The organism is Pseudomonas sp. URMO17WK12:I9, from assembly GCF_900230165.1.
GTDB lineage: Bacteria > Pseudomonadota > Gammaproteobacteria > Pseudomonadales > Pseudomonadaceae > Aquipseudomonas > Aquipseudomonas fulva.
In genome coordinates this window covers 57,672-105,023 of the sequence record NZ_OCMQ01000013.1, presented here as the reverse complement: position 1 = coordinate 105,023, position 47,352 = coordinate 57,672, and the positions used below count along the sequence as shown (strand labels likewise).

40 protein-coding genes, 1 other RNA gene and 2 pseudogenes (1 of these 43 cut by a window edge) are annotated in these 47,352 nt (G+C 60.0%); 19 read left to right on the top strand and 24 right to left on the bottom strand.

All coding sequences use genetic code 11. From position 1 onward, the window contains the following. Positions 1 to 742: IS110 family transposase (locus tag CRP40_RS20040; protein ID WP_027915448.1), on the bottom strand; the 742-nt coding region annotated here is incomplete at its 3' end. Positions 743 to 1,232: 490 nt separating this feature from the next. On the opposite strand from CRP40_RS20040, the gene CRP40_RS20035 reads away from it, so the two are divergent. Both CRP40_RS20035 and CRP40_RS20030 read left to right on the top strand, forming a co-directional pair. Further along, positions 1,233 to 1,925, top strand: coding sequence for a bacteriorhodopsin (locus CRP40_RS20035; RefSeq protein ID WP_023534529.1), 693 nt, complete (start codon positions 1,233 to 1,235; stop codon positions 1,923 to 1,925). A 2-nt stretch (positions 1,926 to 1,927) separates the two neighbouring features. Further along, positions 1,928 to 2,764, top strand: coding sequence for a beta-carotene 15,15'-dioxygenase, Brp/Blh family (locus tag CRP40_RS20030; protein WP_033695090.1), 837 nt, complete (start codon positions 1,928 to 1,930; stop codon positions 2,762 to 2,764). Positions 2,765 to 2,807: 43 nt separating this feature from the next. Here the strand turns inward: CRP40_RS20030 and CRP40_RS20025 are convergent, their stop codons facing one another. From CRP40_RS20025 to CRP40_RS20000, 6 genes and pseudogenes are all read right to left on the bottom strand, one after another. Continuing rightward, positions 2,808 to 3,071, bottom strand: a complete 264-nt coding sequence (locus tag CRP40_RS20025) for a DUF3077 domain-containing protein (RefSeq protein WP_027915447.1) — start codon at positions 3,069 to 3,071, stop codon at positions 2,808 to 2,810. Between the two features lie 88 nt (positions 3,072 to 3,159). Beyond that, positions 3,160 to 3,402 carry a hypothetical protein gene (locus CRP40_RS20020; RefSeq protein WP_027915446.1) on the bottom strand — a complete coding sequence of 81 codons (243 nt, stop codon included), beginning with the start codon at positions 3,400 to 3,402 and terminating at the stop codon, positions 3,160 to 3,162. Positions 3,403 to 4,148: 746 nt separating this feature from the next. After that, positions 4,149 to 4,382: pseudogene (locus CRP40_RS20015) on the bottom strand (DUF3077 domain-containing protein); the annotation flags it as partial. Between the two features lie 119 nt (positions 4,383 to 4,501). After that, entirely contained in the window at positions 4,502 to 4,744 is a 243-nt protein-coding gene (locus CRP40_RS22255) for a hypothetical protein (protein ID WP_027915445.1), read from the bottom strand. A gap of 656 nt (positions 4,745 to 5,400) precedes the next feature. Continuing rightward, positions 5,401 to 7,269 (bottom strand): DUF2075 domain-containing protein, encoded by a 1,869-nt coding sequence (locus tag CRP40_RS20005; protein ID WP_027915444.1) that lies wholly within the window; start codon positions 7,267 to 7,269, stop codon positions 5,401 to 5,403. Between the two features lie 24 nt (positions 7,270 to 7,293). Beyond that, a complete protein-coding gene (locus CRP40_RS20000) occupies positions 7,294 to 7,677 on the bottom strand; it encodes a nucleotide pyrophosphohydrolase (protein ID WP_027915443.1) in 384 nt (127 codons plus the stop codon). Positions 7,678 to 8,343: 666 nt separating this feature from the next. Here CRP40_RS20000 and CRP40_RS19995 point away from each other — a divergent pair. The 3 genes from CRP40_RS19995 to CRP40_RS19985 are packed head-to-tail and all read left to right on the top strand — an operon-like array spanning position 8,344 to position 10,965. Continuing rightward, positions 8,344 to 8,622 carry a type II toxin-antitoxin system HigB family toxin gene (locus CRP40_RS19995; protein WP_027915442.1) on the top strand — a complete coding sequence of 93 codons (279 nt, stop codon included), beginning with the start codon at positions 8,344 to 8,346 and terminating at the stop codon, positions 8,620 to 8,622. Next, positions 8,612 to 9,826, top strand: a complete 1,215-nt coding sequence (locus CRP40_RS19990; RefSeq protein ID WP_081728215.1) for an ImmA/IrrE family metallo-endopeptidase — start codon at positions 8,612 to 8,614, stop codon at positions 9,824 to 9,826. The genes CRP40_RS19995 and CRP40_RS19990 overlap by 11 nt, the downstream gene beginning before the upstream one ends. Then, the gene (locus tag CRP40_RS19985; RefSeq protein WP_081728214.1) at positions 9,823 to 10,965 is read left to right on the top strand and encodes a beta family protein; all 1,143 of its coding nucleotides are present in this window, start codon (positions 9,823 to 9,825) and stop codon (positions 10,963 to 10,965) included. Before CRP40_RS19990 ends, CRP40_RS19985 begins: the two co-directional genes overlap by 4 nt. Positions 10,966 to 11,147: 182 nt before the next feature. Here CRP40_RS19985 and CRP40_RS19980 read toward each other — a convergent pair. The 10 genes and pseudogenes from CRP40_RS19980 to CRP40_RS19930 form a co-directional block, all read right to left on the bottom strand. Further along, positions 11,148 to 11,611: pseudogene (locus tag CRP40_RS19980) on the bottom strand (transposase). Positions 11,612 to 11,948: 337 nt separating this feature from the next. Continuing rightward, positions 11,949 to 13,388 carry a macro domain-containing protein gene (locus tag CRP40_RS19975; protein ID WP_158545154.1) on the bottom strand — a complete coding sequence of 480 codons (1,440 nt, stop codon included), beginning with the start codon at positions 13,386 to 13,388 and terminating at the stop codon, positions 11,949 to 11,951. An 18-nt stretch (positions 13,389 to 13,406) separates the two neighbouring features. Further along, entirely contained in the window at positions 13,407 to 14,738 is a 1,332-nt protein-coding gene (locus CRP40_RS19970) for a DarT ssDNA thymidine ADP-ribosyltransferase family protein (protein ID WP_081728212.1), read from the bottom strand. Between the two features lie 1,031 nt (positions 14,739 to 15,769). Further along, positions 15,770 to 16,161, bottom strand: a transfer-messenger RNA (tmRNA) gene (gene ssrA, locus CRP40_RS19960). 98 nt (positions 16,162 to 16,259) lie between these two features. Beyond that, the gene (locus tag CRP40_RS19955) at positions 16,260 to 16,553 is read right to left on the bottom strand and encodes a hypothetical protein (RefSeq protein ID WP_027915439.1); all 294 of its coding nucleotides are present in this window, start codon (positions 16,551 to 16,553) and stop codon (positions 16,260 to 16,262) included. A 225-nt stretch (positions 16,554 to 16,778) separates the two neighbouring features. Continuing rightward, on the bottom strand, positions 16,779 to 17,147 hold the full coding sequence (locus tag CRP40_RS19950) for an antibiotic biosynthesis monooxygenase (protein WP_027915438.1): 369 nt from the start codon (positions 17,145 to 17,147) through the stop codon (positions 16,779 to 16,781). Positions 17,148 to 17,204: 57 nt separating this feature from the next. Then, on the bottom strand, positions 17,205 to 17,900 hold the full coding sequence (locus CRP40_RS19945; protein ID WP_027915437.1) for a glutamine amidotransferase: 696 nt from the start codon (positions 17,898 to 17,900) through the stop codon (positions 17,205 to 17,207). A 36-nt stretch (positions 17,901 to 17,936) separates the two neighbouring features. Beyond that, positions 17,937 to 18,998 (bottom strand): iron-sulfur cluster-binding domain-containing protein, encoded by a 1,062-nt coding sequence (locus tag CRP40_RS19940; RefSeq protein ID WP_027915436.1) that lies wholly within the window; start codon positions 18,996 to 18,998, stop codon positions 17,937 to 17,939. Then, positions 18,995 to 19,957: a diiron oxygenase gene (locus CRP40_RS19935; RefSeq protein WP_027915435.1), complete on the bottom strand. Its 963-nt coding sequence runs from the start codon at positions 19,955 to 19,957 to the stop codon at positions 18,995 to 18,997. The genes CRP40_RS19940 and CRP40_RS19935 overlap by 4 nt, the downstream gene beginning before the upstream one ends. A 123-nt stretch (positions 19,958 to 20,080) precedes the next feature. Then, positions 20,081 to 21,295, bottom strand: coding sequence for an MFS transporter (locus tag CRP40_RS19930; protein ID WP_027915434.1), 1,215 nt, complete (start codon positions 21,293 to 21,295; stop codon positions 20,081 to 20,083). 257 nt (positions 21,296 to 21,552) lie between these two features. Here CRP40_RS19930 and CRP40_RS19925 point away from each other — a divergent pair, with 257 nt between their 5' ends. After that, positions 21,553 to 22,851 (top strand): serine hydroxymethyltransferase, encoded by a 1,299-nt coding sequence (locus CRP40_RS19925; protein ID WP_027915433.1) that lies wholly within the window; start codon positions 21,553 to 21,555, stop codon positions 22,849 to 22,851. A gap of 9 nt (positions 22,852 to 22,860) precedes the next feature. Here CRP40_RS19925 and CRP40_RS19920 read toward each other — a convergent pair whose 3' ends face one another. Beyond that, positions 22,861 to 24,357, bottom strand: a complete 1,497-nt coding sequence (locus CRP40_RS19920; protein ID WP_023533154.1) for a PLP-dependent aminotransferase family protein — start codon at positions 24,355 to 24,357, stop codon at positions 22,861 to 22,863. 131 nt (positions 24,358 to 24,488) lie between these two features. Here CRP40_RS19920 and serC point away from each other — a divergent pair, with 131 nt between their 5' ends. The 5 genes from serC to glyA all read left to right on the top strand — a co-directional run bounded on the left by serC (position 24,489) and on the right by glyA (position 30,274). Further along, the gene (serC, locus tag CRP40_RS19915) at positions 24,489 to 25,571 is read left to right on the top strand and encodes a 3-phosphoserine/phosphohydroxythreonine transaminase (protein ID WP_027915432.1); all 1,083 of its coding nucleotides are present in this window, start codon (positions 24,489 to 24,491) and stop codon (positions 25,569 to 25,571) included. A 119-nt stretch (positions 25,572 to 25,690) separates the two neighbouring features. Further along, complete coding sequence (locus CRP40_RS19910; RefSeq protein WP_027915431.1) at positions 25,691 to 26,938, top strand: benzoate/H(+) symporter BenE family transporter; 1,248 nt, start codon at positions 25,691 to 25,693, stop codon at positions 26,936 to 26,938. After that, positions 26,938 to 27,780 carry a YggS family pyridoxal phosphate-dependent enzyme gene (locus tag CRP40_RS19905; RefSeq protein WP_023533166.1) on the top strand — a complete coding sequence of 281 codons (843 nt, stop codon included), beginning with the start codon at positions 26,938 to 26,940 and terminating at the stop codon, positions 27,778 to 27,780. The genes CRP40_RS19910 and CRP40_RS19905 overlap by 1 nt, the downstream gene beginning before the upstream one ends. Before the next feature lie 23 nt (positions 27,781 to 27,803). Further along, a complete protein-coding gene (locus tag CRP40_RS19900) occupies positions 27,804 to 28,985 on the top strand; it encodes an aspartate aminotransferase family protein (protein WP_027915430.1) in 1,182 nt (393 codons plus the stop codon). Between the two features lie 23 nt (positions 28,986 to 29,008). After that, positions 29,009 to 30,274 carry a serine hydroxymethyltransferase gene (gene glyA / locus CRP40_RS19895; protein ID WP_027915429.1) on the top strand — a complete coding sequence of 422 codons (1,266 nt, stop codon included), beginning with the start codon at positions 29,009 to 29,011 and terminating at the stop codon, positions 30,272 to 30,274. 254 nt (positions 30,275 to 30,528) lie between these two features. Here the strand turns inward: glyA and CRP40_RS19890 are convergent, their stop codons facing one another. The 3 genes from CRP40_RS19890 to CRP40_RS19880 form a co-directional block, all read right to left on the bottom strand. Then, on the bottom strand, positions 30,529 to 33,333 hold the full coding sequence (locus CRP40_RS19890) for an FAD-binding and (Fe-S)-binding domain-containing protein (RefSeq protein ID WP_027915428.1): 2,805 nt from the start codon (positions 33,331 to 33,333) through the stop codon (positions 30,529 to 30,531). A gap of 74 nt (positions 33,334 to 33,407) precedes the next feature. Further along, positions 33,408 to 34,553, bottom strand: coding sequence for an FMN-dependent L-lactate dehydrogenase LldD (gene lldD, locus CRP40_RS19885; RefSeq protein WP_027915427.1), 1,146 nt, complete (start codon positions 34,551 to 34,553; stop codon positions 33,408 to 33,410). Between the two features lie 63 nt (positions 34,554 to 34,616). After that, positions 34,617 to 36,287: a lactate permease LctP family transporter gene (locus CRP40_RS19880; RefSeq protein ID WP_027915426.1), complete on the bottom strand. Its 1,671-nt coding sequence runs from the start codon at positions 36,285 to 36,287 to the stop codon at positions 34,617 to 34,619. A 254-nt stretch (positions 36,288 to 36,541) separates the two neighbouring features. Here CRP40_RS19880 and CRP40_RS19875 point away from each other — a divergent pair, with 254 nt between their 5' ends. Then, positions 36,542 to 37,309: an FCD domain-containing protein gene (locus tag CRP40_RS19875; protein ID WP_027915425.1), complete on the top strand. Its 768-nt coding sequence runs from the start codon at positions 36,542 to 36,544 to the stop codon at positions 37,307 to 37,309. A gap of 143 nt (positions 37,310 to 37,452) precedes the next feature. Here CRP40_RS19875 and smpB read toward each other — a convergent pair whose 3' ends face one another. After that, entirely contained in the window at positions 37,453 to 37,935 is a 483-nt protein-coding gene (gene smpB, locus CRP40_RS19870; RefSeq protein WP_023533119.1) for an SsrA-binding protein SmpB, read from the bottom strand. Between the two features lie 163 nt (positions 37,936 to 38,098). Here smpB and CRP40_RS19865 point away from each other — a divergent pair, with 163 nt between their 5' ends. Further along, positions 38,099 to 38,539: a type II toxin-antitoxin system RatA family toxin gene (locus tag CRP40_RS19865; RefSeq protein WP_027915424.1), complete on the top strand. Its 441-nt coding sequence runs from the start codon at positions 38,099 to 38,101 to the stop codon at positions 38,537 to 38,539. 123 nt (positions 38,540 to 38,662) lie between these two features. Here the strand turns inward: CRP40_RS19865 and CRP40_RS19860 are convergent, their stop codons facing one another. Next, positions 38,663 to 39,190: an outer membrane protein assembly factor BamE gene (locus CRP40_RS19860; protein WP_023533140.1), complete on the bottom strand. Its 528-nt coding sequence runs from the start codon at positions 39,188 to 39,190 to the stop codon at positions 38,663 to 38,665. A gap of 97 nt (positions 39,191 to 39,287) precedes the next feature. Between CRP40_RS19860 and fur the strand changes: the two genes are divergently transcribed. Next, positions 39,288 to 39,692, top strand: a complete 405-nt coding sequence (gene fur / locus CRP40_RS19855; protein ID WP_023533128.1) for a ferric iron uptake transcriptional regulator — start codon at positions 39,288 to 39,290, stop codon at positions 39,690 to 39,692. A gap of 102 nt (positions 39,693 to 39,794) precedes the next feature. Here the strand turns inward: fur and recN are convergent, their stop codons facing one another. Beyond that, a complete protein-coding gene (gene recN / locus CRP40_RS19850) occupies positions 39,795 to 41,468 on the bottom strand; it encodes a DNA repair protein RecN (RefSeq protein WP_027915423.1) in 1,674 nt (557 codons plus the stop codon). 193 nt (positions 41,469 to 41,661) lie between these two features. On the opposite strand from recN, the gene grpE reads away from it, so the two are divergent. From grpE to carA, 5 genes are all read left to right on the top strand, one after another. Continuing rightward, positions 41,662 to 42,219 carry a nucleotide exchange factor GrpE gene (gene grpE / locus CRP40_RS19845; RefSeq protein WP_027915422.1) on the top strand — a complete coding sequence of 186 codons (558 nt, stop codon included), beginning with the start codon at positions 41,662 to 41,664 and terminating at the stop codon, positions 42,217 to 42,219. 101 nt (positions 42,220 to 42,320) lie between these two features. Then, positions 42,321 to 44,246, top strand: a complete 1,926-nt coding sequence (gene dnaK, locus CRP40_RS19840) for a molecular chaperone DnaK (protein WP_023533180.1) — start codon at positions 42,321 to 42,323, stop codon at positions 44,244 to 44,246. A 191-nt stretch (positions 44,247 to 44,437) separates the two neighbouring features. Next, entirely contained in the window at positions 44,438 to 45,562 is a 1,125-nt protein-coding gene (dnaJ, locus tag CRP40_RS19835; RefSeq protein WP_027915421.1) for a molecular chaperone DnaJ, read from the top strand. Between the two features lie 13 nt (positions 45,563 to 45,575). Continuing rightward, positions 45,576 to 46,379 (top strand): 4-hydroxy-tetrahydrodipicolinate reductase, encoded by an 804-nt coding sequence (dapB, locus tag CRP40_RS19830; protein ID WP_027915420.1) that lies wholly within the window; start codon positions 45,576 to 45,578, stop codon positions 46,377 to 46,379. 299 nt (positions 46,380 to 46,678) lie between these two features. Next, positions 46,679 to 47,352 carry the 5' portion of a glutamine-hydrolyzing carbamoyl-phosphate synthase small subunit gene (gene carA, locus CRP40_RS19825; protein ID WP_027915419.1) on the top strand. It continues 463 nt past the right edge of the window, so only the first 674 of its 1,137 coding nucleotides appear in the window; its start codon is at positions 46,679 to 46,681; its stop codon lies off the right edge, out of view.

Here is a 47,352-nt window from a genome sequence, read left to right as displayed (position 1 = left end):
TGGCCTCAAACCGCCCGCCCGAGATAGAGCGTTTGCCCACGGATTTTCCGCTGTCGTGGTTAAAAGGCGCCACCCCGACCAACGAGGCTATTTCTTTGGACTCTACACGCCCCAGTTCTGGCAGAAGTGTTATCAGCTTGCCCGCCGTTACCAGCCCAATGCCTTTGACCTGGACCAGCTGAGTAACCCGTTCATCTTTCAGGGCTTCCGTTTGCTGGCTGATCGCTTGCTCAATCAGCTTGATCTGCGACTTGAAGTGCTGAAGGTTGGCTTTCAGAAAGTCGGACACCGCGCTGAACTGCGCCTGTTTCAGGCGCCTGCGGTCGTCATCACGCTGCTGAACCAGCCGATCACGTTGCTGCAGCAATTCTCGCAACAGCGCACGCTCCGGGCTGATCCGCAGGGTGGGCTGGTCTGGAATGACCTCAGCGTAGTGGGCCAGTACTTCGGCATCGATGGCGTCGGTCTTGGCTTTGACTCCGATGGATTCTGCGAACGCTCGGGCTCGCCTGGGATTGACGCGTATGACCTTGTAGCCCGCGTCCTGCAAGAACCTCAGGATATTACGCTCATAGCCACCTGTGGCCTCCAGCAGAACACGCTTTATGCTGAGACCGCAAAGGCCATCGAGCAACGCTTCGAATCCCGCCGGATCATTGCTTACATGAAGTCTGGTGCCCTGAGGCCGTACCGCAGCATCAAGCGAAAGACTAGAAACATCGATACCCAGGTAGGAAACCATCGCCTAAATCTCCTAAACTCAACACTGTGAGAGGACTTTGGCTTGGCCCACGCTTGTGATTCGAGATCAGAGCCGCGTCCAACTGTTCGGGCTCTCGCCAAAGTGGAACGGTGAATGGCAGCTTGTGCTCCCACTCGTGCTCAAGGCACCTGCGGCCTTCAGCTTGCCATTCACCGCTCTCACTCCAGATTCTAATTTCTAATCAAGACACAAGCGGCCTTGCGCCGCGATGGGCCGCATAGCGGCCCCGGCGATTTGAGCTGCGGGCTGAAATCCTGGGGCCGCTTCGCAGCCCATCGCGGCGCGAGGCCGCTCCCACAGTAGTAGATCGCGTGACCTGGAAAAGATCTCAACCGACCCCCGAAACATTTTGAACCAAAAATCTCACCCCCCTCTCCATCCGTAAACGAAGCGGCTAAATAAACCGCGGCGAACCCCGGCATCCCCTTGCATGCACCCGGGCCTTTTACTGCTGGTAGCGGAGCCTCAAATGATCCAAACCCCCTTGCTAATCGGTTTCATCGTCATGGCCCTGGCATCACTGGCCATCTACATCAAAGGCGCACATTACGGCCCGCTTCTGGGCCACACCCTCATCCACGCCGCCGTCCCCTTCATCGCCGCCACCGCCTACCTGTGCATGTACCTGGGCGTCGGCAACCTGATCAAAGTCGACGGCAGCGTCACCTACCTGGCCCGCTACGTGGACTGGGCCTTCACCACCCCACTGCTGTTGGCCGGCGTCGTCAGCTCCGCCTACTACGGCACCCGCGACTTGTACGGCAAAAGCGGCTACATCACCGCCATCGTCACCCTCGACGTCATCATGATCGTCACCGGCCTGATCGCCTCCCTGGCCCCCTACGGCGTGATCAAGTGGGTGTTCTTCGCCTGGTCCTGCGCCGCCTTTGCCGGCGTGCTGTACCTGCTGTGGAAACCCGTCGCCAGCATCGCCAGCCAACAACCCGGCGTCAGCCCCGCCTACCGCCGCAACGTAGGCTTTCTCACCGTGCTGTGGCTGATCTACCCCGTGGTCTTCGCCGTCGGCCCAGAAGGCTTCTGGGCCGTGAGCGACGCCACCACCGTGTGGGTATTCCTGGTGCTCGACGTGCTGGCCAAGGTCGTCTACGCCTTCACCTCGGAGCGTAACCTGCGCGCCGTGCCGGTAGGCCGAGGCTACTGAGCATGACCTGCACAGGGCGCAGCTGGCGCGCCCTTGTGGGGCTGGCGATAGCGGCCAGCCTTGCAGGCGGGCTGGCACCGCTGGCTTACGTGCTGCTGGTCGGGCTCGGGCTTGGCCTGCTGCATGGGGCAAGCGACCTGTACCTGATCGAGCACGGGCAGCGCAGGCGCTTTGTGCTCAGTTACCTGGGCGTGGCCATCGTGTGCGCCCTGGTCTGGCAAGTGGCGGGAGCGCTGGCGCTTACCGCCTTTTTATTGCTGTCGGTTTGGCACTTCGCCCATGAGGACGACGTGTTCCAGCGGCGGCATGAGCAGATTGCGCTGGGGCTGTTCATCCTGGGCGGGCCTGCGGTGCTGCACAGTGACGCAGTAGCCCAGTTGCTCAACCTGGCGATGGCGGCCGGTGCATCCTCTGCCTTGGGTGGATGGCTGGCGGTGACGCTGGCGTGTGCCGGGCTGATTGCGTTCGGTGTATTGCTGATGAGTGCCTGGCAACAGCGTGACCTACGGCTGGCGCTGACCTTGCTGCTGGTGGTGGTAACCCCGCCGCTGATCGGGTTTGCGCTCGGGTTCTACCTGCTGCATGCCGAACCCCAAACCCGTGTGCGTGAGCGCATGGTAGGTGCCTTGTCGATGGGCGACTACCTGCATCGCACCTGGCCAGTGCTCGTCGGGGCAGGGGTGTTTGCCCTGGTGGGTGGGGCTGTGTTCTGGCAGCAGGAGCAGACCGGCATTCGGGCGCTGTTCGTGGTGCTGGCGGCGTTTGCACTGCCGCATATGGTGGTGTTGCCGCGTTTTCTTTCGGGGCGCGCAGTGCCCCAGGTGCCGGGCCCGGTTTGACCTGATCGACAGCCCCGGCGCGCAGGTGCGCCGGGGCGCGGGGTCAGCGCATCATGCCCAGTTCAGCGTCGTCCAGCAGGGCTTTGCCGAGTGCGCAGAGGTAGTGGGCGGCCCAGATCAGTTTGGGTTTGTCTTCCATCAAGCCTTCCAGGGTGAGGTCGCGGGCGTAACCCATCAATTCCGAAGCTTGTTCGCGGGCGTGTTGGCAGGGGATGCCGGGTTCGATGCGGAACAGGGCGTGGGTGTGGTTTTCGCCTTGGTAGAAGACGGTTTGGCCTGGGGTGCAGGGGGTGTGTGCGGTGGACATGGGTGTGGCTCCCTGAAGTTTTTCGGGCTGGCTGTTTTTGTGCTGCGGCTGGGTTACTGCCGTTTTGATTGAGCCAGGGGCTTGAGGGTTAGTGCGTGGGGTGTCGCGAGGGAGGGTGGTGGATTTGCAGGAGGGCAGATTCCAGCAGGCGGCGCAGGGATTCGAGCTCGTGCATGGAGGCCATGATCAGTGGGGCTGCCGGGGAGCGGGGCTGCATGAGGATGGCTTGTTGGGCCACGGCTTCGGCGCAGAGGGCGTAGTCGGCGGCTAGGGTTAGGGTGTCTTCCAGGGTGGCGGGTGGAGGTGGTGGATCCGGGACGATCTTCAGCATGTTCTGGTCCTCAGTGGAGCGACCAACGCTTGCTGTCAAACAAGTGGTGGCAGCTGTGCATGGGTTGACAGACCGGTGAAGACCAAACCGGCGCACACGAGGTGCCCCACACACAGCCGCCATAGGCAATCCGCGTGTTTGGTCGTCATCAGCCTGTCAAAGCTAGTCGTTGATGTGCAACGACGTGCTGAGACTAAGGGGGCGGAAAAACGACCGCAATGGGAAAGGTGGGTTGGGAGTATCTTTGGGAAATGGACTACAGGGAAGGAAAAAAATCTGAAAGTTTGGGGTTGTTTTAGACGTACTGGTTATGGATATGCCAGGGCTTTAGCGCTGCGTTTAATGCAGGGCGCAGCAGCGGCAAACTGCGGCTAGCCAAGAAGGTGGCAGCTCTGCGTGAGTTAGCCGACCGGGACGTCAGACACCCGGCGCACCCAAGGTGCCTCATGCAGAGCAGCCATAAAGCGGCACGGTGAGACTGCCGTGTGTTCCTAGGGTGTGCAATGGGGAATAGGCTCGGCGTATGTCTTTGGGAAGTCACCTACAGGGAAGAGAGTCTGATTCTTTTCTGTGGGTGGAAATGCAGTGTAAGTCAGCCGAATCTCGCTTGCCGGTATTTGCTTGGGGTAAGACAATAGAGCCTCGCAGGTATTTCATTAGCCAATCCCCTAAAGAACTCCCGTGCCTCCTGATCTCGTGCGAGTCCCGGCGTAATGAGCAGCTTCATTTCGCCGGGATCTGCAGGCTCAGCGCATCATGCCCAGTTCAGCATCGTCCAGCAGGGCTTTGCCGAGTGCGCAGAGGTAATGGGCGGCCCAGATCAGTTTGGGTTTGTCTTCCATCAAGCCTTCGAGGGTGAGGTCGCGGGCGTAACCCATCAGCTCCGAAGCCTGTTCGCGGGCGTGTTCGCAGGGGATGCCTGGCTCGATGCGGAACAGGGCGTGGGTGTGGTTTTCGCCTTGGTAGAAGACGGTTTGGCCTGGGGTACAGGGGGGTGTCTGGGATGGACATGGGTGTGGCTCCCTGAAGTTTTTTTGGCTGACTGTTTTTGAACTGCGGCTGGGTTGCTGCCGAGTTGCTTGAGCCAGGGGCTTGAGGGTTAGTGCGTGGGGTGTCGCGAGGGAGGGTGGTGGATTTGCAGGAGGGCGGATTCCAGCAGGCGGCGCAGGGATTCCAGCTCGTGCATGGAGGCCATGATCAGGGGGGCTGCCGGGGAGCGGGGCTGCGTGAGGAGGGCTTGTTGGGCCACGGCTTCGGCGCAGAGGGCGTAGTCGGCGGCTAGGGTTAGGGTGTCTTCCAGAGTGGCGGGTGTGGGTGGTGGGTCGGGGACGATTTTTAACATGAGTTGCTTCCGTTGCTGGGCCGACATCCGCCGCTGTCAAACGGTGGGTGGCAGCTGTACGTGGGTTGACAGACCGGCGGAAACAACAAGATCCGGCGCACGCAAGCGTGCCCGCACGTACAGCCGCCATAAGGGCGACCGCTTAGTTGTTTACCGCTGCGACCTGTCAAAGTCGTGTCGTTGGGTTGGCAACGACGGGGTGAGACTAGGACGCTGGGAAGGCTGACGCAACGGGAAACAGGGGAGGGGAGTATCTTTGGGAAATGGACTACAGGGAAGGGGGGAAGTCTGAGGTTTTGGGTGGGATGGGCTATACCTGAGCGCGGTTGCAGGGAGGTCCGACCTGTCGAATTGACGATGTGTACCCCAAATCCCGAGTATCGACTGGCGCTCGTAGATGCGTTGAAGTGGTAATCCGCTGAGCCGGGGTGAGCTGAAGCCAGTCGGTATCTACCTGTTTTTGCTAGAAAATAATTTGTTAGTCAACTTGCTTGGAATACCAGTTGGAACGCTGCGTGGCCTGGATTCCGATGGACGGTGCTTTTTTGAGAACCGCGCCCACAAACGAATCGTGGCCGATCTATAAAGCAGATGGTCGTACTGTTGATCGTTGCCCCTGCGCTCGCCGGTACAGGGGCTCCTAGCAAACGATACCGTCAATGATTGCTGTGTTGGCTAAGCCGACTCTCGAAGTATTGCGCCGTCTCTTTGTCAGTGCAGTACAGGTAGCAACCCTTCATTCCCCTTGTCATCAGGGTTCGGTACGTATTTTTGATGATCAGGTCTGTTTCACTTTTCGCAAGGGCAGGTTGCTCTTTCATCATTTTTTTCCAGCCGCGAATCGATTTATCGTGCTTGTCTCGCTCATCCGGGGATGTCACTACCTGACCGTCACGTACAACCAGATCTGGTCCGATAATCACCCCGATGTAGTCGACTTCCAAACCTTGGCAGGTATGAATGCAGCCAACCTGCTCGATGGAGTTTTCAGCGATGATCCATAGGCTGCCATCCTGATCCAGGTTCCATTGGCGTTTGTAGTCACCAATCACGATATCAGCAGCGGTGGGGGCTTTTTTGCTCAACCAAGGCCAGCAATAGCCCGCGACCACACGAGCTTTGTTTCCGTGGTTTTTCTCGTTGATTGCGTCATGCATCGCCTGAGGTGAGTCGAACACCTTAAACTCGTACTCTTGGGTCTCAAGCGTCGGATTTGCCGTCGAGCGAATGCCTAGCGTGTCATCCAGCCATGCCAGGTAACCGTCAGAACCACTGCAGCGAAACTGCGAAGACAGCACGTGTTCTTCAACCACAGCACCCTTGGCTTTTGCAAAGGCGCGTATCGCCTGCTTGCTGCCGATATCGCTCAAGGTTACACGCTGGTCCTCATCAATAAAGAAAATGGAGCATTTCGCTGAGTCAATCAGCTCCTTGATCTGGTTTTCCCCAAGGTTTCCATAAAGCCCGCTTTTCTCATTCAGCCGGTGAGCTTCGTCCACGATAAGCGCATCGAATGTATTGGGCTCAGTGTCGATGAATGCCCCAGAGCCTGAGAAGAAATTCGAGAAATGGCTGCGCTTGATGGTGCCAACCAGTTTGCTTTCGTAGACCTTGCGAGGGGCAGCATTTTTGGAGACGTATTTGCTCATCAGCTTCAATTCGGTGAGCTTCACCAGCAGATTGATAGCCAGGACAGTCTTTCCGGTGCCCGGCCCACCTTCGATGATCATCACCTTTGGTGATTGGTCCGAGGCCTCGCTTGCCGCCGCCAGCGCCGACTCAAAAATTGCTTTCTGATCGTCAATCAATACGAACTCGGGTTTGCCTTTCATCAACCCCCCGAGCGCTTCGGCTAGCGCCTTGGACGGGCGAATTTTTCCTTCGGACAGCTCGTAAAGAACCTCTTTGTTGTCGCCATGACTTATATGCTTTTTCAGAAAGCTTCTGAGTTTACTGAGCTCTTCCGGGCCTTTCAGAAACAGGGGAGCCTTGCTGATGTGGGGCTCGTAGTGAGCTGAATCTATGATGCCGTCGCTTACGTAGTTATGGAGGTAGGCACACGGGCGGATTTCGATGCTTTTGTCATACACCGCCTCGTTGAAGCCTTCCAACAGTGCTGCATATGACCACACCTGATAGGACGGGTGAATGGTCTCAATGAGGCCGCCACCCAATGCCGTTTTGACGATGGCATCCTTGGTTGTGGCGTTGGCCTTACTCCATTGCTTCAGCTCGATCAGTACGGCCTTTTTTGCCTGGTTTTCGTCGCGACCGGTGAGTAGAAAGTCGATTCGCTTCGACGACTGCGGGATGTGCAATTCGATGGCCAGGCCTGCATCGCTCGGCAGGCCTTCATCTCTAAGGACCTTGGCCATGTACGTCAGGGACCCTTGCCACGACCTGATTTCCGAGGAGCCGACGTTCTTGCCGGTAGCTTCCTTGTAGTGCCTGAGGATCACCTCCTCAATGTCATCGTTATCGTTGTCTTTTAGAAATTGCTGTTTGGTCGCAGCGTAAACGATCACGGTTTGTCCTTAGGTGCGTGTTGGTCAGAGTCGGTCGTACTTTTTGCTGGTGCTTCTGGCTTTATCTACCGGGTACTTGTGGTCATTCGAGGCGAGTTTTTGTGTCACCGCCTCGTTGAGGTCAATGCCAAGTACGCTGCTCAGGCGAACCAGGTACATCAGAACATCCGCCAGCTCATCCTTGATGGCTTGGCCGATTTCGGGATCTGTTGCGGAGGAGAGCGAATCCGCATCGCTCATCCATTGGAAAATCTCGCAGAGCTCACCTACCTCGCCAGTGAGAGCCAGGATGAGATTTTTGGGGGAGTGGAACTGCTGCCAGTCGCGATCATCTGCGAACCGCTGGAGCGATGCGGCAAGCTTCACTACGTCAACCAGTGGCGCTGATGAAATGTCTGAGTGACTCACGGGCTTATCTCTTGGGTATCGGTGAGGGGCTGAATCAGGTTTAGGAAATCCGGTCTTGGATTGTAAGGGTTTTCGCTGTATGAGCAGATTTTTTGTGTTTTCTCTCTCACGTGCGATCTGCCGGCGGAATTCCATGTCGGCGTTCTTGCTTTGGGCGTGGGAAATTGTTCCGTCAAAAAACAAGTCTTCCACTGCTTGTCGGTGGGCGTAGCTCGGTTAACCGCAATAACGATTATGCCCAGCGAACAGCGGCCTTTTCTTCGCCCTCATAGCGTGTGCAGATAGAGCGGCAGTGCGTTCCTGTGGTTGGCACTTTCCAATTGCCGCCTGTTTGCTAAGCAGTCGCTCACCTAGCTTTGCGAGGTCGGCAGACTCCAATAGTGAGGCGGCAGGTGACAATCTGCGCAGTTTCTGGCCTTACACGTGGGGACACAGCAGCAGTGTCGTTGCTACCCAGAGTAACGATGCGGCGCATTGTGGCCGAGCTAGATTTCTTGCGGGCTTCCCTGGCTATCCACCGCCAATCCCCCACAGATTCAGCTGCTTGTTGCGGGCGATGGTAAAACGCTATCATTTGGATTTATGCGGTGTTCCCGTTTTGGGAATTTATGCGATTGACGCGCCTTCGAAAGGGATTTATATTGATCCCAAATTGGGAACATTACTATGCATCTGGTTGGCAAGGACATACTCGATAGGCTGAGAGGGCGTGGACCAGAAATTGACACGTGGGTCAGCGCGTGGGTTGCTGAAATTATCCATGCGGTGTGGACGCAGGAATCTGATCTATTTGACCAGTTTCCCTCGGCAAAAGAGCGGAAGTCCGGTGTTTTTATTTTTGAAGTAAATTTAGCAAAGTGCTGGTTAGAGGTGAAAATTGTGTTTCCTCAAAAAATAGCCCTCATAACCGCGCTATTAGGTGCAGAAGAAATTGATGGACACTAAGGTCATAAAAACAGAAGAACAGCATCGAGCTTATCTGAGTGAAGTGGATAGGTTGATGTCAATGATGCCTAAGCCTGGTTCTTCAGAAAGTAATCGCCTTGAGGTTCTGATTCTTCTTATTGAAGATTATGAGAGTAAAAAACATCCGATAGACGCTCCTGACCCAATCGATGCAATTCTGTTTAGGATGCACGAGAGAAATTTAAAGCAAGCAGATCTGATTCCTTACTTTGGCACTAGAAGTAGGGTGTCGGAAGTTCTGGGTCGCAAACGTCCCCTGACTGTTCCTATGATAAAGGCTCTCTCGGTCGGATTGGGAATTTCGGCAGAGACCTTACTTGGGTTATCCCATACAGAAGAAAAGAAATCGACCGACGAAGTTGACTGGTCTAGATTCCCAGTGAAAGAGATGGTTGCTAGGGGGTGGATTGATAAAGCTATAGGGAAGGCCTCCAAAACTACTGAGGAAACGCTTCGGGAGTTCGTGTCTCTTATAGGGTGGCAGTTCGGTGAGGCTGCATTCAGGCGTACACCATTGGGTGATGCATACTCACCGACTACGAAATATTCTCTGTATGTATGGCTTCTTAGGGTTATTCAACGTGCTAGAGAGAGTAGTCATCTTTTGGGTACATTTGACCAGAGTAAGCTGTCGAATTCATTTTTGAAGGATTTGGCCCAGTTGAGTTGGTTTGAGAATGGACCTCTCCTAGCTATCGAGTTTCTTAAGAAGCATGGAATAGCAGTGATAATTGAACCTCATCTGAAGGGTACCATGTTAGATGGTGCTGCGTTGAAAGATGTAGATGGAACTCCTGTTATAGGCTTGACGCTTAGGCACGATCGGTTAGATAACTTCTGGTTCACGTTGCTTCACGAAGTTGCTCATATATGGAAGCATATTGGTAATGAAGAGGCTTTCCTAGATGACTTAGATGCTTCTTCAGAGGATAGAAGAGAGTCGGAAGCGAATCGAATAGCGAGAGAAGCTTGTATACCTAGGGTTACTTGGAAGCGCTCTGGCGCCTACTTAGATCCCAGCAGGGAAAATATAGATAAGTTATCCAGAGAGCTAAAGATACATCCTGCTATTATTGCAGGCAGAATCCAGCGAGAGAGAGAAAACTACCAGTTGTTTTCTGATTTGTTGGGGCGTGGCGAAGTTAGAAAAATGCTTTCTAATAATATTAATGGTGGGTTATGAAACTTATTTACGTCCCAATTTTGAAAGCTAAATCTGGTGAGCTCACTGCTCTTGCCGAGCTAAAAAAGTTTGCGGCAGAAAAAATTGTACCTTGGTTCGATATTTCACCAATTAACGATGATAAGTTAGAAAAGCTTAGCGGTCAGCTGTTTCCTCCGATCGAATCCTATTTGAGCGGTATTGCTGCAGAGATCTCCACTGTTTGGAAAGGTCGTCAAATTTTCTTAGATATGCCAAAGTGGTCTACTAATGCTCAAACAGAGGGTGGGGAGCATGTTATTCCATTTCTACGAAACCAGCTGGAATCGTTTCGCGTTAAAACAAATCTAGTTGTCGATTATGTTCGATGGGATGATCCTGTATACGTTAATGCGCTTCGTGGAGCTCGCGTATCATCAGCGTGTGGTTTTGTTCTGCGTCTTGTTATGGATTCAGATACCGTGGAGGAACTCTCTGAAGAGGATTTTGTATTAGAACGTCTGAATGAGATGACTGATACTTTGGACCTTGATCCAGTCCTTGTCATGGTTATGATCGACTTTGGAGACGTATCCTCCCAAAAGCATACTGTTCCTGATATTGTGTCTAAGTCGGAAAAGGCGATAGCTTTGTTGAAAAGAGCTGGATTTAATAATTTTAGAGTTGCGGGCTGTTCGCTTCCTGCTTTTATATCTTCGGCGATTAAGGATCAAAATAGCGCTGGCTTGGTTCGTCGCAAAGAGATGTCTGCATGGAGAACTTTGGTTGTACAGCCGGGATTCGAGTCGCTAGGTTTTAGCGATTATGGCATCCGCGGTCCCAATTCTAAAGAGACAGGTGGGGCGTCGAATGCGAACGGAAAAATCCGTTATACAATTCAGGAACAGATGTTCATCGCTAGAGGTTATCCTTTGACAGAGGGGCTCAAAGGTGCTCAGCATCAGGAGCTTGCAAGGTTGGTTATTGCATCAGGTCACTGGGCTACAGAAAAGTTTAGTTGGGGGGATAACGAGATTTATCGTTGTAGTCAGGGTGAATTTTCGGGAACTTCTTCGGATTGGATCTCTATTGACACCAATCACCATATACACTCGGTTGTGCATGAGGTGATAGAGTATAAAGAACTTGTTTCTGCAAAGCGTGCAAGGCAGTTTATATGAGTCTTTTATTTTAATTCGCTTTTAATTTGCGCCGCGCAGGCGATCAGCTGAAATGGCATGTTAAAGCTTTTCGTGCATGAAATATCTTCAGTGAATTGAGTTTCGTATTTTAGCCAATCGCGGAGATGGTTTGTGCTGGGTAGGTATGCGTTCGATATGTAGTGATTTCAATTAATTTAAAACTAGTAAGAAATTAGAGTGATTGTAATTTTCTGAGCTGAGCTATGAACAATGGAATTACTTATAAGTAAATATCGTGGGAAGTTTCTGGCCAGCTTTTCGTAGCGGGCTACGATCCGTCGATTTTTCTTGAGCCAGTCGAACATCCTCTCGATGATGTTGTGCTGCTCATATTTGGTCTTGTCGAACAGACGAGGCAGCCCAGGCCGAGGCTTCGCTTCAATTTTCTGAGCGGGATCACATGCTGCATGCGGTATCGGTTGCAGCGTTGGCGCAGGGCCTCTCGTCGTAATTACGCCAGTCAAGAAAGCGTTAATAGACCATTGACCAATGGGCCAAAACGCTTAGGCATTTCGTGTCAGGGCGCGCCGGAGCAGAGCACCTAGAGTGAGCCGTTAAGCATGAGCCGGGTCTCGGCGAGGGGCCGTCGGCTATACCGTTGCTCGGAAAACAGATCTGCGATCACGACTCATGACTCGTCTGCAATTTCATAGCGCTTGGCCAACAGGAAATGTCCACCTTCGAGGGGTGAATACTCTACTAAATTCAGCGGCTTGCGCTTGTCTGAATGGTTTCATCCAATCTCGTACAGAGCTTAACGATGATCTACTAGCTGCGCTCGAGCGAGTCATTGGCGAGGCGCAACTTGTACATTCTGCATAAGTTAAATAAATATAATGGTTATTTATCTCTTGGACTTAATCTTTACAAGGTTCGAGTCTATAAAGATGTATGGGGCGCATACATGCAACGCCGCGAGGCGGCGAATTTATAGATAGCAATGCAGCATACGCAAAACAACTTCAATCGATACATTTACTCTGAGCGAATCCAATATTCATTAGCCGCCTCCGATCATCTTCGCTTGCACCAGCAGGGAGCCTTAATATGAGTTCATCAGGGCCAATGCTAAGGATTAGCTCAAATAAAAGCCGCAAATTCTCTTGAGACTCTTGACGCACACTTATACTAAAAACGTTGCCAGTAGAACGCGTAAGATAGTCTTTCTCCGCCGCCGCCGCCGCCGCCGCCGCCTCTAAATCATAATCACTATCTCTGAGTTTAACTAAAGCTGTGTCGGAAACCTCACTCTTTTGCAAGCCAACGAAAGCAGACGATAGATGATCTATGTTTGGCGCCCCAGTATCTCCGCGACGACCAATTGATTTTGCGCCAAAAGTCTCCAGCGTTTCACGTACTAATAGAGAGGTTGCCTCATATCTAACAAATGAAATAGCAGCGTGCCCCCAACGACTCAATTCCTTGCTGACCAGCCAATCCGGATTAGGGTCTGAAAGTAGTACCGCACTTGCATTTCGCCGAATAAGATCTAAACTTTTACTGTAAAGCTGATGACTCCACTTTTCATTCGCATCTGCAATAGACATCAAGCTAAGATTGCCAGCTTTATATAACGTAACTTTTTTTGCTAATGCTTTACGTGTCAAGACGCCAAACGGTAGAAGTAGGATAGTTTTTATACCCTGCTGCGCAAAAATATCTGCAATTTCCTCGCTAGCTTTTGTTGTATGAACTAAAGCCACGCTCACATCAATACTCAAGCTAGCTAGCTCTCTAGAAATGGCCCGCAGCGCGTTAAACTCGCGCTCGCTAGGGCTACGTGAAGGGAGAACTGTAATCCAATTATGGCAAAGCGTCTCTGTCCCCCCCGTAATGTAAAAAGGCGTAGAGCTTTTTAAAGTCAAAAACAGCCCACTTGAAACTATTTTGTAGCCCAAATTCTCTGCATCTTTACGCTCTTCATCTGTCGTCTTGACCGCATTTTTTCCCGCTCGAGAAGATGCTGATGGCTCTAGTACAAGTACATGAGAATTCACACCTTCAAGCTTTCGTTGAATCATCTTGGAGACTCTTCCCCAATCCAGCCCCCCATTTCCACAACCTAAAGCGGGCAAGGCTACTGTAACTGGTCCAACACTATCTAAATACAAGCGTAGGTCGTCTAAACCTGCGTCGATGTCCTCATAACGTGACGGCTCTCGCCAATCTCGCTTAGTAGGGAAGTTTATTATCCAAATCCCCTCCAATGACTTCCATATATGCAGCTTGCCGGGTTTTACTTGCCCTGCTTTGCAGGCGGCTTGGTAGTCTTTGAACATTTGTGGGTAGCGCTTTTTAAAAGCCAGTGCGACGCCCGCTCCCATTACTCCGACACAGTTTACCGTATTGACACGAATATCTACAGTCGCATCAAAAATATCACCACTAACAAATTCAATCATTTTTATCATCCACCCAATCTATATAGCCGCTAAACAGCGGGAGTATAACTGGTCGGCCTTATTTTGATCCCACCATTGCTCCACCAGCGATGTCGCATCAGCTTTTCCAATTGCAAAAAGCATTTTAAGTTCATTCTCATCGTCTACAATATCAATTATTTGCTGCTCGTCACGTTCCCTGCCCAACACATCACCCACAAGGTCATGGTAGCAGACCAATTTAAGTAGCGTTTTCGCCATGGAGAACTCAACACGTTTAACTTGCTCTGTAAGTAATTCTGCCATCATTGGCATAGCGCCAACGGGATGGTTGGGATCTACCTTTTGCAGCCCACCATTACTGACCCAGCGAGCTCGCGGCCCCTTACCTATGTCATGTAGATAAGCAGCGGTCTCTGTTAAATTTTTAGCCGCCATGTCCAATATTGCATATTCCGGGATGGTTAATAGCCGCTGCACAACATCTTTAGTATGGATATCTACAGTGTGCTTATGAATGCCGTTAGCTGACTTCAATCCAACCAGTTCAGCCGTGTGCGATGTGCATCCAAAATTTGCGCGAAGCCCAATTAATAGCGCGTCAAGATCATTGAATCTAGCACTGTTGGAAATGGCTTTGGTAGCTATGTGCTCACCTACATATTGACAGGCCTGATCATAAATGCCAGCGATCTCATCAGGGCCTTTCACGAGCGAACTATTATCTTTTAATTCCAGATTAGTATAATAGTGCCGGCGATGACGGCTTTCGAAGTCAATTACAGGAAAATTCGACCCATTGACTATTTTCTCTACTTGCTTCTTTGTATCAGCATTCCAAACAACGCAACGGCTAGCTGCGGTTATCGGAAGATGATGATGAACGAGTACCTCTGCCATGCGGCGATGACGATAGTCATCATCGATGTTGCCCCACTTTAAACTGTCTATTGCGGGCCAATCTAACTTATCAAGGTCAACAGGATTCGAATAGAATCTCGGAGGGATTGCTGTATTGGCTGAAGCGCTAGTAAAGACCGTGTCGGCACGCAAAACTAGATCAATAGGGAACTCGAAATATAAAATATCCCACTGATCTATATTTTTTGTATGCAGCACATTTAGCAGCATCGGGCTACATGAACCAAAATAAAGCGGTACATAATCATGTACACAACCGCCAGGCCCGCATGTGACTTGCATTTGCGAACGACGTCTTTGAATGCTCGACGCCGCTATTGACCGATGGCGGAGTGGAAACGCTGGATGATTAGTCGCCAAAAAGCCATTTTTTATCAGCCCTGGCAAATTATCAATATGTGAAAAATGGTATACAAATCGCCCCGAATGCTCAACTGGAATCGCCATCATCTTCCTTCCTTTGAATTGGCCTGTTCATCACCCAAAACTGTATATACACGGTTATAAAAACTGCATCGCCTTCGCGACATGGCAACTTTTTAAAACCAGTTGGCAGCCTATTAGCCAACATAAGCGTTGGGAGATCTATTAGCTTGAGAAACCAAGGATTGAGAAGCACTCATATGCATAGATACCTCGACCTGAGTTAAACGTCGATCTAATAATGCGCGAGTATTAGAGTTGCGCTCATGCGCACTACACTGACTAGGGTCGTAACTTAGAATCTTTTGCAATGACCGCTCCAATCATAGTTTGAGTTGTATTGCGACCGTCTACGCTCTGAGCAGTGAGCCTTACGATGCCAGTAACTTTATTAACCGTCACATCCAAACCCAATACTTTCGGATCTTCCTGCATGCTCGCAACCATTTTCGAGATTTGCACCATGCTAGCGGTAGATCTCGAGACTATTTTTTTCTGGCGCGTTTACGCTCCATAACCCAGATTTCGTAATATCACAATATTATTAACATCTCGTCAATCGAAATTTCAGTAACACTACAATTCGCTGAGGGCCTGTACATCCTCACGACTTCGCCTGAACGACTCGCGTACGGCTAAAATACCGGCAAGAACGACTGAGAATCTCCCGCCACCAGCATGCCAAAGTCACGTGGGGCTATAGTAGTATGGAAGCAGTATTCTCGATAGGACGCGTCGATGTACAAGCAGTTGGAGTATCAAACTCTTGGGAAGCGGGCCTGTTGACTGTTGCACGGCGTCAGTTGCAGTACCTGCGCGAGCTCAGTACTGACCAAAGTGAGGATGATAGTCGTAGGGCTGGAGCAGGCATGAGATCTACCTCAGGCGCTGTTTTGGTATTCCAGAGATTAGCCCCCTTGCCGCGGGAATACCACGTGGAATATCTGAAGGGTCAGAACTCGGCAGATCTCAAAAAACCTCAAAAGCGCTGAAAACCCCGGATTACTTGGCTTGCAGGCACAAAAAAAGACGTCCATGGACGCCTTCATTTGATAATTTGGTGGAGCCGGGGGGATTTGAACCCCCGTCCGCCAGTACTCCGCTGTCGGTACTACATGCTTAGCCGTGTCTATTGAGTTAATCCGCAGCCGCCCGACGGGCAGGGTGCTTTGGACGAGTTGGGTAAGTTTTAGTCGCTTTGCCCCCAACGTGCTACACGACGATCCTGTTCTGTATGACAATCACTTCGGGTTTACAGGCATCCCCTGGTGATTGCTGGAGCCGAAGCTACCAGGAGAGCGGGCTCAGCTGCTTACGCAGCGAGAGCGTAGCCCTCGTAGTTTTCGTCATTGGCAACTATAGAAAGTTGCAACAGTGGATTTACGAGTTCTGTTACCAACTCGGCATGCACCTAGAGTTTCGCTACCGGCGTCGAATCCTAATCGGCCCCACACTAGCTCTAAGCTAACGCACCTTACGGCACGTGAACCGGAGTATACGGCATTGCGCGGGCGGCGTCGACAGCTGAGCGCTCACCCGCGCGATGCATCAGGCGCCGCCGCTGCTCGAGCCGCTGCCTTTGTTGGTGTTTTGCAGCGTGGTCAGGGCTTTTTGAGTGATTGCAATGCACTCCTTGTCATTGCCTTTTGCCTGGGCAGCTTTGGCCTTGGTCACTTCATCATCGATTTGCGTTTTGAGGCCTTCCGAGGTGGCTCCGGCGGTGGCCATGGTGTCGTTGATTTCCTGCAGGTTCAGGGCGCACAGGTCTTTTTCGGCAGCGAAGGCCGGCGAAGCGAGCAGGGTAGCGGCCGCGAACAGGGCCGAAAGCGCGGTACCTTTCATGGGAGTCTCCTCTGTGGCCTCTGGTAGGTGGGCCTGTAAAAGTGGACTGTGCCGCTTGGCTGACAGTTCCGTTTTGATGGTGGCGGGATGGCATGAGGGTTTGTGGCGGGATGTTGCTGGAGAGCAGAGTGGGAAGGGGCCGCTTTGCGGCCCATCGCGGCCGGTCCGGCGCCCCGGCGAGGCCGCTCCCACAGGGGAAAAAGGGGGGGCGGCCTCGCTGGGGGGTTAGGCTACTGGGCAGGCGGTGGGGCGGGTGCCGTCTACGACTTCGTTGTAGGGCGCCTGGTCGCGGTCGCGTAGGCCGTAGTCGCGGATGACCGAGGTGACGCGCACGCGGTAGTCGTCGAAGATCTTGTCGCGGCCGGCGCGTTGGGCAGAGAGGTGGGCGGTGACATTGCGCCATTGCACCACGGCTTCTTCGTCGCGCCAGGTGGTCACCGACATCACTTTCTTGGGGTTGAGGGTGCTCTGGAAGCACTCTACCGAGATGAACCCTTCCATGGGCTTGAGCAGAGGGGTGAGCTTGTTGACCAGGTCAACGTAGGTTTCGCCCTGGCCGGGCAGTGCTTGCAACTCGAACAATACGACGATCATGGGGCGTGCCTCATCCTTGATGACTTTGTTGTTTTCATGCGGTGGTGGTGCAGCGGGTTACTTCAGGTTGGCGAGCCAGGCGCGCATCACGCGGGCGGCGGCCTGGGTCAGGCGCTCGCCGAGTTCGGCGGCGGCCGAGCGCAGGGCGATGGGGTCCAGGGCGGTCTGGCCCACTTCGTTGGCGTGGCCTACCAGCCACTGCTCGATGCGGGCGGGGTCGGCTTCCAGGTGGCATTGCAGACCCAGGATGCGGTTGTCCACGGCAAAGGCCTGGTGCGCGCAGATGTCGGTCTTGGCCAGCAGCACGGCGCCCTGGGGGATGTCGAACTGGTCGCCGTGCCAGTGCAGCACGGGTACGTCGCCCAGTTCGGCAAGCGGCGATTGCTGGCCTTCGGCGGTGAGGGTAAGCGGCGAGAAGCCGATTTCCTTGACGCCCATGGGGTAGACCTTGGCGTTCATGGCGCGGGCGATCAGTTGTGCACCCAGGCAGATGCCCAGCATGGGCTTGCCGGACTCGATGCGTTGGCGCACCAGCTCAAGTTCGGCCTTGAGGAAGGGGTAGGGCTTTTCGTCGTAGGCGCCAATGGGGCCGCCCAGCACGATCAGCAGGTCGGCCTGCATCACCTGTTCGACCTGGAGGGTTTCGACGGTGGGGTCGATGTAGGTGAGGCTGTAGCCGGCCTCACTCAGAACGGGGGCCAGGGTGCCGACGTCTTCGAAGTGGATGTGGCGCAGTGCGATGGCTGTTTTCATGTGCAAACCCGGTGATGAAAGAAGTGAGGGCGCGGTTTACGCCGTAGGGTTGAGGTCGACCTTGATCGTACCGGCCTTGGGGAAGGTGCAGCAGGCCAGGGCATGGCCGTCGCGCTTGTCCTGGTCGGTCAGGCAGAAGTCGGGTTCGACGGTGTACTCGCCTTCCGACACTTTCAGTCGGCAGTGGCCGCAGATGCCGGCGCGGCACAGGCTGCGCACGGCGATGCCGCTGGTTTCCAGCATCTCCAGCAGGCTCTTGCCCGCGGCGGGCTCCAGCACCTGGTCGTTGTGCTGAAGGTGCAGGCGCAAGGGGCTTTCGGCCTGGGCATCGTCTGGCGTGGCCGGGGCAGAGGCCGCTGGTGGGGTGAAAGATTCGATCAGCAGGGGACAGGTGGGGAACAGCGCCAGCAGGTGCTCGCGCATGCCTTGGGCGAAGCCATGGCTGCCACAGATCACCACGCTGTCCGGGTTGCCCAGTGCTTGCAGGTCCTGGGCTTGCGGGCGGCCGGCCTTGAAGTGGCCTTTGCCGTGCACCGCTTCGCGGGTGACGAACACCTGCAGGTCGAACCAGGGGCAGCTCAGTTCCAGTTGCAGCAATTCGTGCAGGAACGGGATGTCGGCAATGGACGGCACGCACAGCAGCAGGCTGACCTGGGGCACGTTCAAGCCGCGCAGGGCGCGCTCGTGCAGCCCGCGCAGCAGGGCGATCGGCAGGGTGATGCCGATGCCGCCGGCCAGCAGGCCGACGTGACGGCAGGCCTGGACCGAAGCCAGGGTGATGTCACCTGCGGCGAACTGCACGTCGAAACGCGAGCCGGGCTGGCAGGTGGCGTGCAGCTGGTCCGAGACCCCGCCACGGCCTTCGCGCTTGATCGCCAGCTCGAACTGGTCGTTGCCAAGCCTGCGGGTGATGGAGTACAGCCGTTGCTGACGGGCGCCGGACAGGTCCGTTGCCTGCAACGCCACGTGCCGGCCGGGCACGAGGTCTGCCAGAAAGGCGCTGGAGGCGTTGAGTACGCGCAGGCCAAATACCTTGATCTGCGCGGTCTCGCTGCTGACGTGCTCGCACACGGCTTCAAAGCCTGTCGGGGTACTCATGCGCTAGCCCTCTCGCGCAGCTGTTCGACAGCCTGTTCGGCGCTGTCCAGGCCATTGCCGGCCAGGCCGATGCGGTTGACCAGGGCTTCGAGGGAGTCGGTATAGACGCTGATCTCGTTGTTGTCGCCCACGTCGTGCAGGATCTCGTTGCCGTTGGGGAAGCCCAGCATGTCGAACACCCGCGACCAGGCGCCCATCTCGTTGTTGGCGAACATCTGCACGGTGCGCAGGATGATCGAGCGCAGGTACAGGCGTTCCTTGCGGGTCAGTCCGTTGACGATGTCGGTGGCGACGAAGCTGAACACGCTGGAGTGGCTCCACTCGTCCATGGCGTGGGTGCGGGTGACCTCGTGGCAGACCGACTGGATGGTGGTGTCTTCGGCCATGGTCTTGAGGTAGTCGGTGATCAGCGTTTCGCTGGCGCAGGCGATGCCAAAGCGGGTCAGGCGGCGTTCCCATTCGGCGGTGCAGTTGGCCAGCAGCGCTTCGCGCCAGGTCACCAGGTTGAAGGCGCTGAAGTCCAGGGGGGTAAGTTGGCGCATGTCGTAGATATAGTTGCAGGCCATGATCGACATGCGTGTATGCAGGGCTTCATCGAGCAGGGCTTGAGACATTACATCTTGCAGCAGTGCGCGGTTATGGCTGTGGGGCGGGGTCTTGATAATGTCTTCGCAGGCCGGCACCACCACATTGCATTCAATATAAATGGTCTTGAGGTTATAAATGCCCCAGGCGTAGGACATGCACTTGGACTGCAAGTCCTTGGGGGCTTCAAGCCAGGCCTGGTGGTTGCGAAACGGCAGCAGTGAATGGCTGAAGTCGTTCTTGTTGGCATCGAACGCCAGGCCCCAGTAATCGGGTTGTGGCTGGTTCACGGCAGCGCGGGTTTTCCACAGGGTTGAAAGTTTGGCGAGCATGCCTTTAACTGCATCATCGGTACCGCTATGGTTAACATCCATGTTAAAACTCCAGGCTATCGGTTGTCGTTGTTCAGTTTGATTACGCCGGCTCGCTGGCACGCACAGGTGCGGGCGGCGCCCTTCAAGTTTGCGGTACAAATGTGTCGTTATTATTGCTTCAGGTCATTTAAATGAAAGTTGCAGCGCAATGACTTTGCGCTGCCGCGCCATTACCCATTCCTGCAACAATGTCAGGGCCACGGTCAGGCCCATGAAGGCGGCACTGGCCCAGAAAATCGCGTTGGGGTGGCCCTGGTCCAGCAACCAGCCGAACCCGACTGGCCCGATGGCGCCGCCGATGTTGAAACCCGTGGACACGATGCCGAAGGTCTTGCCTTCAGCCCCTTTGGTGGCGGCAGCCCGTACCAGCATGTCCCGTGACGGGGCGATCACGCCAGTCAAAAAGCCCGCCAGGCCCAGCACGGCGAGCAAGAGCGGCTCGCTCAGGCCCGCCGTGGCCACCAGCAACATCAGCATGCACGCCACCCCAAAAGCGCTGGCCGCCACCACCCCGTGACGCTGGGTGCGGTCGGCCAGTGCACCGCCTGCCAGCACGCCGAATGCGCTGGCGAACAGGAAGGCGGTCAAGGCCGAGTTGGCCCAGTACAGCGCCACGCCCTGGCCTTGCATCAGGGCCGCGACGGAAAACTTTTCGATGGCGCCAGTGCTCAGGTTCAGCAGCACGAACAGCAGCGTCAGGCTGATGATCATCGGCGAGAGCAGCGCCACGCGTTGCGCCTGCACGGGCTTGGGTGCCGGAGCGGGCGGCGCGTCACTGACCTGGGCCAGTGCCGAGCCGGGTATCAATAGCAGGGCCAGTGCTGCAAAGCCCACCAGCGCTGCGGTCGCGAAGGCCATCGCCGGGCCGCTGGCCACCGCCACCCCCAGCAGCAACACCGGTGCCACCGCCGCGCCCAGAAAACCTGCAAAGGTGTGCACCGAGAACGCCTTGCCGATGTGCGCAGGGTTGATGTGTCGGGACAGCAGGGCGTAGTCGGCAGGGTGGTAGACGGCATTGGCCACCCCCGCCAGCGCCATGCCCACCAGCAGGCAGGTGTAGCCGGGCAGCAGGGCAATCAACAGGAAACTGCAACTGCCCAAGGCCAGGGCCATCAGCAGCAGGCGCCGGGCGCCATGGCGATCGACGGCAAACCCCATGGGGGCCTGCACCAGCGCGGTGACGATGTTGAACACGCTGAGGGCCAGGCCCAACGCCACATAATCCACGTTCAAAAAAGCAGGCAGCAGCGGAAAGAGCGCCGCCAGCACCATGATGTGCAGGTGGCTGACAAAGTGCGCTGCGGCGACTTGCGGCAACAGGCCGATACGTATCGTCATGGTGAAACCTGTAGGGGCATGAGCTGAGTCGGCGCAGAGCTTAATGAGGCTTTGGTCTTGTCGGGTAGTCCAATTAGTGGCAATAGGCCAGACCGCTTTGGCCCATCTTTCGCCCGTTCTGGCATGCCCAGGCCAGACGCCTGCTTGCCGGGCCAAGCCAGGTGGTCTGCAACAGCGCGGGCAACCGGTACGGTCGCAGGCGCCGCAGGCCGCTAGGGTAGTGCGGTTGTCGCCGGCGTTCAGACCAAGGAGTACACATGCCGCATTTCGCTTATAAAGAGGGCCACGCGCTGCCGGGCATCAGTGCCGCTGCGCTGCCGCAGGTGGACAGCGAGGTGTGGACCGCCATCGATGCCGAGCGGTTGCGCCAGGTGCAGTCCATCGAGCTGATCGCCGCCGAGAACGTGGTCAGCCGCGCCGTGCTCGAGGCCCAAGGGTCGGTGCTGACCAACAAGTACGCCGAGGGGTACCCGGGGCGACGCTATTACGCCAGCTGTGGCAATGTGGATGTGGTCGAGGACCTGGCCACCGAGCGGGCCCGGCTGCTGTTCGATTGCAGCTATGCCAACGTGCAACCTCACTCCGGCAACCAGGCCAACCAGGCGGTGTTCCTGGCGCTGCTGGAGCCGGAGGACAAGATCCTCGGCCTGGACCTGAAGTCGGGCGGGCACCTGTCCCACGGGGCGGCGTTCAACGTGTCCGGGCGTTGGTTCCAGGCGGTCAGCTACGGTGTGCACCCGCTGACGCACCTGGTCGACATGGACCAGGTGGCGCAGATTGCCCGTCGTGAGCGGCCACGGCTGATCATCGCCGGGGCGTCGGCGTATTCACGCGCGCTGGATTTCGCCCGTTTCCGCGCCATTGCCGACGAGGTGGGGGCGTATCTGATGGCCGACATCGCCCACGTCGCCGGGCTGGTCGCAGGCGGCGCCTATCCCTCGCCAGTGCCCCATGCCCACGTCACCACGCTGAGCACCCACGCGACCCTGCGCGGCCCGCGCGGGGGGATGATCCTGTGCAACGACCAGACCCTGGCGCGCAGGATCAACGCGGCGGTGTTCCCCGGCCTGCAGGGCGCTGCACTGATGCACACGGTCGCGGCCAAGGCGGTGGCGCTGGGCGAGGCGCTGCAACCGGGTTTTGGCCCCTACGCCCATGCGGTGGTGGCCAATGCGCGGGCCTTGTGCGGGCGGCTGGCCGAAGGTGGCTTGCTGGTGGTGTCGGGCGGCACGGACTGCCACCTGGGGGTGATCGACCTGCGCCCCTGGGGCCTTGCCGGCAACGCCGCCGAGGGTGCGCTGGAGGCGGTCGGCATCACCGTGAACCGTAACGTCGTGCCCGGTGACGAGGTCAAGTCCAGCGTCACCTCGGGCATTCGCCTGGGCAGTGCGGCCTGTACCTCCCGGGGCATGGGCGAGGATGAGTTCCGCGAGATCGGGGACATGATCCTGGCCATGCTCGGGGGCGTGCGCAGCGGTGCCATGGACAGCCGCACCGAGCGATCGATCCGCGAGGGCATCTTCGACCTGACCCGGCGTTTCAAGCTGCCTTACTGAACCCGGCGCTCAAAGCTTGAGGGCGTTGGCCAGGCGCAGCATGGCCGCTTCGATCTCATAGGCCGTGAGCGAGGAATACCCCAGCAGCCAGCCGTGGGTCTGCGGCTCGCCCAGGTACAGGCTGCTCAGGCCCGACAGCTGCACGCCGGCCGTGGCTGCCTGGCGAATGGTCTTTTCTTCGGACCAGCCTGGCTTGAGCAGGCAGGGGATCTGCAAGCCACCTGGCGGCAGGTGGGCGGTGACCACCGGGCTCAGGTACTTGGCGATGGCGTCGTGCATCACCGCCCGGCGCCCGGCGTACAACTTGCGCATGGCACGCACGTGGGCGTTGTAGTGCCCGTCCTCCATGAAGCGCGCCAGGGTCAGCTGCAAGGTCTGCGGGGTGTGGCCATCCATCATGCTGCGGGCATAGGCGAAGGGCTTGACCAGTTCGGGCGGCAGCACGATGTAGCCCATGCGCAGGCCAGGGTAGAGGGTCTTGCTGAAGGTGCCGATATACAGGGTGCGCTGGTAGCGGTCCAGGCCCTGCACGCAGGCGGTGGGCTGGCCGTCGTAGTGAAACTCGCTGTCGTAGTCGTCCTCGATGATCCACTTGGCTTTCTGCGCGGCCCAGTTGATCAGCTCCAGCCGGCGCTCCAGGGGCAGGGTCGCGCCGGTGGGGTACTGGTGCGAGGGGGTGACGTACACGCAATTGGCGCCGCTGCGGTCGGCGAACAGCAGGTCGGTGCGGATGCCCCGTTCGTCCACGTCGATGGGCAACACCTTGGTTTCGGCGATGGCGAACGCCTTGCGGGCGCCGTAGTAGCCGGGGTTTTCCAGCAGGATGGGTTTGCCGGCATCTACCAGCAATTGCGCGCACAGGTACAACGCCTGACGCGTACTGCTGAGCACCAGCACCTGGTCGGGGGTGCACGTGGCCCCGCGTTCGAGGTTCAGGTAGGTGGCGATGGCCTTGCGCAGGGGTTCGGCGCCTTGCGGGTCACCGTGCAGCAGGACGCTGGCGCGATAATCCTTGACCACCTGGCGCTGCAGCCGCTCCCAGACGTCGGTGGGGAAGCTGCGGGTTTCTGGCAGGCCGGTGGCGAAGGCCTTGATCACTTGCTGGTCACGCACGCCGCCTGTCTCGAAGATCATGCGCCCGCGCTGGCTGAGTTCGGCGCCGGGCGCGACCACGCTGCGCCGCACCTCCTGGGTCCGTTGCCGGCGTGGGCCGGCTCCGCGCAATTCGGCGCCCACCGTGTCGCACACGTAGCTGCCCGCGCCGCCGCGGCGCACGATGAAACCGTCCCGGTGCAGCTGCACGTAGGCGTTTTCGACGGTATCGCGGGCGCAGCCCAGGGACTTGGACAGCGCACGGGTGGAGGGCAGTTTCAGGCTCGGGCCCAGCGCGCCATCCAGGATCAACGCACGCAAGGCGCGCTGGATGCGCTGGTGCAGGTCCAGCAGCTGAAACTCGGCGTCGTTGAGCCGAATCTTCAGGGTGTCCAGCGCGAAGGTCTTCGCCATGTGGTCTGCTCTCTATCCATGAACTGGCAGGTAAGGGCAGGCCAGTTTATCCGTAGACTCCGGCCTTCGCCACCCAGGCCTGGCCTGGTATTCACCGCGTCGGCGCGTTCACGCACAGGAGCCCACCCACCATGGCACGGTCACACAATTTCAGCGCAGGCCCCACCGCAGTCCCTCTGGAAGTGCTCAACCAGGCGTACGACGAGTTCCACGATTTTGCCGGCACGGGCATGTCCATCATGGAGATGAGCCACCGCTCGCCCATCTTCCGCGCCATTGCCGAGCAGACCGAGGCCGACCTGCGCGAGCTGCTGGAGGTGCCGGCGCACTACCGCGTGCTGTTCGTGCAGGGCGGCGCTTCGTTGCAGTTCGCCCAGGTGCCCATGAACCTGGCCGGGGACAACGGCAGCGTGGACTACCTGCACACCGGGTTGTGGTCGGGCAAGGCGATCGAGGCGGCGCGCCAGTATGGCGAAGTGCGCGTGGTCGCCAGTGCCCAGGGCACCGGCTTTGACCGGGTGCCGGCGGTCGCGCACTGGCAGCTGAACCCCAAGGCGGCCTACCTGCACTACACCGAGAACGAAACCGTGCACGGCGTGCAGTTCACCGAAGCGCCCGCCAGCGAGGCGCCGCTGGTGTGCGATGCCTGTTCGAGCCTGCTGTCCAAGCCCATCGACATCGCACGCCATGGTCTGGTGTATGCCGCCGCCCAGAAGAACATGGGCGTGGCCGGGCTGACGGTGGTCATCATGGACCCGGCGCTGCTGGATCGCTGCCATGGGTTCACCCCGGACATCCTCAACTACGGGCGCATCAGCGATGCCCAGTCGATGCTCAACACGCCCGCCACCTTCCCCTGGTACCTGACCGGCCTGACGTTGCAGTGGATCAAGCGCAGCGGGGGCTTGCAGGTGCTGCACCAGCGCAACCAGACCAAAGCCAGCCTGCTGTACGAAACCCTCGACGGCAGCGACGGCTTCTACCGCAACCCGGTGCAGCCGGCCTATCGCTCGATCAACAACGTGCCGTTCCGGCTGGCCGATGAAGCACTTCAAGCGGTCTTCCTGCGCGAGGCCGAGGCGGCCGGGCTGCATGGCCTGAAGGGCCACGCCAGCGTCGGCGGCATTCGCGCCAGCCTGTACAACGCCATCTCCGTCGAAGCGGTGGCCGCCCTGTGCGAGTTCATGGGGGCGTTCGCCCGCAGGTACGGTTGAGCGCACTGAAAGTGGTCTGGTCCGCCCCGGTGAAGCGTCGGGGTAAAACCAGCCAATCTGCGGCTATAAATGACTGCCTACCGCAGCCGGATACAGCGTCTAGCAAGGAGCCAAGACCTATGTCATCTACTCGTACCCCCTCGCCCCTGCGCCTGCAGGACCTGCTGCACCCGGTGGTGGCCGGGCTCATTTCGGTGATCGTCAACTATGGCGGCACTTTCATTCTGGTGTTCCAGGCTGCCAAGGTTGCAGGGCTCAGCCCCGAGCTGACCGCCTCGTGGGTGTGGTCGGTGTCCATCGGCGTGGGCGTGACCGGGCTGCTGCTCAGCTGGGTCAGCCGCGAGCCGATCATCACGGCCTGGTCCACGCCGGCGGCGGCGTTCCTGATCGTGGCCCTGGCCACCACGCCCTACGCCGAGGCGGTGGGGGCGTACATGGTGTCGGCGGTGGCCTTCGTGCTGCTGGGCGTGTCGGGCTACTTCGAAAAAGCCGTGCGCCTGATTCCGCCGGGGGTAGCCGCGGGCCTGCTGGGCGGCATCCTGTTGCAGTTCGGTATCGGCGCCTTCGCCAGCATGAGCGTCGACCCCCTGCTGGTCGGGCTGCTGATCGGGGCGTACATCGTGTTCAAGCGCCTGAGCGCTCGCTACGCCGTGGTGGGCATCCTGGTGCTGGGGCTGGTGTACCTGGTGATGCAGGGCCGGGTCGATTTCGCTGGGCTGTCCCTGGCATTCGCCACGCCGGTATTCACCCGCCCCGAGTTCTCGCTCAACGCACTGCTGAGCGTGGCGCTGCCGCTGTTTCTGATCACCCTGACCGGCCAGTACATGCCCGGCATGCTGGTGTTGCGCAACGACGGGTTCCGCACCAGTGCCAACCCGATCCTCGGCATCACCGGGCTGGGCTCGCTGTTGATGGCGCCGTTCGGCTCCCACGCCTTCAACATCGCCGCCATCACCGCTGCCATCTGCACCGGCAAGGAAGCGTCCGAAGACCCGTCCAAGCGCTGGGTGGCCGGTGTGGCCGCCGGCATCTTCTACATCCTGGTGGGCATTTTCGGGGTGACGCTGGCGGCGGTGTTCATGGCCTTCCCGGCCACCTTCATCACCACCCTGGCGGGGCTGGCCCTGCTGGGCACCATCGGCGGCAGCCTGGCCAACGCCATGCTCGATGCAAAAGCGCGCGAGGCGTCGTTGATCACCTTCCTGGCCTGTGCGGCCAACATCACCCTGCTGGGCATCGGCGGTGCGTTCTGGGGGCTGGTGATCGGCCTTGTGGCCTACGCCGTGCTCAACGGTCGCCTGCCACGCCGGGCCAAGGCCGCCCAGGCAGAACCGGCAGCAGTGCCCACCAAAGGAGCGACGAATTGATGACCGAGTACGCCGAAGACCTCACCACCCTGCATGCGCGCCATGGCCGCTACCCGCAGGCCAACACCGTCGAGGATTTTCGCCGCAACCTGGCCGCCGTGCATGAGCGCATCGCCCGGGCCTGCGAGCGGGTCGGGCGAGACCCGGCCGAAGTGCGCCTGCTGCCGGTCAGCAAGACCTTCGACGAAGCCCACCTGCGCCTGGCCTATGCCGCCGGTTGCCGCCTGCTGGGCGAGAACAAGGTGCAGGAGGCCCAGCGCAAGTGGGAAGCCATGGCCGACTTGCACGACTTGCAGTGGTCGGTGATCGGTCACTTGCAGACCAACAAGGCCAAGCAGGTGGCGCGTTTTGCCAGTGAGTTCCAGGCGCTGGACAGCCTGCGCGTGGCCGAGGTGCTGGACCGCCGGCTGCGCATCGAAGGGCGGCAGATGGATGTGTTCGTCCAGGTCAACACCTCGGGCGAGGCCAGCAAGTATGGGCTGGTACCCGATGACGTGGCGGCGTTTCTACAGGCACTGCCAGCGTTCCCGGCGCTGCGTGTGCGCGGCCTGATGACCCTGGCGCTGTTTTCGGCCGACGCCGCGCGGGTACGCCCGTGCTTCGTGTTGCTGCGTGAGCTGCGCGACCAGCTGCGCGCCACTGCGCCTGAAGGGGTGTCGTTGCAGGAGCTGTCGATGGGCATGTCGGGTGATTTCGAAGTGGCCATCGAGGAGGGCGCCACGGTGGTGCGCGTCGGCCAGGCGATCTTCGGCGCCCGCGCCATGCCCGATGCCTACTACTGGCCCACCGCCGATGCCGCGCCGCACCCGGACGCTACTCCGTCGCTGGCCACCAGCCATTGACCACTCTGTACAGGAAACCTGCAATGTCTGCTGCTCCCGCTTACCTCATGCACACCTCAGCTCGCCAACCAGTTGCGTTCAGCCGGGGCCAGGGCGCCTTGTTGTGGGATTCGCACGGGGTCGAGTACCTCGATGCCATCGCCGGGGTGGCCGTGACCAGCCTGGGGCACGCCAACCCCGAGATCGCCTCGGCCCTGGCCGAACAGGCCGACGTGCTGCTGCACACCACCAACATGTTTCGTATCCCATGGCAGGAGCAGCTAGGCGAGCGCCTGTGCCGGCTCTCGGGCATGGAGCGGGCGTTCTTCTGCAACTCTGGCGCCGAGGCCAACGAGGCCGCGCTCAAGCTGGCGCGCTTGCACGCCACGGCCCGCAACGTCGCCCAACCCCAGGTGCTGGTGATGGAAAACAGCTTCCATGGGCGTACCCTGGCAACCCTGGCCGCCACCGGCAACCCGGCCGTTCACCGCGGTTTCGAGCCGCTGATGCCAGGCTTCATCCGCGTGCCCTACGATGACATCGAAGCGGTGCGCCAGGTGGCGGCCAATTCGCCCAACGTGGTGGCCGTGCTGGTCGAGCCCGTGCAGGGTGAGGGCGGTGTGCATCCGGCGTCGGCGGGCTATCTGCAAGCGTTGCGCCAGCTGTGCGACGCGCACGACTGGCTAATGATGATCGACGAGGTGCAGACCGGCATGGGCCGTACCGGCACCTGGTTCGGTTTCCAGCACGCCGGCATCGAGCCCGACGTCATCACCCTGGCCAAGGCCTTGGGCAATGGCTTCCCCATCGGCGCGTGCCTGGCCCGAGGCAAGGCCGCCGAGCTGTTTTCCCCCGGCCACCATGCCTCCACCTTCGGCGGCAACCCGCTGGCCTGCCGCGTGGGCTGCACGGTGGTGGACATCATGCAGCGCGATCAGCTGCCGCAGCGCGCTGGGGTGCTGGGCCAGCGTTTGCTGGCGGCCTTGCAGCTGGCGCTGGGCGGGCACCCTGAAGTGGTGTCGGTGCGCGGTCTGGGCCTGATGGTCGGCATCGAGCTCAACCGCCCCTGCGCCGAGCTGGTGGACCGGGCCCGGGACGAGCAACACCTGCTGATCACCGTCACCCGCGGTACCACCGTGCGCCTGCTGCCACCCCTGATCTGCTCCGAGGTGCAGATCGACGACATCGCTGCACGCCTCACCCGCTTGCTGTCACCCCAAGCCTGATTCAGAACAAGGACGCTTAACCCATGTACGACTCGACGCTGACCCTCAACGCCTTCGATCCAGAGCTGCACGCCTCGATTCGCAACGAAGTGAATCGCCAGGAAGACCACATCGAGCTGATCGCCTCGGAAAACTATGCCAGCCCCTTGGTGATGCAGATCCAGAGCACGGTGCTCACCAACAAGTACGCCGAAGGCTATCCCGGCAAGCGCTACTACAGTGGTTGCGAATACGTGGACGTGGCCGAAAGCCTGGCCATCGAGCGGGTCAAGGCCCTGTTCAACTGCGACTACGCCAACGTGCAGCCCCACGCCGGCGCCCAGGCCAACGCGGCGGTGTTTTTGGCGCTGATCCAGCCAGGCGACACCGTGATGGGCATGAACCTGGCCCAGGGCGGGCACCTGACCCACGGCAACCCGGCCAACTTCTCGGGCCGCCACTACAAGATCGTGCCCTACGGCCTGGACCCTGAAACGGGTTTTCTCGACTATGACGAGATGGAGCGCATCGCGCTGGAAACCCGCCCGAAGATGCTCATCGGTGGGTTCTCGGCCTACTCGCGCTACAAGGACTGGGCACGCATGCGCAGCATCGCCGACAAGGTCGGGGCGATCTTCTGGGTGGACATGGCCCACGTGGCCGGGCTGGTTGCCGCAGGCGAATACCCAGACCCGCTGCCCCACGCCCATGTGGTCACCAGCACCACCCACAAGACCCTGCGCGGCCCGCGCGGCGGCCTGATCCTGTCCAAGGGGCAGGACGAAAGTTTCTACAAGAAGCTCGACTCGGCGGTATTCCCGGGTGTCCAGGGTGGCCCACTGATGCACCAGATCGCGGCCAAGGCCGTGGCCTTCAAGGAAGCGCTGTCGCCGGCATTTCGCAGTTACCAGACCCAGGTGGTGACCAATGCCCGGGCCATGGCCAAAGTGTTGCAGGCGCGCGGGTACAAGATCGTGTCGGACGGGACCGACAACCACATGATGCTGATCGACCTGTCGGCCAAGCCCTACACGGGTAAGGAAGCCGATGCGGCCTTGAGCAGCGCCTATATCACGGCCAACAAGAACTCGGTGCCCAACGACCCGCGTTCGCCGTTCGTGACCTCGGGGCTGCGCATCGGTACACCGGCGGTGACCACGCGAGGGTTCGATGTAGAGGCGTGCGAGCAGGTGGCGGGGTGGCTGTGTGATGTGCTCGATGCCCTGGAAACCGGGCGCAGTGACGAGGTGGGGCACCATGTGCGTGAGCAGGTGGTTGCGCTGTGCCGTCGTTATCCGGTTTATGGTTGAGAGGATGGGGGCCTGGCACCGGCGGTGTCGGGGTGTTTGAGGCAGGTTTTTTGACCTGTGTGAAAGGGCTGCCTGGCAGCCCTTTTTTGTTGCTGGGTTTGCTGTGCCGTCGAGTCCGGGATGAAGACCGCCGGGGCCGCTGTGCGGCCCATCGCGGCACAAGGCCGCTCCCACAGGGATTTGCGTATTCGAAAGCTACCGGGATCTACTGTGGGAGCGGCCTCGTGCCGCGATGGGCCGCATAGCGGCCCCAACTACCGCGCCCGAGTGACCCGATCCACCAGATACACCAACCCGTGATAATCGATGCCACTGTGGGTCGACAAGCCAATTTCACAGGTGCGGCTGGTGGAGATGCCTTCACCGCAGTACTGCACCGCATCCTTCAGGCTGCGCAAGGCATGGGCATTGAGCTCAGGGGTGGTGAAGCCCTTGTCGCCGGCAAACCCGCAGCAATGAATCCCTTCAGGTATCACCACCTGCGTGCTGCACCGCCGCGCCAGGTCGATCAGCGCCTGGCTTTCGCCCAGGTGCTGCGTACTGCAGGTCACATGCACGGCGACCGGTTCATCCTGCGGAGTGAAGGTGAGCCGATCGACCAGGTGCGTACGGATGAAACGCACCGGGTCGTACAGGTCCAAACGGGTATCCCCCAGGTCCTGGACCAGGCGCAGGGTGCAGGGGCTGGTGTCGCAATAGATCGGGTCCAGGCCGCCCCGGCTGGCGTGCAGCAGGGCATTGATCAGCTCCTGGCGCTTGTGTTCAGCCTGCTCAGGGTAGCCTTTGGAGGCGAAGGGCTGGCCGCAGCACAGGCTTTCGGCATTGTCAGGAAAGACCACCTGATACCCTGCCTTCTCCAGCAGGCTGCGGGTCTTGTCCAGCAACGAGCTCTGCTCGCGATCGGCATACGCCGGGCCCATGACCTTGGACACGCAGGCAGCCAGATAAACCACGCGAGGGCGCGGGTCGTTGCTCGCCTCACCCACGCGCACAGGGCGCACAGGCTGGGGCATGGCCGGGGTCCAGCGGGGCATGCGCCCTTTGCTGGTCTTGCTCAGGGCGGCGCTCAAGCGGTTCAGGCGCGGCGCGCCCAGCAGCTTGCGGGCGGTATTGGCGGCGGTCAGGGACAGGCGCGCGCCGCCCATGGCCGTCTTGAAGTGTTCGGCCAACCAGTCGGCGGCCTTGCCATGTTCGGCCGCCTGGGCGCGCAGCTTCTTGACCAGCTCGCCGGTGTTGATGCCCACCGGGCAGCGCTGGGCACACAGCCCCGTGGCGGCGCAGGTATCCATGCCCTGGTACTGGAAGGTGTCGCGCAGCGCGCGGGTGTCCTGGCCGTCGCGCTCCCTGGCTTGGATATCCCGCCACATGACGATGCGCTGGCGCGGGCTGAGGGTCAGCCCCTTTGACGGGCACACCGGTTCGCAGAACCCGCATTCGATGCATTTGTCGACGATCGCGTCGGCAGCCGGCAGCGGCTTGAGGTGCTTGAGGTGGATGGCCGGGTCTTCGCTGAGCACCACATCGGGGTTGAGAATGCCGTTGGGGTCGAGCAGGCGCTTGAGCTGCCACATCAGCTGGTAAGCATCCTGGCCCCATTCGAGCGCCACGAAGGGTGCCATGTTGCGGCCGGTGCCGTGCTCGGCCTTGAGCGAGCCGCCAAACTCCACGGCCACCAGCTGCGCCACGTCGTCCATGAAGGCCTGGTAGCGCGCCACTTCCTCGGCGCTGTTGAAACCCTGGGTGAAGACGAAGTGCAGGTTGCCTTCCAGCGCATGGCCGAAAATGATTGCCTCGTCGTAGCGGTGCTGGTCGAACAGCTGGATCAGCCGGTTGACGCCTTCGGCCAGTTGCTCGACGGGGAAGGTGACGTCTTCGATGATGACCGTGGTGCCGGTCTGGCGCACGGCGCCCACGGCGGGGAAGGTGTCCTTGCGGATCTTCCACAGCTGGTTGTACACCACCGGGTCTTCGCTGAAATCCACTTGCTGTTCCAGGGGGAACTCGGCAATCGAGGCCATCACCTGGTGCACTTGCTCGTGCAGCAGGGTCTGGCTGGCGGCGCGGGATTCGATCAACAGGGCGCAGGCGTTGGCCGACAGGCCCTTGACCCACACCGGCATGCCGGCCATGTCCTGCACCGAGCGCAGGCTGCGCCGGTCCAGCAACTCCACGGCCGATACGGGCTGGCGCTTGAGGATCGGCACGGCGCGGCAGCAGCTTTCGACACTGGGGAACACCAGCAGGGCGCTGGCCTTGTGCGGGTGGTCGGGCACGGTGTCGTAGGTCACCGCGCTGATGAAGCCCAGGGTGCCCTCGGAGCCGACCAGCAGGTGCTGCAGGATGTCGAGCGGCTGGTCAAAATCCACCAGGGCATTGAGCGACAGGCCGGTGGTGTTCTTGAGCCGGTACTTGTGCCGGATGCGCTCGGCCAGGGCCGTATTGGCGCGGGTCTCCCGGCCCAGGCGGGCGAGGGCGTCGAGCAAGGGGGCGTGGCTGTTCTGGAAGGCCGCGACGCTGGCCGGGTCCTCGCTGTCCAGGCAGGTGCCGTCGGCCAGCACCAGGCGCAGGCCGGCCAGGGTGTGGTAGGTGTTCTGCGCCGTGCCGCAGCACATGCCGCTGGCGTTGTTGGCGACGATGCCGCCAATCTTGCAGGCATTGATCGAGGCAGGGTCGGGGCCGATCTTGCGCCCGAACGGCGCCAGCCAGGCGTTGGCCTGGGCGCCGATGACACCCGGCTGCAGCCTGATCTGTTCGCCCTGGCCGCGCACCTCGCGCCCGTTCCAGTTATCGCCCAGCACGATCAGGACCGAATCGCTGATGGCCTGGCCGGACAAGCTGGTGCCGGCGGCGCGGAAGGTGATGGGCACCCGCTCGCGCTGGGCCAGCTTGATCAGCCCGACCACCTCGTCCTCGGACTCCACCCGCACCACCAGCTTGGGGATCAGGCGATAGAAGCTGGCATCGGTGCCGAAGGCCAGGGTAGAGGTCGGGTCGTCGAAGCGACGCTCGGCAGGTATCAGGCGCTCGGCATCGCGCAGAAACGCAGCAGGCAGGCTCATGCAGTCTCCTCGCGGGGCCGCGGCGTCTGGTGCGGCGCGTGCCCCGGTAATCAGGCGGTGTTTCAGGCAGGCGCTCAGGCGCCGAATTCGCGTACCAGCGAGTCGCGGGTGATCTCGCCGATGGACTTGGTGCCGGTCAGCACCATGGCCACGCGCATTTCTTTCTCGAACAGCTCCAGCAGGTTCTTCACCCCGGCCTGGCCATGAACGGCCAGGGCATACAGGAAGGCCCGGCCGATCAGCACGGTGTCGGCGCCCAGGGCGATCATGCGCACCACGTCCAGGCCGCTGCGAATGCCCGAGTCGGCCAGGATCTTCAGGTCGCCCTTCACCGCGTCGGCAATCGCCGGCAAGGCGCGGGCGCTGGACAGCACGCCGTCGAGCTGGCGGCCACCGTGGTTGGACACGACGATACCGTCGGCGCCGAACTTGACCGCATCGCGGGCATCGTCGGCATCGAGGATGCCCTTGATGATCATCGGGCCGTCCCAGAATTCGCGGATCCACTCCAGGTCGCGCCAGGAAATGGACGGGTCGAAATTGTTGGCCAGCCAGCCGATGTAGTCGGCCAGGCCCGTAGGGTTGCCCCGGTAGGTGGAGATGTTGCCCAGATCGTGCGGGCGGCCCATGACGCCCACGTCCCATGCCCACTGCGGGTGGGTCATGGCTTGCAGCATACGCCGCAGCGGGCCGTTCTTGCCGCTCATGCCCGAGTGGGCATCGCGGTAGCGGGCGCCGGGGGTGGGCATGTCGACGGTGAACACCAGGGTGCGAACGCCGGCAGCCTTGGCGCGCTCCAGGGCATTGCGCATGAACCCGCGGTCCTTGAGCACGTACAGCTGGAACCACATCGGCCGGTCGATGGCCGGGGCCACTTCTTCGATGGGGCAGACCGAAACGGTGGACATGGTGAACGGGATGCCGTGGGCAGCAGCCGCACGCGCCGCCTGCACTTCGCCACGGCGGGCGTACATGCCGGTCAGGCCGACCGGGGCCAGGGCCACAGGCATGCTCAGGGTTTCACCGAACAGCTCGGTCTGCAGGCTGAGTTCGGACATGTTCTTCAGCACGCGCTGGCGCAGGGCGATGCTGGCCAGGTCCGAAACGTTATGGCGCAGGGTGTGCTCGGCGTAGGCGCCGCCATCGGCATAGTGGAACAGGAAGGGCGGCAACTTGCGTTGGGCGGCGGCGCGGTAATCGGTAGAGGCAGAAATGATCATGGGCTCTCGCAGCTTGGCAGGTGAGTAAGGCCGGGCAATGTGGGCTGCCCGGCCCCTTTCACTTTAGTGATGAACCAGCATGCCGGTCAGCCAGTAGGCCTGCACCAAGGTGATCAGGCCGACGATGGTGGCGAAGAACAGGCTGTGCTTGACGGTGAAGCGGAACAGGTCGGACTCCTTGCCCACAAGGCCGGTGGCGGCGCACGCCACGGCGATCGACTGCGGCGAAATCATCTTGCCGGTCACGCCGCCGCTGGTGTTGGCTGCAACCAGCAGGGTGTCGTTCACGCCGATCTGGTGCGCGGTGGTGGCTTGCAACGAGCTGAACAGGGCGTTGGAGGAAGTATCCGAACCGGTCAGGAACACCCCCAGCCAGCCCAGGAACGGCGAGAAGAACGGGAACGCCGCGCCGGTGCCGGCCAGTACCAGGGCCATGGTCGAGGACATGCCGGAATAGTTGGTCACGAAGGCGAAGGCCAGCACCATGCCGATGGACAGAATGGGCCAGCGCAGCTCGAAGAGTGTTTCCTTGAAAGTGGTCAGACCAGTCTTGACGTTGATCTTGAGCACGGCCATGGAGATCAGTGCCGACAGGAAGATCGCGGTGCCCGTGGCAGAAATCGGGTCGAGCTTGAACACGGCCGGCATGGCCGTAGGTGCAGCCACGATGGGGACCGTTTTGATCACCAGTTGGTCGAGGTGCGGGATGGCGAAGTTGAACACGAAGTTGTACATCGCACCGCCCGGGGCAAACGCGGCCTTGAAGGGCTTGAGGGTCCAGATCGTCACCAGCACCGTGAGGATCAGGAACGGCGACCAGGCCTTGAAGATTTCACCCAGGCTGTAGGGGCTTGGCTGGCTGCCACCGGTTTGCACCACGGCCGCGCCGACGCTGCCGGTGGCCGCCGCGAACGAACGCTTGGGCTGCCACACTTTCAGGAACAAGGTCAGGGCGATCAGGCTGGCCAGGGCCGAGGTGATGTCAGGGAGTTCCGGGCCGATGAAGTTCGAGGTGAAGTACTGGGTGACGGCGAAGCTCAAGCCGGCCACCAGGGCAGCAGGCCAGGTTTCCTTCACGCCGCGCAGGCCGTCCATCATGAACACCAGCCAGAACGGCACGAACAGCGACAGCAACGGCAGCTGGCGACCAGTCATGGCGCCAATGTGGAAGGCGTCGATGCCGGTGACCTGGCCTGCCACGATGATCGGGATGCCCAGCGCGCCGAAGGCGACCGGTGCGGTGTTGGCGATCAGGCACAGGCCTGCGGCGTACAGCGGGTTGAAGCCAAGGCCCACCAGCAGCGCGGCGGTGATCGCCACCGGTGCACCAAAGCCGGCCGCCCCTTCCAGGAAGGCGCCGAAGCAGAAGCCGATCAGCAACACCTGCAGGCGCTGGTCGTCGGTGATCGACAGCACCGAACTGCGGATCACCTCGAACTGGCCGCTCTTGACCGTGAGTTTGTACAGGAACACGGCCGCGACGATGATCCAGGCGATGGGCCACAGACCATAGAGGAAGCCGTAGCCGGCAGCCGCCAGGGCCATGTCGACAGGCATCTGGAAAGCGAAGATCGCCACCAGGATCGACAAGCCCAAGGTGATGCTGCCGGCGACATGGCCCTTGAGACGGAAGACGGCCAGGGCCAGGAAGAAGAAGACGATGGGGATGACTGCCGCCAGTGCGGACAGGCCGAGACTGCCCAGCGGGCTGTAGAGTTGTTGCCAGGTTTGCATATGGGGTGGCCCCTAATTGTTGTTGGTCATGCGCCGGCCCTGGATAATTGGTAAGACCAATTTACAATGGCTCGCCGCTAGGTTAAAAGCGCACACGGGGGTGTGTCAATTTGTCCGAGGCAGCACTTTGGTCGAATGCCGATGAGCGGGCAGGTGATGTGGCGTGAAAATCGAGCGCTGGTGGGTGTCGGCCGGCTGTGGATCGGCGAGAATGGATGCCCCGGATATCAGCCGGGATTCGTGGAGAGCGTGTGATGGTTTTTGATCAGGTCCGCCAGCGGCGCCTGTCCGACGACATTGTCGATCGGTTGGAAGGGATGATTCTGGAAGGCACGTTGACGTCGGGCCAGCGGCTGCCAGCCGAACGCGTGCTGGCCGAGCAGTTTGGGGTATCACGCCCGTCGTTGCGCGAAGCGATCCAGAAGCTGGTGGCCAAGGGGTTGCTGGTCAGCAAGCAAGGCGGCGGCAACTATGTGGCGCAGTCGCTGGGCTCCACGTTCAGTGACCCGTTGTTGCAACTGCTCGAACACAGCCCTCAGGCGCAACACGACCTGCTGGAGTTTCGCCATACCCTGGAGGCGTCTTGTGCCTACTACGCGGCCCAGCGCGCCACCGCACCCGACCGGGCTCGCTTGAAGGAGGCGTTCGACGTGCTGCAGGACTGCTACGCACGGGTGGGGGAGGTCACGCGGGCCGAAGAAGGCGCCGCCGATGCGCGCTTTCACCTGGCCATTGCCGAGGCCAGTCACAATGCCGTGCTGCTGCACACCATTCGCGGCTTGTTCGACCTGCTCAAGCGCAACGTGGTCACCAACATCGGTGGCATGTACCAGCAACGCAGCGAAACGCGCGACATGCTGATCAGCCAGCACCGGGAGTTGTACCTGGCGATTGTCGAAGGCAGGGCTGAGGATGCGCGTGAGGTGTCCAGCCGGCACATTCTGTACGTGCAGGAGGTGCTCGAAGAGGCGCATGAAGAGGCGCAGCGGGTCGCACGGGCGGAGCGGCGCAACGGGCACTGAGGGTATGTGTGCGGGCGAGTGTACGCATGAACAGGTGGCCGCTGTGGGCGGCGCGCTGTTCACGGCAGGTAAGCTTCCCCTTGATGAAACGATCGGGCAACTAGTTGCCCCTATCATCACTCGGCGGGGAAGAGGGGCAAGCGCTAGTCTTCCTTGCCCTTGTTGCGCACGGCCCGCTGCAGCTCGCGGTTGGAATCGCGTTCGCGCACGGTATCGCGCTTGTCGTATTCCTTCTTGCCCTTACCCAGTGCGATTTCGCACTTGATCAGGTGCTTGCTCCAATACAGCGCCAATGCCACGCAGGTATAACCCTTTTGCGCCACGGCCGCTTCGAGCCGCTCGAGCTCACGCTTGTTGAGCAGCAGCTTGCGGGTGCGGATGGGGTCTGCGATGACGTGGGTGCTGGCGGTGGTCAGCGGGGTGATGTGGCTGCCGAACAGCCAGGCCTCACCGTCCTTGAGCAGCACGTAGCTGTCAACGAGGTGCGCCTTGCCGGCTCGCAGGCTTTTTACTTCCCAGCCGGACAGGACCAGCCCGGCCTCGAACTTGTGTTCGATGAAGTAATCGTGTCGCGCTTTCTTGTTCTGCGCGATGGTCCCGGTCGGATGTTTTTTTTGCTTAGCCATAGGGTCGGCATTATAGGCAAGTCCGCGCGTCGTCCGCTATGGGATTTCTGCGTGCTTGAGCCACTGGAATGAATACCGGACAATGCAGGCACTGTCATAGGTACAGAACCTGTAATCGGAATGCTGCGAAGCACCGCCACCCAGCCTAGGAAGTGACGCCTGGATGACTACCCATATTCAACGCTCCGCCCTGCTGCCGTATCCTGCCCAGGCCTTGTACGACCTGGTAAACGATGTAGCCAGCTACCCGGACTTCTTGCCCTGGTGTTCCGACTCGACGGTGCTCGAAGCCAGCGAAACCCACATGCGCGCCAAGCTCGAGGTGGCCAAAGGCGGTATCAGCCAGCACTTCGTTACCCGCAATGTGCTGGTGCCGGGGGAATCCATCGAGATGAACCTGGAGGAGGGGCCGTTCACCCAGCTGCATGGCATCTGGGTGTTCAAGCCGCTGGGCGAGAAGGCCTGCAAGATCAGCTTGGACCTGTCGTTCGACTATGCCGGCTCATTTGTGCGCGCCACGCTGGGGCCGCTGTTCAATCAGGCAGCCAATACCCTGGTGGATGCGTTCTGCGAGCGTGCCAAGCAGTTGTACGCTGCTTCGTAAGGTCTGCAATCGAGGTATCGCCACGCGCCTCCAGTGGCAGGAGGCGGTGACGTTTGATTGGCAGCGTTTATTGCAGCAATGAAAAAGCCCGGACACTGTCCGGGCTTTTTTGTATCAGCGCGTTTAGCGCGTTTCCAGCGGTGCCGGTGTCGGCACGGGCGTGGTTTCGATGGTGTCGATCTCGCGCTGGATGGATTCCTCGACCGAGCCTGGTTTGGCCGGTTTTTCTTCCGGCTGGGCTGCCGGCTGCTCGCCGTTGGCGCCTGGGCTGACCGTGGTGTCACCGCTGCCACCGAGGATTTCCTGGTCGCGGCTGACGCCCGGCATGAAGTCGCCAGACAGGCTTACCAGCTGGTCGCTTTCATTGAAGAAAATGCTCATGCGTTCCTGTTGGCGCTGACCGCCACCAGGTTGCAGGCTGTAGAGGTAATCCCACCGGTTGGTGTGGAACGTATCCTGAATCAGAGGGTTACCCATGATAAACCGCACTTGCCGCCGGGTCATTCCCGGACGCAATTGGTCTATCATGTCTTGCGTGACGACATTGCCCTGCTGGATGTCGATTTTGTAAACCCCGGGAAACGAGCAACCGGCGAGTGCGAGCAGTCCCACGAAGGTGAGGCTGGTTAGCAAGAGCTTGGTGTTTTGCATCGGTGGGCGACTTCCACTATCTTGGCTGGACAACGTAAACACCGATCATACCCGTATTAAGAGAAGCTGCGAAGCAGCATCGGCGAGAAAGCTGACCATGGTTGAAAATAGCGAATTGCGCAAAGCCGGTCTCAAGGTGACCCTGCCTCGAGTCAAGATCCTTCAAATGCTCGACTCTGCCGAGCAGCGTCACATGAGCGCCGAAGATGTGTACAAGGCCCTCATGGAGGCAGGCGAGGATGTTGGCCTGGCCACCGTGTACCGTGTACTGACCCAGTTCGAAGCAGCAGGTCTGGTGGTTCGCCACAACTTCGACGGCGGTCATGCAGTGTTTGAACTGGCCGATGGCGGTCACCACGACCATATGGTCAACGTGGATACCAGTGAAGTCATCGAGTTCATGGACGCCGAGATCGAGAAGCGTCAGCGTGAAATTGTCGAAGAGCACGGTTTCGAGCTGGTGGACCACAACCTGGTCCTTTATGTGCGTAAGAAGAAGTAACGATTACTTCGTTCTTAAACAGCAAAGGCGACCCTAGGGTCGCCTTTGTTTTTTCTGCAAGCGGTGGTGTTGGCCGTTACCCCGGCCCTTTGCCGAATGACTTCAGGCCTTGCCGCTGACCACCATCTTGCGCGCATGGGCCAGCGATTCCTTGGTCAGGTCGATGCCACCCAGCATGCGCGCCACTTCCTCGACTCGTTCGCGTTTGCCAAGGCTGGCCACAGCCGTGTGCGTGGTATCGCTCTCGCGGACCTTGTGCACGAACAGGTGATGATGGCCTTGCGCGGCCACCTGGGGCAGGTGGGTGACGGTCAACACCTGGCCGCGCTCGCCCAGGCGACGCAACAGTTGGCCCACGATTTCCGCCGTCGGCCCGCCGATACCTACGTCCACTTCGTCGAATACCAAGGTAGGGATGCGCGAGGTCTGGGCCGTGATGACCTGGATCGCCAGGCTGATCCGGGACAGTTCGCCGCCCGAGGCGACTTTGGACAGCGCCTTGAGGGGTTGGCCGGGGTTGGCACTGACCAGCAATTCGATCTGCTCGAGCCCATTGGGTGAAAGGTCGGCCGTCTCATTGGGCGTGAGCTGAATGCAGAAGCGACCGCCAGGCATGCCCAGGCGCTGGATTTCCTGCTCGACAGCCTCTGCCAGCTGCTTGGCGGCATGCTGACGCAGCCCGCTCAGTTCGCGGGCCTTCTCTTTATAGTGCTGAGCGAATGCAGCCATCTCTTCGCCCAGGCGTTCCAGCGATTCGTCGCTGGCGTTGAGCCCTTCGAGTTCCTCCATCAACTGCTGCTGCAGGTGAGGTAGCTCTGTGGGGTGCACCCGGTGCTTGCGCGCCAGGGTATAGATGGTGTCGAGGCGTTCTTCCAGGGCCTGCAGGCGCATGGGGTCGGCATCGAAGTTGTCGAGGAAACGGTTGAGCTCGCCCACGGCTTCTTCCACCTGAATCTGCGCGCTGGCAATCAGGTTGGCCGCTTCCGACAGTGCCTTGGGGGCATTGCTGGCAGCGCCCAACCGGTTGAGGCTGGAGGTGAGCGCGCCAAGCACATTGCCCGAATCGCTTTCACTGCACTGGTCGATGACCTGGCGGCAAATGCCGAACAGGGCCTCGGCGCTGGTGAGGTTCTTGTGCTCCTGCTCCAGGTGCTCCAGCTCGTTTTCGCCCAGGCCCAGGTTGTCCAGCTCTTCGAGCTGGTAGCTGAGCAGCTGGTGACGGGCCCGCTGTTCGTCGCCGGAATTGGACAGGCGCTCCAGTTCGAGTCGCGTCTGGTTCCAGCGCTTGGCCGCCATTTGCACCTGCCGGGCCAGGTCGATGGCCCCGGCGTACTCGTCGAGCAGGCGCCGGTGGGTGTCGGCCTTGAGCAGGGACTGGTGCTCATGCTGGCTGTGGATGTCTATCAGCAGCTCGCCCAGGGCCTTGAGGTCGCCGAGCGGGCAGGGCGTGCCGTTGATGTAGCCACGGCTGCGGCCTTCGGCAGTGATGACACGCCGCAGGATGCACAGCCCGTCGCTGGCGAGGTCGCGTTCGGCCAGCCAGGTGTGGGCTTCGGGAATGTCGACCAGGTCGAACGTGGCGAGGATGTCGGCCTTGTCGGTGCCGGGGCGTACCACACCGCTGTCGGCGCGGTCGCCCAGGGCCAGGCCCAGGGCATCGAGCATGATCGACTTGCCCGCACCTGTCTCGCCCGTGATCACGGACATGCCGCGGGCGATTTCCAGGTCGAGGTGTTCGACGATGGCGTAGTTGTGAATGGACAGGTGCACCAGCATGAGGGCGACTCCAGAAAGTCATGTCTGGTTATTTATACAGTAGTTTTTTCCAGCCTGCCAATGCCCTTTTGGCGCAAACGCTTGAAGGCGTAAAAACCGGGTTGCCCCTTGAAGCTGTATTTTCCGGCCCCATATACGCCACATCACCGGCGAGCCTGGCTCGCAGTCCACCAAATTGCGCAGGAGATATCCCATGGCTGATGAGCAGCTGAACGAGAAAGACCTCAACGTCGAGCAAACCGGTGCCGACAACGCAGCTGATGCCCGCGTGCTGGAACTCGAAGAACAGCTGGCCGCGGCCAAGGACCAATCGCTGCGTACCGTGGCCGAACTGCAGAACATCCGCCGTCGTGCCGAGCAGGATGTGGAAAAGGCGCACAAGTTCGCCCTGGAAAAATTCTCCACCGACCTGCTGCCTGTGATCGACAGCCTGGAACTGGCCCTGGCTCACTCCAGCGCCCAGGACGAACACGTCAAGCAGATCCGCGAAGGCGTCGAGCTGACCCTGAAGATGTTCCAGGACACCCTCAAGCGCTACAACCTCGAGGCCATCGACCCGCACGGCCAGCCGTTCAACCCTGAGCATCATCAGGCCATGGCCATGCAGGAAAACGCCGAGGTCGAACCCAACAGCGTATTGAACGTGTTCCAGAAGGGCTACCTGCTCAATGGCCGCCTGCTGCGCCCCGCCATGGTGGTGGTCAGCAAGGCGCCGAGCGCAGCGCAACCTTCTATCGATGAAAAGGCTTGAAATCCTTCCGGGCATCCCCATCTAGGTGTCAAGCCTTCAAGTATTACCGCAGTTGGCCACAGTAGCCGCTGCTACCTCATTCAAGTTTCGGGAGAGTTAACATGGGCAAGATCATCGGTATCGACCTGGGGACCACCAACTCGTGCGTCTCCGTGCTGGAAAACGGTAACGTCAAAGTCATCGAGAACGCCGAGGGTGCGCGTACCACCCCCTCGATCGTGGCCTACGCCAACGACGGCGAAATCCTGGTCGGCCAGTCGGCCAAGCGCCAGGCCGTGACCAACCCGCACAACACGCTGTTTGCCGTCAAGCGCCTGATCGGCCGCCGCTTCGAAGAAGACGTCGTGCAGAAAGACATCAAGCTGGTGCCTTACAAGATCGTCAAGGCCAACAACGGCGACGCCTGGGTTCAGGCCAGCGGCAAAGACATGGCCCCGCCGCAGATCAGCGCTGAAGTGCTGAAGAAAATGAAGAAGACCGCCGAAGACTACCTCGGCGAGCCTGTGACCGAAGCGGTCATCACCGTGCCGGCCTACTTCAACGACAGCCAGCGTCAGGCCACCAAGGACGCCGGCCGCATCGCCGGTCTGGACGTCAAGCGCATCATCAACGAGCCGACCGCCGCTGCACTGGCCTACGGCATGGACAAGGCCAAGGGCGACCACACCGTCATCGTCTATGACCTGGGTGGTGGTACCTTCGACGTATCGGTCATCGAAATTGCCGAAGTCGACGGCGAGCATCAGTTCGAAGTACTGGCCACCAACGGCGACACCTTCCTGGGTGGCGAAGACTTCGACATGCGCCTGATCGACTACCTTGTCGACGAGTTCAAGAAAGAGTCCGGCATGGACCTGAAGAACGACCCGCTGGCCCTGCAGCGCCTGAAGGAAGCTGCTGAAAAGGCCAAGATCGAGCTGTCCTCGGCCCAGTCGACCGACGTCAACCTGCCGTACATCACTGCAGATGCAACCGGTCCGAAGCACTTGAACGTGAAGATTTCCCGCGCCAAGCTGGAATCGCTGGTCGAAGACCTGGTCAGCCGCACCATCGAGCCTTGCCGCATTGCGCTCAAGGACGCCGGTATCGACGCCAGCAAGATCGACGACGTGATCCTGGTCGGTGGCCAGACCCGTATGCCGCTGGTTCAGAAAGCCGTTGCCGACTTCTTCGGCAAGGAAGCGCGCAAGGACGTGAACCCGGACGAAGCCGTTGCCATGGGTGCCGCCATCCAGGGCGCAGTATTGGCCGGTGACGTGAAGGACGTTCTGCTGCTGGACGTCAGCCCGCTGACCCTGGGTATCGAAACCATGGGCGGCGTGATGACCTCGCTGATCGAGAAGAACACCACCATCCCGACCAAGAAGTCGCAGGTGTTCTCGACGGCCGACGACAACCAGGGCGCCGTGACCATTCACGTGCTGCAAGGCGAGCGCAAGCAGGCAGCACAGAACAAGTCGCTGGGCAAGTTCGACCTGGCTGACATTCCGCCAGCACCCCGTGGCGTGCCGCAGATCGAAGTGACCTTCGACATCGACGCCAACGGCATCCTGCACGTCAGCGCCAAAGACAAGGCCACTGGCAAGTCGCAGTCCATCGTCATCAAGGCCAACTCCGGCCTGTCGGACGACGAAATCGAGCGCATGGTGCGTGACGCCGAGGCCAACGCCGAGGAAGACCGCAAGTTCGAAGAGCTGGCCGCTGCCCGTAACCAGGGTGATGCACTGGTTCACTCGACCCGCAAGATGGTCGCCGACGCGGGTGACAAGGTCACCGCCGAAGAAAAGACTGCCATCGAAGCGGCCGTGGTCGCCCTGGAAACCGCCGTCAAAGGCGACGACAAGGCTGCCATCGACGCCAAGGTCGAAGAGCTGTCCAAGGTCTCTGCACCGGTTGCCCAGAAGATGTACGCCGAGCAGTCGGCTGAACAGCCTCAGGGCGGCGCGCAGCAGGCCGAGCCGGAAGCCAAGCACGATGACGTGGTGGACGCCGAGTTCGAAGAAGTGAAAGACAACAACAAGCAGTAATTCCTGCAAGTTGTCGGCCAGTGCACCGCCGTTTGGCGGTGAACTGGTAGGATGTCGCCGCGCGGGGGCTTGCTCCCGCGTTGACGTATCTGGAATTCGAGAATTTTTGCAGCATTTGTCAGCCCCTCATGGGGAGCAGGTGCTGACGGCGCGGCGCAGATGCCGGACGCCCAACAAGGTGCAAATGACCTATGTCCAAGCGTGATTATTATGAGGTCCTGGGTGTCGAGCGCGGCGCCACGGATGCTGACCTCAAGAAAGCCTATCGCCGGTTGGCGATGAAGTACCACCCTGACCGCAACCCGGGTGACAAAGAGTCCGAAGACAAATTCAAGGAAGCCAACGAGGCCTACGAGGTCCTGTCGGACGCCAGCAAGCGCGCAGCTTTCGACCAGTATGGTCATGCCGGTGTCGACCCGAGCATGGGTGGCGGCGGGGCCGGTTTCGGGGGCGCCAACTTCTCCGATATCTTCGGTGATGTGTTCAGCGATTTCTTCGGCGGCGGCCGGGGTGGTGGACGCGGTGGCGCCCAGCGCGGCAGCGACCTGCGCTACACCCTGGAGCTGAACCTGGAAGAAGCCGTACGCGGCACCACGGTCAGCATTCGCGTGCCGACGCTGGTCAACTGCCAGCCGTGCGATGGCAGCGGTGCGAAGAAAGGCTCCACCCCGTCGACGTGCCCGACCTGCGGCGGTATCGGCCAGGTGCGCATGCAGCAGGGCTTCTTCTCGGTGCAGCAGACCTGCCCGCGCTGCCATGGCCAGGGCAAGATCATCACCGACCCTTGTGGCGCCTGCCATGGCGAAGGCCGCGTCGAGGAATACAAGACCCTGTCGGTCAAGGTGCCAGCAGGCGTCGACACCGGTGATCGCATACGCCTGTCGGGCGAGGGCGAAGCCGGCGCGCACGGTGGGCCGACCGGTGACCTGTACGTGGTGATCAACGTGCGTGAGCACGAGATCTTCCAGCGTGATGGCAAGCACTTGTACTGCGAAGTGCCGATCAGCTTCACCGATGCTGCGCTCGGTGGCGAACTCGAGGTGCCAACCCTCGACGGTCGGGTCAAGCTGCGCATTCCCGAAGGCACCCAGACCGGCAAGCAGTTCCGCCTGCGTGGCAAGGGCGTGGCGCCTGTGCGCGGTGGTGGTGCGGGCGATCTACTGTGCCGCGTGGCGGTGGAGACGCCGGTCAACCTCAGCCGTCGCCAGCGCGAGCTGCTTGAAGAGCTGCGTGATTCGCTCGAAGGCGACAGCTCCCATTCGCCCAAGGCCAATGGCTGGTTCGATGGCGTGAAGCGCTTCTTCGGCGATCTCTGACAAGGAAAAGGCTATGCGACGTATTGCAGTGATGGGCGCGGCAGGGCGAATGGGCAAGACCCTCGTCGAAGCCGTGCAGCAAACCGCAGGTGCCGGACTCACGGCTGCCATCGACCGCCCGGACAGCACGCTGGTGGGTGCGGATGCAGGCGAGTTGGCGGCCCTGGGGCGCATTGGCGTGCTGCTGTCAGACGACCTGGCCAAGGTTGCCGATGACTTCGACGTGCTGATCGACTTCACCCATCCATCGGTCACCCTGAAGAACCTGGCGTTCTGCCGCAAGCATGGCAAGGCCATGGTCATCGGCACCACCGGGTTCACCGTGGAAGAAAAGCACCTGCTGGCCGAAGCGGGCAAAGACATCCCGATCGTGTTCGCTGCCAACTTCAGTGTGGGCGTCAACCTCAGCCTCAAGCTGCTGGACATCGCGGCGCGTGTGCTGGGCGATGACGTCGATATCGAGATCCTCGAGGCGCATCACCGCCATAAGGTCGATGCGCCTTCGGGCACCGCGCTGCGCATGGGTGAAGTGGTGGCCAATGCGCTGGGGCGCGACCTGCAGGAAGTGGCGGTGTATGGCCGCGAAGGGCAGACCGGTGCGCGTGATCGCGAGACCATCGGCTTTGCCACGGTGCGCGCCGGCGATGTGGTCGGTGATCACACGGTGCTGTTCGCTGCCGAGGGCGAGCGCCTGGAGATCACCCACAAGGCCTCCAGCCGCATGACATTCGCCAAGGGTGCCGTGCGAGCGGCTTTGTGGCTGGACGGGCGCGAGCCTGGCCTGTACGACATGCAGGATGTGCTCGAGCTGCACTGAGCCATCGGTCGTGACCAGGGCAACCTGCCGCCGCTGACGCGCACCGGTGCGGGTCTAGGCGGTGGGGCTCGCTTCTGGCGCGTGGCTCTGACAGCGGTCTGTCGCATTCATGTGTTTAAGAGGCACATATGCGGTAGACCCAAAACGCACTTTTCTGTAAGCTACAGCTTTAGTGTGTCCACTAAAAGCGCGCAGCGAATTGAATTCAGCACATAAAAGCGGGGTGACGTGTCCATACGTCACTCCGCTTTTTTGCAACCTGCGATCGCCCTTTCATGCTTGATTTTCGGGAGGTCTTCTTGACAAAGCCAGCCATACTCGCCCTTGCCGACGGCAGTATTTTCCGCGGTGAGGCAATCGGTGCCGACGGCCAGACCGTTGGTGAGGTGGTATTCAACACCGCTATGACCGGCTACCAGGAAATCCTTACAGACCCTTCCTACGCGCAGCAAATCGTTACCCTGACCTACCCGCACATCGGCAACACCGGCACCACGCCGGAGGACGCAGAATCCAACCGCGTCTGGTCGGCCGGCCTGGTCATTCGCGATCTCCCGCTGCTGGCCAGCAACTGGCGTAACACTCAGTCGCTGCCCGAGTACCTCAAGGCCAACAACGTGGTGGCCATTGCGGGTATCGACACCCGCCGCCTGACCCGAATCCTGCGTGAAAAGGGCGCTCAGAACGGCTGCATCCTGGCCGGTGACGACATCAGCGAAGAAGCCGCGATCGCTGCTGCGCGCGGCTTCCCAGGCCTTAAAGGCATGGACCTGGCCAAGGTGGTTTCCACCAAGGAACGCTACGAATGGCGCTCTAGCGTGTGGGAGCTCAAGACCGACAGCCACCCCACCCTCGAAGCTGCCGACCTGCCTTACCATGTGGTTGCGTTCGACTACGGCGTCAAGCTGAACATCCTGCGCATGCTGGTCGCCCGTGGCTGCCGCGTCACCGTGGTACCGGCCCAGACGCCGGC

Coding starts and splice junctions, on each gene's coding strand:
- CRP40_RS20035 (WP_023534529.1), top strand. CDS start 1,233: ATGATCCAAACCCCCTTGCTAATCGGTTTCATCGTCATGGCCCTGGCA.
- CRP40_RS20030 (WP_033695090.1), top strand. CDS start 1,928: ATGACCTGCACAGGGCGCAGCTGGCGCGCCCTTGTGGGGCTGGCGATA.
- CRP40_RS20025 (WP_027915447.1), bottom strand. CDS start 3,071: ATGTCCACCGCACACACCCCCTGCACCCCAGGCCAAACCGTCTTCTAC.
- CRP40_RS20020 (WP_027915446.1), bottom strand. CDS start 3,402: ATGCTGAAGATCGTCCCGGATCCACCACCTCCACCCGCCACCCTGGAA.
- CRP40_RS22255 (WP_027915445.1), bottom strand. CDS start 4,744: ATGTTAAAAATCGTCCCCGACCCACCACCCACACCCGCCACTCTGGAA.
- CRP40_RS19995 (WP_027915442.1), top strand. CDS start 8,344: ATGCATCTGGTTGGCAAGGACATACTCGATAGGCTGAGAGGGCGTGGA.
- CRP40_RS19990 (WP_081728215.1), top strand. CDS start 8,612: ATGGACACTAAGGTCATAAAAACAGAAGAACAGCATCGAGCTTATCTG.
- CRP40_RS19985 (WP_081728214.1), top strand. CDS start 9,823: ATGAAACTTATTTACGTCCCAATTTTGAAAGCTAAATCTGGTGAGCTC.
- CRP40_RS19975 (WP_158545154.1), bottom strand. CDS start 13,388: ATGATTGAATTTGTTAGTGGTGATATTTTTGATGCGACTGTAGATATT.
- CRP40_RS19970 (WP_081728212.1), bottom strand. CDS start 14,738: ATGATGGCGATTCCAGTTGAGCATTCGGGGCGATTTGTATACCATTTT.
- CRP40_RS19955 (WP_027915439.1), bottom strand. CDS start 16,553: ATGAAAGGTACCGCGCTTTCGGCCCTGTTCGCGGCCGCTACCCTGCTC.
- CRP40_RS19950 (WP_027915438.1), bottom strand. CDS start 17,147: ATGATCGTCGTATTGTTCGAGTTGCAAGCACTGCCCGGCCAGGGCGAA.
- CRP40_RS19945 (WP_027915437.1), bottom strand. CDS start 17,900: ATGAAAACAGCCATCGCACTGCGCCACATCCACTTCGAAGACGTCGGC.
- CRP40_RS19940 (WP_027915436.1), bottom strand. CDS start 18,998: ATGAGTACCCCGACAGGCTTTGAAGCCGTGTGCGAGCACGTCAGCAGC.
- CRP40_RS19935 (WP_027915435.1), bottom strand. CDS start 19,957: ATGGATGTTAACCATAGCGGTACCGATGATGCAGTTAAAGGCATGCTC.
- CRP40_RS19930 (WP_027915434.1), bottom strand. CDS start 21,295: ATGACGATACGTATCGGCCTGTTGCCGCAAGTCGCCGCAGCGCACTTT.
- CRP40_RS19925 (WP_027915433.1), top strand. CDS start 21,553: ATGCCGCATTTCGCTTATAAAGAGGGCCACGCGCTGCCGGGCATCAGT.
- CRP40_RS19920 (WP_023533154.1), bottom strand. CDS start 24,357: ATGGCGAAGACCTTCGCGCTGGACACCCTGAAGATTCGGCTCAACGAC.
- serC (WP_027915432.1), top strand. CDS start 24,489: ATGGCACGGTCACACAATTTCAGCGCAGGCCCCACCGCAGTCCCTCTG.
- CRP40_RS19910 (WP_027915431.1), top strand. CDS start 25,691: ATGTCATCTACTCGTACCCCCTCGCCCCTGCGCCTGCAGGACCTGCTG.
- CRP40_RS19905 (WP_023533166.1), top strand. CDS start 26,938: ATGACCGAGTACGCCGAAGACCTCACCACCCTGCATGCGCGCCATGGC.
- CRP40_RS19900 (WP_027915430.1), top strand. CDS start 27,804: ATGTCTGCTGCTCCCGCTTACCTCATGCACACCTCAGCTCGCCAACCA.
- glyA (WP_027915429.1), top strand. CDS start 29,009: ATGTACGACTCGACGCTGACCCTCAACGCCTTCGATCCAGAGCTGCAC.
- CRP40_RS19890 (WP_027915428.1), bottom strand. CDS start 33,333: ATGAGCCTGCCTGCTGCGTTTCTGCGCGATGCCGAGCGCCTGATACCT.
- lldD (WP_027915427.1), bottom strand. CDS start 34,553: ATGATCATTTCTGCCTCTACCGATTACCGCGCCGCCGCCCAACGCAAG.
- CRP40_RS19880 (WP_027915426.1), bottom strand. CDS start 36,287: ATGCAAACCTGGCAACAACTCTACAGCCCGCTGGGCAGTCTCGGCCTG.
- CRP40_RS19875 (WP_027915425.1), top strand. CDS start 36,542: ATGGTTTTTGATCAGGTCCGCCAGCGGCGCCTGTCCGACGACATTGTC.
- smpB (WP_023533119.1), bottom strand. CDS start 37,935: ATGGCTAAGCAAAAAAAACATCCGACCGGGACCATCGCGCAGAACAAG.
- CRP40_RS19865 (WP_027915424.1), top strand. CDS start 38,099: ATGACTACCCATATTCAACGCTCCGCCCTGCTGCCGTATCCTGCCCAG.
- CRP40_RS19860 (WP_023533140.1), bottom strand. CDS start 39,190: ATGCAAAACACCAAGCTCTTGCTAACCAGCCTCACCTTCGTGGGACTG.
- fur (WP_023533128.1), top strand. CDS start 39,288: ATGGTTGAAAATAGCGAATTGCGCAAAGCCGGTCTCAAGGTGACCCTG.
- recN (WP_027915423.1), bottom strand. CDS start 41,468: ATGCTGGTGCACCTGTCCATTCACAACTACGCCATCGTCGAACACCTC.
- grpE (WP_027915422.1), top strand. CDS start 41,662: ATGGCTGATGAGCAGCTGAACGAGAAAGACCTCAACGTCGAGCAAACC.
- dnaK (WP_023533180.1), top strand. CDS start 42,321: ATGGGCAAGATCATCGGTATCGACCTGGGGACCACCAACTCGTGCGTC.
- dnaJ (WP_027915421.1), top strand. CDS start 44,438: ATGTCCAAGCGTGATTATTATGAGGTCCTGGGTGTCGAGCGCGGCGCC.
- dapB (WP_027915420.1), top strand. CDS start 45,576: ATGCGACGTATTGCAGTGATGGGCGCGGCAGGGCGAATGGGCAAGACC.